51 protein-coding genes (2 of these 51 running past the window's edge) are annotated in these 57,671 nt (G+C 53.5%); 16 read left to right on the top strand and 35 right to left on the bottom strand.

All coding sequences use genetic code 11. The annotated features are described in order from the left end of the window. Together ACN06F_RS00775 and ACN06F_RS00770 are read right to left on the bottom strand one after the other, a co-directional pair. On the bottom strand, nt 1-768 hold the 5' portion of the coding sequence (locus ACN06F_RS00775) for an ABC transporter substrate-binding protein (RefSeq protein WP_253486402.1). It extends 441 nt beyond the left edge of the window; 768 of the gene's 1,209 nt are visible here — the first part of the coding sequence; its start codon is at nt 766-768; its stop codon lies beyond the left edge, outside the window. Between the two features lie 97 nt (nt 769-865). Next, nucleotides 866-1,111 carry a hypothetical protein gene (locus tag ACN06F_RS00770; protein ID WP_231658145.1) on the bottom strand — a complete coding sequence of 82 codons (246 nt, stop codon included), beginning with the start codon at nt 1,109-1,111 and terminating at the stop codon, nt 866-868. Nucleotides 1,112-1,177: 66 nt separating this feature from the next. Here ACN06F_RS00770 and ACN06F_RS00765 point away from each other — a divergent pair, with 66 nt between their 5' ends. Then, the gene (locus ACN06F_RS00765; protein ID WP_038480320.1) at nt 1,178-1,981 is read left to right on the top strand and encodes a TlpA disulfide reductase family protein; all 804 of its coding nucleotides are present in this window, start codon (nt 1,178-1,180) and stop codon (nt 1,979-1,981) included. A 114-nt stretch (nt 1,982-2,095) separates the two neighbouring features. Beyond that, nucleotides 2,096-5,041 (top strand): RNA polymerase-associated protein RapA, encoded by a 2,946-nt coding sequence (rapA, locus tag ACN06F_RS00760; protein WP_038480317.1) that lies wholly within the window; start codon nt 2,096-2,098, stop codon nt 5,039-5,041. Between the two features lie 10 nt (nt 5,042-5,051). On the opposite strand, the gene ACN06F_RS00755 is transcribed toward rapA, so the two are convergent. After that, a complete protein-coding gene (locus tag ACN06F_RS00755) occupies nt 5,052-5,954 on the bottom strand; it encodes a TIGR01777 family oxidoreductase (protein WP_038480314.1) in 903 nt (300 codons plus the stop codon). 176 nt (nt 5,955-6,130) lie between these two features. On the opposite strand from ACN06F_RS00755, the gene ACN06F_RS00750 reads away from it, so the two are divergent. The 9 genes from ACN06F_RS00750 to ACN06F_RS00710 all read left to right on the top strand — a co-directional run bounded on the left by ACN06F_RS00750 (nt 6,131) and on the right by ACN06F_RS00710 (nt 15,090). Continuing rightward, nucleotides 6,131-7,195, top strand: coding sequence for an NAD(P)/FAD-dependent oxidoreductase (locus tag ACN06F_RS00750; protein ID WP_038480313.1), 1,065 nt, complete (start codon nt 6,131-6,133; stop codon nt 7,193-7,195). 221 nt (nt 7,196-7,416) lie between these two features. After that, nucleotides 7,417-8,337, top strand: coding sequence for a MerR family transcriptional regulator (locus ACN06F_RS00745; RefSeq protein ID WP_174412711.1), 921 nt, complete (start codon nt 7,417-7,419; stop codon nt 8,335-8,337). A 43-nt stretch (nt 8,338-8,380) separates the two neighbouring features. After that, nucleotides 8,381-9,793, top strand: a complete 1,413-nt coding sequence (gene phrB / locus ACN06F_RS00740; RefSeq protein WP_433924504.1) for a deoxyribodipyrimidine photo-lyase — start codon at nt 8,381-8,383, stop codon at nt 9,791-9,793. A gap of 124 nt (nt 9,794-9,917) precedes the next feature. Beyond that, nucleotides 9,918-10,349 (top strand): nuclear transport factor 2 family protein, encoded by a 432-nt coding sequence (locus ACN06F_RS00735; protein ID WP_038480304.1) that lies wholly within the window; start codon nt 9,918-9,920, stop codon nt 10,347-10,349. A gap of 58 nt (nt 10,350-10,407) precedes the next feature. Further along, nucleotides 10,408-11,193, top strand: a complete 786-nt coding sequence (locus ACN06F_RS00730; protein WP_038480302.1) for an SDR family NAD(P)-dependent oxidoreductase — start codon at nt 10,408-10,410, stop codon at nt 11,191-11,193. Beyond that, nucleotides 11,190-12,545: an NAD(P)/FAD-dependent oxidoreductase gene (locus ACN06F_RS00725; protein WP_095604358.1), complete on the top strand. Its 1,356-nt coding sequence runs from the start codon at nt 11,190-11,192 to the stop codon at nt 12,543-12,545. The genes ACN06F_RS00730 and ACN06F_RS00725 overlap by 4 nt, the downstream gene beginning before the upstream one ends. After that, a complete protein-coding gene (locus ACN06F_RS00720) occupies nt 12,542-13,306 on the top strand; it encodes a DUF1365 domain-containing protein (protein ID WP_095604357.1) in 765 nt (254 codons plus the stop codon). Before ACN06F_RS00725 ends, ACN06F_RS00720 begins: the two co-directional genes overlap by 4 nt. Further along, nucleotides 13,303-14,571 carry an SAM-dependent methyltransferase gene (locus ACN06F_RS00715; RefSeq protein WP_095604356.1) on the top strand — a complete coding sequence of 423 codons (1,269 nt, stop codon included), beginning with the start codon at nt 13,303-13,305 and terminating at the stop codon, nt 14,569-14,571. The genes ACN06F_RS00720 and ACN06F_RS00715 overlap by 4 nt, the downstream gene beginning before the upstream one ends. Next, entirely contained in the window at nt 14,572-15,090 is a 519-nt protein-coding gene (locus tag ACN06F_RS00710; RefSeq protein WP_038480290.1) for a DUF2878 family protein, read from the top strand. It begins immediately after the preceding gene. A gap of 28 nt (nt 15,091-15,118) precedes the next feature. Here ACN06F_RS00710 and ACN06F_RS00705 read toward each other — a convergent pair whose 3' ends face one another. Then, nucleotides 15,119-16,960, bottom strand: a complete 1,842-nt coding sequence (locus ACN06F_RS00705; RefSeq protein ID WP_433924503.1) for a putative bifunctional diguanylate cyclase/phosphodiesterase — start codon at nt 16,958-16,960, stop codon at nt 15,119-15,121. 276 nt (nt 16,961-17,236) lie between these two features. Between ACN06F_RS00705 and fabA the strand changes: the two genes are divergently transcribed. Together fabA and fabB are read left to right on the top strand one after the other, a co-directional pair. Then, on the top strand, nt 17,237-17,752 hold the full coding sequence (gene fabA / locus ACN06F_RS00700; protein WP_038480285.1) for a 3-hydroxyacyl-[acyl-carrier-protein] dehydratase FabA: 516 nt from the start codon (nt 17,237-17,239) through the stop codon (nt 17,750-17,752). Nucleotides 17,753-17,764: 12 nt separating this feature from the next. Then, nucleotides 17,765-18,982 carry a beta-ketoacyl-ACP synthase I gene (fabB, locus tag ACN06F_RS00695; RefSeq protein ID WP_038480282.1) on the top strand — a complete coding sequence of 406 codons (1,218 nt, stop codon included), beginning with the start codon at nt 17,765-17,767 and terminating at the stop codon, nt 18,980-18,982. 86 nt (nt 18,983-19,068) lie between these two features. Here fabB and ACN06F_RS00690 read toward each other — a convergent pair whose 3' ends face one another. From ACN06F_RS00690 to ACN06F_RS00675, 4 genes are all read right to left on the bottom strand, one after another. Next, a complete protein-coding gene (locus ACN06F_RS00690) occupies nt 19,069-19,803 on the bottom strand; it encodes a lysophospholipid acyltransferase family protein (RefSeq protein ID WP_301397113.1) in 735 nt (244 codons plus the stop codon). Beyond that, the gene (locus ACN06F_RS00685) at nt 19,800-20,690 is read right to left on the bottom strand and encodes a sugar nucleotide-binding protein (RefSeq protein ID WP_433924502.1); all 891 of its coding nucleotides are present in this window, start codon (nt 20,688-20,690) and stop codon (nt 19,800-19,802) included. The genes ACN06F_RS00690 and ACN06F_RS00685 overlap by 4 nt, the downstream gene beginning before the upstream one ends. A 58-nt stretch (nt 20,691-20,748) precedes the next feature. Then, nucleotides 20,749-21,408, bottom strand: a complete 660-nt coding sequence (locus ACN06F_RS00680) for a single-stranded DNA-binding protein (RefSeq protein ID WP_089040040.1) — start codon at nt 21,406-21,408, stop codon at nt 20,749-20,751. A gap of 169 nt (nt 21,409-21,577) precedes the next feature. Further along, entirely contained in the window at nt 21,578-22,957 is a 1,380-nt protein-coding gene (locus ACN06F_RS00675; RefSeq protein WP_038486465.1) for an MFS transporter, read from the bottom strand. 171 nt (nt 22,958-23,128) lie between these two features. Here ACN06F_RS00675 and uvrA point away from each other — a divergent pair, with 171 nt between their 5' ends. Together uvrA and ACN06F_RS00665 are read left to right on the top strand one after the other, a co-directional pair. Further along, the gene (uvrA, locus tag ACN06F_RS00670; protein WP_433924501.1) at nt 23,129-25,978 is read left to right on the top strand and encodes an excinuclease ABC subunit UvrA; all 2,850 of its coding nucleotides are present in this window, start codon (nt 23,129-23,131) and stop codon (nt 25,976-25,978) included. Nucleotides 25,979-26,166: 188 nt separating this feature from the next. Continuing rightward, a complete protein-coding gene (locus ACN06F_RS00665) occupies nt 26,167-26,907 on the top strand; it encodes a Crp/Fnr family transcriptional regulator (RefSeq protein WP_120385952.1) in 741 nt (246 codons plus the stop codon). Nucleotides 26,908-27,034: 127 nt separating this feature from the next. Here ACN06F_RS00665 and ACN06F_RS00660 read toward each other — a convergent pair whose 3' ends face one another. Next, entirely contained in the window at nt 27,035-27,829 is a 795-nt protein-coding gene (locus ACN06F_RS00660; protein ID WP_095604349.1) for a ribonucleoside-diphosphate reductase, read from the bottom strand. Nucleotides 27,830-27,888: 59 nt separating this feature from the next. Next, nucleotides 27,889-30,000, bottom strand: coding sequence for an adenosylcobalamin-dependent ribonucleoside-diphosphate reductase (locus ACN06F_RS00655; RefSeq protein WP_120385953.1), 2,112 nt, complete (start codon nt 29,998-30,000; stop codon nt 27,889-27,891). A gap of 208 nt (nt 30,001-30,208) precedes the next feature. Here ACN06F_RS00655 and ACN06F_RS00650 point away from each other — a divergent pair, with 208 nt between their 5' ends. Further along, complete coding sequence (locus tag ACN06F_RS00650) at nt 30,209-30,766, top strand: hypothetical protein (protein ID WP_038486463.1); 558 nt, start codon at nt 30,209-30,211, stop codon at nt 30,764-30,766. A gap of 9 nt (nt 30,767-30,775) precedes the next feature. Here ACN06F_RS00650 and ACN06F_RS00645 read toward each other — a convergent pair whose 3' ends face one another. The 25 genes from ACN06F_RS00645 to fliT all read right to left on the bottom strand — a co-directional run. Further along, a complete protein-coding gene (locus ACN06F_RS00645) occupies nt 30,776-32,815 on the bottom strand; it encodes a diguanylate cyclase (protein WP_433924500.1) in 2,040 nt (679 codons plus the stop codon). 23 nt (nt 32,816-32,838) lie between these two features. Continuing rightward, nucleotides 32,839-33,510 carry an OmpA/MotB family protein gene (locus tag ACN06F_RS00640; RefSeq protein WP_095604347.1) on the bottom strand — a complete coding sequence of 224 codons (672 nt, stop codon included), beginning with the start codon at nt 33,508-33,510 and terminating at the stop codon, nt 32,839-32,841. A 4-nt stretch (nt 33,511-33,514) separates the two neighbouring features. Next, entirely contained in the window at nt 33,515-34,330 is an 816-nt protein-coding gene (locus ACN06F_RS00635; protein ID WP_038480250.1) for a motility protein A, read from the bottom strand. 39 nt (nt 34,331-34,369) lie between these two features. After that, complete coding sequence (locus tag ACN06F_RS00630) at nt 34,370-35,071, bottom strand: RNA polymerase sigma factor FliA (RefSeq protein WP_038480247.1); 702 nt, start codon at nt 35,069-35,071, stop codon at nt 34,370-34,372. A 26-nt stretch (nt 35,072-35,097) separates the two neighbouring features. After that, nucleotides 35,098-35,526 carry a flagellar protein FlhE gene (locus tag ACN06F_RS00625; protein WP_245846694.1) on the bottom strand — a complete coding sequence of 143 codons (429 nt, stop codon included), beginning with the start codon at nt 35,524-35,526 and terminating at the stop codon, nt 35,098-35,100. A gap of 134 nt (nt 35,527-35,660) precedes the next feature. Further along, the gene (locus tag ACN06F_RS00620) at nt 35,661-36,239 is read right to left on the bottom strand and encodes a hypothetical protein (RefSeq protein WP_038480244.1); all 579 of its coding nucleotides are present in this window, start codon (nt 36,237-36,239) and stop codon (nt 35,661-35,663) included. After that, nucleotides 36,236-38,446 carry a flagellar biosynthesis protein FlhF gene (flhF, locus tag ACN06F_RS00615; protein WP_433924499.1) on the bottom strand — a complete coding sequence of 737 codons (2,211 nt, stop codon included), beginning with the start codon at nt 38,444-38,446 and terminating at the stop codon, nt 36,236-36,238. The genes ACN06F_RS00620 and flhF overlap by 4 nt, the downstream gene beginning before the upstream one ends. A gap of 52 nt (nt 38,447-38,498) precedes the next feature. Continuing rightward, nucleotides 38,499-40,583: a flagellar biosynthesis protein FlhA gene (gene flhA / locus ACN06F_RS00610; protein ID WP_038480238.1), complete on the bottom strand. Its 2,085-nt coding sequence runs from the start codon at nt 40,581-40,583 to the stop codon at nt 38,499-38,501. Continuing rightward, the gene (gene flhB / locus ACN06F_RS00605; protein WP_038480234.1) at nt 40,580-41,746 is read right to left on the bottom strand and encodes a flagellar biosynthesis protein FlhB; all 1,167 of its coding nucleotides are present in this window, start codon (nt 41,744-41,746) and stop codon (nt 40,580-40,582) included. Before flhB ends, flhA begins: the two co-directional genes overlap by 4 nt. A 117-nt stretch (nt 41,747-41,863) precedes the next feature. Next, a complete protein-coding gene (cheZ, locus tag ACN06F_RS00600) occupies nt 41,864-42,559 on the bottom strand; it encodes a protein phosphatase CheZ (protein ID WP_038480231.1) in 696 nt (231 codons plus the stop codon). 42 nt (nt 42,560-42,601) lie between these two features. After that, on the bottom strand, nt 42,602-42,991 hold the full coding sequence (cheY, locus tag ACN06F_RS00595) for a chemotaxis response regulator CheY (RefSeq protein WP_009097747.1): 390 nt from the start codon (nt 42,989-42,991) through the stop codon (nt 42,602-42,604). A 109-nt stretch (nt 42,992-43,100) separates the two neighbouring features. After that, nucleotides 43,101-44,798: a methyl-accepting chemotaxis protein gene (locus ACN06F_RS00590; RefSeq protein WP_038480226.1), complete on the bottom strand. Its 1,698-nt coding sequence runs from the start codon at nt 44,796-44,798 to the stop codon at nt 43,101-43,103. A gap of 36 nt (nt 44,799-44,834) precedes the next feature. Beyond that, nucleotides 44,835-45,896, bottom strand: coding sequence for a protein-glutamate methylesterase/protein-glutamine glutaminase (locus ACN06F_RS00585; RefSeq protein ID WP_038480223.1), 1,062 nt, complete (start codon nt 45,894-45,896; stop codon nt 44,835-44,837). Between the two features lie 88 nt (nt 45,897-45,984). Further along, nucleotides 45,985-46,857: a CheR family methyltransferase gene (locus ACN06F_RS00580; protein WP_433924498.1), complete on the bottom strand. Its 873-nt coding sequence runs from the start codon at nt 46,855-46,857 to the stop codon at nt 45,985-45,987. Further along, nucleotides 46,854-49,016, bottom strand: a complete 2,163-nt coding sequence (locus tag ACN06F_RS00575) for a methyl-accepting chemotaxis protein (protein WP_038480217.1) — start codon at nt 49,014-49,016, stop codon at nt 46,854-46,856. The genes ACN06F_RS00580 and ACN06F_RS00575 overlap by 4 nt, the downstream gene beginning before the upstream one ends. A 58-nt stretch (nt 49,017-49,074) precedes the next feature. Beyond that, nucleotides 49,075-50,400, bottom strand: coding sequence for a methyl-accepting chemotaxis protein (locus ACN06F_RS00570; RefSeq protein WP_038480214.1), 1,326 nt, complete (start codon nt 50,398-50,400; stop codon nt 49,075-49,077). Between the two features lie 102 nt (nt 50,401-50,502). Continuing rightward, nucleotides 50,503-51,003 (bottom strand): chemotaxis protein CheW, encoded by a 501-nt coding sequence (gene cheW, locus ACN06F_RS00565; RefSeq protein ID WP_038480211.1) that lies wholly within the window; start codon nt 51,001-51,003, stop codon nt 50,503-50,505. Beyond that, the gene (gene cheA / locus ACN06F_RS00560) at nt 51,000-53,108 is read right to left on the bottom strand and encodes a chemotaxis protein CheA (protein ID WP_120385960.1); all 2,109 of its coding nucleotides are present in this window, start codon (nt 53,106-53,108) and stop codon (nt 51,000-51,002) included. The genes cheW and cheA overlap by 4 nt, the downstream gene beginning before the upstream one ends. Before the next feature lie 43 nt (nt 53,109-53,151). Further along, nucleotides 53,152-54,072 (bottom strand): flagellar motor protein MotB, encoded by a 921-nt coding sequence (gene motB / locus ACN06F_RS00555; protein ID WP_038480205.1) that lies wholly within the window; start codon nt 54,070-54,072, stop codon nt 53,152-53,154. After that, complete coding sequence (motA, locus tag ACN06F_RS00550) at nt 54,069-54,938, bottom strand: flagellar motor stator protein MotA (RefSeq protein ID WP_038480203.1); 870 nt, start codon at nt 54,936-54,938, stop codon at nt 54,069-54,071. Before motA ends, motB begins: the two co-directional genes overlap by 4 nt. 226 nt (nt 54,939-55,164) lie before the next feature. After that, entirely contained in the window at nt 55,165-55,689 is a 525-nt protein-coding gene (flhC, locus tag ACN06F_RS00545) for a flagellar transcriptional regulator FlhC (RefSeq protein WP_095604338.1), read from the bottom strand. Beyond that, nucleotides 55,686-56,018, bottom strand: coding sequence for a flagellar transcriptional regulator FlhD (gene flhD / locus ACN06F_RS00540; RefSeq protein WP_095604337.1), 333 nt, complete (start codon nt 56,016-56,018; stop codon nt 55,686-55,688). Before flhD ends, flhC begins: the two co-directional genes overlap by 4 nt. A gap of 103 nt (nt 56,019-56,121) precedes the next feature. Further along, entirely contained in the window at nt 56,122-56,415 is a 294-nt protein-coding gene (locus ACN06F_RS00535) for an EscU/YscU/HrcU family type III secretion system export apparatus switch protein (protein ID WP_089040063.1), read from the bottom strand. Continuing rightward, nucleotides 56,399-57,625, bottom strand: coding sequence for a flagellar hook-length control protein FliK (locus ACN06F_RS00530; protein ID WP_433924497.1), 1,227 nt, complete (start codon nt 57,623-57,625; stop codon nt 56,399-56,401). The genes ACN06F_RS00535 and ACN06F_RS00530 overlap by 17 nt, the downstream gene beginning before the upstream one ends. Continuing rightward, nucleotides 57,622-57,671 carry the 3' portion of a flagellar protein FliT gene (fliT, locus tag ACN06F_RS00525; protein WP_038480188.1) on the bottom strand. It continues 358 nt past the right edge of the window, so only the last 50 of its 408 coding nucleotides appear in the window; its start codon lies off the right edge, out of view; the stop codon is at nt 57,622-57,624. The genes ACN06F_RS00530 and fliT overlap by 4 nt, the downstream gene beginning before the upstream one ends.

Genomic DNA, 57,671 nt, shown 5'->3' with positions numbered 1-57,671 from the left:
CATGCCATCGGCGCCCACATACTGGGTGAACATGCCGCTTTCGTAGGCTTGGCGCAGTACCGTCTGGCCGGAGGTATCGGCATAGGCCAGTACGACCAGCGTGTCTGCGCCACTCGAAGACAGCGAGCCAAGCTCAGAGCGATAGTCGGCACGGTTATCTTCATGTGCGAGGTTTTCGGCTATTTCGCCACCGCCCGCTTCAAAGGCGCCACTGAAGGCATCCGATAAGCCACGGCCATAGTCGTTGTTAACGTAGGTCACCGCGACAAAGTCGATACCTTTATCAAGCAGTAGCTTAGCAAGCATTTCGCCCTGGAAGGCATCCGATGGCACGGTACGGAAAACTAAGTCGTTGTCGTCTAACTCAGAGACAGCGGGGGCCGTTGACGCGGGTGAGACCATCAACACACCGCCTGGAATTGCTGCGTTATTAGCAGCAGCAATCGTTGCCCCTGTACATAAAGCGCCGACAATCGCGGTGACTTGCTCAGAGTTCACCATACGATCTGCGGCGTTAGACGCAGCCGATGCATCCGAGCAGGTGGTATCCCCGGAAGGCATTTCCAATGTTTGCCCACCCAAGATACCGCCCTGCTCATTTATCTGCGCAACGGCAAGCTGAGCACCTGCAAAAATGGGTGGCGTCAGGCTTTCAATTCCCCCGGTAAAGCCGCCCAAGAAGCCAACTTTGACCTCCGCCTGGGCCATGCCCGCTAAAGCGAGTGATGAGGCCGCAACGGCGGTGGCTAATGTGCGCTTATTAATCATATTATTGGTCGCTCCCAGTATATTAAGTGCCCCGACTGTCCAGCGCGGGACTTCTCTTAATCTGGAACCGTAACGCCAAAAACACAAGCAACGCTTTCTAACGCTCCTCCTCTTCATCAGCATTTTGGCGACGCTCAGCCATCTGTTTTTGGTAACGCTTATTTTGGTACAGTCGCACCAACGCAATCGTAAGCGCCGACGCCACCATGAGAGCCAGCACAACTCCCTGCCAGGGGCGGGCAGCATCGCCCATCACGGTTTCCAACGTAATAATCAGCATTAAACCCAGCGCCTGCGACCCAATGGCCAGCGCCCGCAGTATGTCGAAAGCGGGTTGTGGCATAGACATCTCCGTAATGTTTAACGTGCGTGGTATGGTTCACCAGTGTACCTGCTTAACGGAAAAATCATGAATGCGATTGCCATTGGACCACTGCTGATCTCCACCCCTAGGCTATATGCCCTAGGCTGCGCGCTACTACTGTTATTGGCTAGCCGCTATCTGCTGGGATTAACGTCTTCTCAGCATGGGCGCTGGTTCAACGGGCTATTGGTGGTATGGCTACTGACGGCCCGGATTGTTTTTGTCGTGCTCAACTGGGAAAGCTACAGCTCAGAACCGCTTGAGGCGCTCAAGATATGGCAGCCCGGTTACAATGCGCTGGGTGGCCTAATCGCGGGGTTAGTTTGGACAGTCTGGGCACTGCGCGAGCGGCTGCTGTCGCTCATCGGCGGCCTTGCCATGTTGGTTGGCACGGCAAGCCTGTGGCTAGTCTTGGTAACGCTGGCCCCCTTGGGCAATGAATTTGCTATTGACACGTTGCCGGAGGTGACTTTAGACGATGTGGACGGCAACGCAGTGCATCTACCTTCGCTGGCCGAAAGCAGTGATCTCATTATCGTTAATCTATGGGCGACCTGGTGCCCACCCTGCCTGCGGGAGATGCCGCTGCTTGAAGAAGCAGCCAAGCGTGAAGGTGTCAGTGTGGTAGTCGCTAACCAAGGCGAAGACTTACTGCCGATAGTGCGCTATCTAGACGAGCAAGCACTGGATTTTCGCTACGCACTGCGTGACCCAAGCCAAACGCTAATGGCGCAATTTCAAGCGCCAGGCCTGCCCACCACGGTACTTTTTGATCGCCAGGGCAACACGCTGGATGTCCACGTTGGCGAGTTAACCCGAGCCCAGCTGGAACGCTGGTTAAAAGATTGACCACGATAGACCTTAATCCCCCCGCCGCTTTGCGTTAGAATCCCCCGCCCTGTTGCCACCGGAAACCTGCCCCGGTGGCGTACAACCTGTTTCTGTAGACTTCCTCGAGGCATCATGAGCGATTTTTCTCCCGGCCAGCGTTGGATTAGCGACGGCGAGGCTGAGCTTGGACTCGGCACCGTGCTTAACTGCGACGCCCGTAGCGTTACCATTTTGTTCAGTGCCAGCCAGGAAACCCGTACGTACAACACTCGCCAAGCCCCCTTAACTCGCGTCATGTTCGGCGGTGGCGACCGCGTGATTTCTGCTGATGGCTGGCAGATGATCGTAGACGATAGCAAAGAGACCAGCGGCTTAATCACTTATATTGGCGAAGATAGCGACGGTAATCCTCGTGAGCTATCCGAGGCAAAGCTTGCCGATACCATGCAGTTTGATCAGGCGCGCGACCGGCTGCTGACTGGCCAGGTTGATCGCAATGATTGGTTCGATCTGCGCTTTCGTACGCTGCACCACTATCAGCGCATTGAGCAACACAGCGCCCTGGGCTTTGCTGGGCCGCGTATCGATCTGATTCCCCATCAGCTTTATATCGCTGACGAAGTGGCAGGCCGCCATGCGCCACGTGTCTTGCTTGCGGACGAAGTGGGGCTGGGTAAAACGATCGAGGCTGGGTTGGTTCTGCACCGCCTCCTCCTGGCTGGCCGAGTAGAACGCGCATTAATTTTGGTGCCTGACAGCCTTACCCACCAATGGCTAGTAGAGCTTTTACGCCGTTTCTCACTCAAGGTCAGCTTGCTAGATGAGCAGCAAAGTCTCGCCCACGGTAGCGCTAACCCATTTGAAAGCGCCCAAATAGTACTGGCCAGCCAAGGTTGGCTATTCGCCAACACACATCGTCAAGAACAGGCCCTAGCGAGCCACTTTGACCTGCTGATCGTCGATGAAGCCCATCACCTCGACTGGAGCCCTGATGGCAGCGGCCCAGGCTATCAGTGCGTCGAACAGCTTGCTGCTGATATTCCTGGCTTATTGCTGCTGACGGCTACGCCAGAGCAGATGGGGGTGGAGAGCCATTTTGCTCGCCTGCGCTTGCTAGATGCCGAGCGTTACCACGATATCGAACGCTTTAAAGACGAAGAGCATCATTACATTGCTGTCGCTCAAGCCATTGATGCCTTGGATGAGCTACCCAATACCTCCGAGGCACGTGAACGGGTCGATAATGTCGCGGACGACCGCGATAGTCAGGCGCTGCTAGCAACGTTATGCAACCCTGAAGCAAGCACCGAACAGCAGAATGCTGCTCGCGCCCAGTTACGCGATGCTCTACTTGATCGTCACGGTACCGGGCGCGTCATGTTCCGCAACAGCCGCCGTCATGTGGGCGGGTTCCCGGAACGTCGCCTGCACCTAGCTCAGTTGGAACTCCCATCGGCCTATCGTCGCGTGCTACGTCGCTTGGAACGCGATGAGGACTACCTGGATGAGTTGCTGATTGAAACGGGCATGGATCACCCGGACGTATTGATCTATCCAGACACGATGTACCGTGAGCTCAGCAACGACCCACTTAACACCGAATCCTGGTGGCATATCGACCCACGAGTAAACTGGCTGCTGGAAAAACTTAGCGACGATAGCGATAGCGGCTTTGCCAACGACAAAGTGCTGATTATTGCTCACCACAGAGAAACCGCTGAAGGACTTGCCGAAGGGCTGCGCGTCCTAGGCGGCTATCACGCACCGGTGTTCCACGAAGGGCTATCGCTGGTGGAGCGTGACCGGGCCGCAGCGGCATTTGCCGATGAAGAAGACGGCTGCCAAGTGCTGGTGTGCTCTGAAATTGGCTCAGAAGGCCGCAACTTTCAGTTCTGCCGCCACTTGGTGATGTTTGATATGCCCCAGCATCCCGACCAGCTGGAGCAGCGTATCGGCCGCCTCGATCGGATAGGGCAGCGCCACGCAATTGAACTCCATGCTCCCACCTTCACTGGTAGCCCAGGCGAGCGCCTGCTGCGCTGGTACCACGAAGGTATGGATGCTTTTAGCGCGCCTCACGGCATTGGCAGCGACCTCTTTGATGCGTTTGGCGATGCCCTGGCCGATGCGTTACTCGATGATGAAATGCTCAATGAAATCATCGATGAAACCCGTGAAATGTTTACCGCCAAACTGGCTGAGCGGGACGCTGGTCGTAACCGACTGCTAGAGCTAAACGCCTGCCGCCCTGCCCGTGCTCAGCAGGTAATTGATGCAGTGCGTGAGCTGGATGAAGACCCAGCGCTGCCGCGTTTTGTAGAGCGCGCCCTGGATATTTTTGGTGTAGACAGCCAAGAGATTGGCAATGGCTTGCTTTATTTGCAGCCTAGCCAGCACATGTTGGATGGGCTCCCCGGGCTAGTGAAAGGTGAAGAGGGCTTTTCGGCCACTTACAGCCGTTCGCTAGCGCTTGCACGAGACGATATTCAGCGACTCTCTTGGGAACACCCGCTGCTGCGCGAAATGATGGAGCGCATTCTCGATGGCACGATGGGGAACACTGCGTTGGCGCTATTACGCCACCCAGCCATTCCCAGCGGCCGTTTAATGGCTGAACTGGTGTTCCGCACCCAGTGCCCTGCACCTAAATCGCTGCACCTCAACCGCTTCCTACCGCCTACGGCAGTGCGCGTCCTGCTTGATGAATCAGGCGCAAACCTAACCAGCAAGATCTCCTTCACTGGCCTTGGCAAGAATCTGCAGAAAGTTAACAAATCACTGGCACGAGATTTGATCAAGAGCCGCCATGACCAGCTGCGTACGCTCCTCATTCAGGGGGAAGGTGAAGCCGAACGTGAACTGCCCAGCATCGTGGAAAGCGCTGAAACACGCATGCGAGCTCAGTTAGATGCAGAACTAGCCCGCTTGACCGCCCTGGCAGAGCACAACCCAGCTGTTCGTAGTGAAGAGCTTGAGGCGCTGAAGCAAGAGCGCCAAGCGCTCAGCGACGCGATAGAAAACACTCGCTTACGGCTTGATTCCGTGCGAGTGATAATCACCGTCGACCCCAACGCCTAACGCGGAAAGACTAAAGAATCGCCTCTAACGCCTTATCAAGGGTCGGGTACTGAAAGGTAAATCCAGCCTCGGTAAGGCGTGCAGGGCGCATATCGGCCCCGGTCAGCAACAGCTGCGACATTTCTCCGAAGCCCGCTTTCAGTACAAAAGCGGGCACGGGGAAAATCGCCGGCCGATGAAGCTGCTTAGCCAACGTTTTCGTGAACTCAGCATTCGTCACTGGGTGCGGCGCACTGCCATTAAACGCGCCTGAAAGCGTTGATTCGTTCATCAGAAACATAATCGCTGCCACAAGATCATCACGATGAATCCAGGGCATAAACTGTGCGCCGCTTCCAAAACGCCCCCCAAGTCCGAGCTTAAAGGGTGGCAGCATTTTCTGCAGCGTACCGCCCCCTGCCTCAAGCACTAAACCAATACGCAGTATCGCTAAGCGAACGCCCATCGCCTCAATCGGTTTTGCCGCTGCTTCCCACTGCGCACAAAGCTGATGAGCAAACTCATCGTTTGGCGGCGTTGTTTCATCCACCACCTTGTCGCCTTGATCGCCGTAATAGCCCATCGCAGAGCCGCTAATCATCACGCTGGGTAACGCTTGCCCGTTGGCTTCGAGCTGCTCACAAAGCGTAATCAGTTGCTGCGTACTGTCGATACGAGAGCGAATTAGTGTCTCTTTTTGGCTATTACTCCAGCGCTTTGCAGCAATCGATTCACCGGCAAGGTTCACCAACACCTCCGGAGGGGTGTCCATAAATGCCTGAGCGCTATCACGAATATCGCAGGCTTTTGGCAACCTACCACGCACCTGATACGGGGCCCGGGAAACCACCTGCACATCATGCCCTTGGGTGAGAAGTTGTTGGCAGAGCCGCTGACCAACAAAGCCGCTACCTCCGGTGATTAATACCCGCATGGTGTCACTCCTATGGTTGGTTAAGATGGCTAGCGTATGCCCGCGTCGACGCTGAACTGCAAAGCTGGGAATAGCCGTCAGCTAAATGATCATTGCATAATATTTTATTGTACGATATCTATACACAAATGCTACATGCTGACCATTGCACATTTCATTAGCCGTTGCGAGTTCCTATGCTTGAATCATTGCCTGAGTCTTTAACACTTTCCGACGCTCACTCAGTGGCAATTATCGGTGCAGGTCTGTCTGGCCTTGCCTGTGGGCAGCAACTTGCCACTCAGGGAGTTAAGGTGGCGCTGTTTGATAAAGCGCGCGGCCCTGGCGGCCGTATGTCCAGCAAGCGACGTCCCTCAGCGACGCTGGACCTAGGTGCTCAAGCGTTCACTGTACGCAATCAACGATTCGCCAATAAAGTAGCCGAGTGGCAAGCCGCTGGTTGTGTCGCCAGTTGGCCCACAGCTCGTTATCAGGCTAGTGCATCCGGCTGGCAAACACACAATGACGATCAGCTACGTTATACCGGCGCGCCCCGTATGAGTGCCGTCACCCGTCATCTAGCCGATACACTTAACGCATTACCTAATGCCTCCATTACGCTTGAAACCCACATTACAACGTTTGATAAGACGGCTGCGGGCTGGCAGCTCCACGATACCCGCGGCTCAATACACGGGCCTTTTGACGTGGTGGTTATCACTGCCCCGCCGCCCCAGGCCAAGGCATTATTAGCAGAGTGGGAACCGACACTGGCGGCTGCCTGTGAGGCAAAGCCCCAGCGTGGATGCTGGGCAGGTTGGGTTATTTTCGAGGAGCCATTACCCCCCATGGCGAAGGTAGCATCAGCGTGGCACACCGTTCACACACAGCATCCGGTGCTTCGTCTAGCGTCACGCAATCACACCAAGCCTGGCCGTGAACATCAGCCGGAAAGTATAAGCTTGCTTGCTCAGTTGGATTGGAGCGATGTACATATTGAGAGTGGCAGTGAAAGTGTCGCCCAACAATTGCTCGCAGCATTTGTATCGCTGCTGCCCGATGATGTAGAGCTACCGAATGTCATTGAACTCGGTGCGCACCGCTGGCGCTATGCTCAGCCAGCACAGGCAGGTCATCAGACATACTTATACAGTACAAGTGGCCTAGCACTCTGTGGTGATAGCTTTAAAGGTAGTCGTGTCGAGGATGCCTGGTTATCAGGTGATGAGCTGGGCCAGGCCCTATTAGGCCGGTCGGTCTGAAATTAGAAACTAAACTTAACTTTTCCACACCTACAGGAAAGGTTGTACCCAGAAGCCACAAGTTGTACAAAGGTGGCTATAATAGCGTTTAGCTATCTATACGATTAATAACGACCCGATTATGTGGCCAAACCGCCGGTCAGGCGCTGAAGCATCGCCACGACAATTATTGACAGATCCCTGCACGCTTATTTGCAGGCAACCAAGAGGCAATGGCGCCCATGAGCATCAAGGCGACCCACCCACCCGATACCCCGCTTTATCCGATTAGGGAAGTTTCCCGCTTGACGGGTGTGAACTCGGTCACTCTTCGTGCCTGGGAGCGTCGCTACGGTTTAATTCGTCCACAACGCACCCCCAAGGGCCATCGTCTATACGCGCAAGACGATATCACTCGCATTGAACGCATTTTACAATGGCTAAACCGCGGCGTTCCAGTGAGCCAAGTGATTGACTTACTTGATCAACCTGAGACGGTAGAAACACCATCGCCGAATACTGGCGACTGGGCAAGTCAACGGCATTTGTTGCAGTCCACCATAGAAGCGGTCGACCTTCCCAAGCTGGAAGCGCTGTACCACCAGAGTCTGGCGCTATATCCATTAAGCGTCGCGATTAATGAGCTCTGGCAGCCCGTTATTCTTACGCTGGAAGCCAAATGGGCCAGCCAGCCCGATGACCTTGTGCGCCGCACCCTTGAAGCCTTTCTGCGTAGCCAGGTAGGCATTCGCCTGCACTATGCCAATCAGGCAACGCGCGGCCCGTTAATCCTGCTAAGTGCGATGCCTGATGACCCTGGCCCGCTATGGGTTTTAATGTGTGCGCTAATGGCCAGCGAACAAGGCTACCGCGTACAACTGTTTGACCGTTCATTAGCGCTAGAGGATCTTCCTCAAGCCGTATCCCGATTGCACTCATCGATGGTACTGCTTTCCAGCGGCCAGCGAGAAAGCGACGACTACATTGGTCGCGCACTTCCCCAGGCCGCAGAAGCGTTAAATGTTCCTATTGGTGTGTGTGGGGAAGTGGCACGATTAAGAGAAAATGAGCTGCGTGACGGTCCGGTGCAGATGTTAGGCGACGACCTGCCGCAAGCCATTTCACGACTTCGCCCCTTGTTGCGCGAATCGGGAATTCTCTGAGATATCGGATGCTATTTAACGTTACCGATGATAAGGATATCGCATGAATCTGCAGCTCGTTTGGCTGCGTAGCGACTTACGCATTCACGATAACTCCGCGCTTGCCGCTGCAGCTGCCAACGGCCCTGTGGTGGCCGTTTTCTTACGCAGCGTGGCTCAATGGCAAACACATGGCCACGGGGCGACTAAACTCGATTTCTGGGCACGCAGTGTTGCGGCGATCAAAGCGTCGCTTAACGGGCTTAATATTCCACTTTTGCATCGTGATATTGATCACTATAACGAAGCGGCTCAGGTATTGCTCGATATCGCCCACGAGTACCAAATTACTCAACTCCACTTTAACTATGAATATGCGCTGAACGAGCAACACCGCGATCAGTCGGTGCTTGATGCTTTTAAACAAGCAGGGATCGCCGCGCAGGGTCACCATGATGCCGTAGCCTTCGCCCCTGGCAGTTTGTTGACCGGAAAAGGCGATTATTACGGCGTATTTACACCGTTTTCGAAAGCTTGGCACAAGCAGGTGACTGCGCAGCAACTTGCCTTACGTGATACACCAGGCGTGCAATCTCCGCTAGAGATCGATAGCGACCCACTGCCCGCACTTCCATCGCTGGATAACGACCCCGTTGATAAACGCCTATGGCCTGCTGGAGAAGAGGCGGCTAGTGACAATCTCGAACGTTTTTTACGCTTTCGTGGACGGCACTATAACCAGCAGCGAGACTTTCCAAACGTTCGCGGCACCAGCGAACTTTCGCCCTATCTGGCGCTGGGCATGATCTCCTACCGCCAATGCCTTCAAGCCGTGATGAGCGAAAATGGTGGCCACCTGGCCGATGGTGATGCGGGGCTGACCACCTGGGTAAATGAGCTTATTTGGCGTGAATTTTATCAGCACGTAGCGGTAGGCTTTCCCCAAGTTTGCCGTCACCAACCTTTTCAAGAGCACACCAAGCAGCTCCGCTGGCGTGACGATGACAAAGGCTTTCAAGCGTGGTGTGAGGGCCGTACCGGCTATCCGATTGTCGATGCGGCCATGCGCCAGCTAGTGACTACGGGCTGGATGCACAACCGCCTGCGCATGATCACCGCGATGTTTTTAAGTAAGCACTTGCTGATTGACTGGCGGCGCGGTGAGGCATTTTTTATGCGCCATTTAATCGACGGTGAGTTTTGCGCCAATAATGGCGGTTGGCAGTGGGCGGCATCAACAGGAACGGATGCAGCGCCCTATTTTCGTATTTTTAACCCCACTACCCAGTCAACGCGCTTTGATCCAGAGGGTGAATTTATTGCCCATTGGCTGCCCGAGTTAAAACCGCTGCCTAAAAAAGCTCGTCATGCGCCCCCCCAAGACATGCTAAACCCAACGGGTTACCCTGCCCCTATCGTTGACCATAAAGCAGCGCGCCAGCGTGCCCTGGATGCTTTTAAAGCGCTTTCTAAATAACAGCCCCCCTCTTTTGCATCGCCTATGTTAAGGCGATGCAAAGTTAAGGCGATGCAAATCGACCCACTGACGGCTCCTCGCTTCATCGCTTGCTTATTTTTCTTAACCACCATAGGACTGCGTGATGCCTAACGATCAAGCTTTGGCGAACTTCTGCGCCTTTTTTAATAAACTAGACAATACCTGTACAGAAAAACTATACGAGGTATATACTGAGGAAGTTGTCTTCAACGATCCGCTACATCACATTGAAGGACGGTCGGCGCTAGAGCGCTATTTCGCCACCATGTACGAAAATGTTGAACGTTGCCAATTTACTTATCACACGCAACAACAGGTGGTTAATCAAGCATTTGTAACGTGGACAATGGAGTTCGTTCATCCCCGACTAGCCCAGGGAAAACTGATCCGTGTCGCGGGATGCAGTGCCCTAACATTTGCAGAGGATGGTCGGGTTTCAAAGCACTGCGACTATTTCGATGCAGGCGCCATGTTGTATGAACACTTACCAGTCATGGGACGTGTTATACGTTGGTTAAAACGGCGCATTCGCTGATATATGCCGTTTATTTGCATACAGGTTGCATGCTAACAGGCCATTACAGGAGAGCATGATGAGCACATGGAAAACGCCCCAACGCATTTGGCTCACAGGTGCTACGTCAGGCATTGGTGAAGCGCTTGCCACAAAGCTCATCGCCCAAGGTCACCATGTTGTGCTTAGTGCTCGAAACCAAGAGGCGCTCGATGATTTATGTGACGGTCATCCCAATGCTTATTCGCTCCCCGTTGATATCAGCGACCACCAAGCAGTGATTGCAGCGGGTGAACAGATCAGCACATGGCTGGGCGCACTGGATATTGCCTTATTCAATGCAGGCACATGCGAATATCTAGACGCGCAGCATTTTGATATGGCGCTGATTGAGCGGGTTTTCACCCCAAACCTGTTTGGTACCCTGTATGGCGTGGAAGCAGCCCTGCCATTATTAAGAGCTGCTCGCAAAGAGGGTAAACCTGCTCGCCTAGCCGCCACCTCTAGCGCATCTGCCTATTTACCGCTGCCCAGAGCCGAAGCCTATGGCGCCTCAAAAGCGGCTATCAGTTACTTTTTGGAGTCATTACGTCTCGACCTCGATCAAGAAGGCATTGATGTCAGCGTCATTCACCCAGGCTTTGTTAAAACCCCGTTGACCGATCGCAATGATTTTCCAATGCCCATGCAAGTCACCGCGGAACAAGCGGCCGATGCCATCATTGCCGGTCTTGTCAAAGGAAAGTTGGATATTCACTTTCCACGTCGCTTCACCTATCTGGTGAAATGTTTAGGAATTTTACCGCCTGCGCTGCGTCGTCATATCGGCCTACGCATGACAAGACGTCAAGAGGAGCAACAATGAGTGGCATAGCTTCACAGCGTATCGCAATTATCGGCAGCGGTATTAGCGGCATGGCAGCGGGTTGGTACTTATCCTCCCAGCATGAAGTCACTCTGTTTGAAGCAGACGGGCGTCTTGGCGGGCACACGGCCACGATGGACGTGGAGGTCGGGGGGAAGTCCTACGCTATCGACACGGGCTTTATTGTTTTCAATGACTGGACCTATCCCCATTTCCAACGCTTACTAGAAACGCTCGAAGTGCCTAGCCAAGCCACCGAAATGAGTTTTTCGGTGCATGAAACCAATGTTGATTTTGAATATAACGGCCATACGCTAGGCTCGCTGTTTGCCCAGCGGCGCAACTTGCTTAGCCCCGCTTTTTATCGTCTGTTACGCGACATCTTGCGCTTTAACAAACAAGCAACGGCTGACTTAGAGGCCAAGCGCCTTCCTAGCAACACAACGCTAGGCCAATACCTTGACCAGCATGGCTACGGTGAAGCTTTTCAGCGACGTTATCTGCTGCCCATGGGGGCCGCCATTTGGTCTGCGAGCATTGGCGATCTACGCGCCTTTCCACTGACGTTCTTCGTCCGTTTTTTCCGCAATCACGGCTTGCTGTCGGTTAACCACCGCCCTCAATGGCACACCTTAGTTGGCGGCTCGAAACGCTATATTCCCAGCATGACAGCGCCATACGCAGCGCGCATTCATCTGAATACGCCTGTAACGCGCATTGAGCGAAACGCCACCGGCGTAATGATCACCACGGCACAAGGCACACAACGCTTTGATCATGTCGTGCTGGCTTGCCACGCCGATCAGGCACTAGCGATGCTCGGCGACCCGACACCCGCTGAGCAAGACATTCTTGCCGCCATGCCTTATCAAGATAACGAGGTAGTGCTGCATACCGATACCTCGCTGCTGCCCCGGCGGCAGCGCGCCTGGGCTAGCTGGAACTACCGCTTAGATGGCAGAGGAGCAGACGAGCGGGTGTCTGTTACCTACAACATGAATATTTTGCAGCGATTGAAAGAGGCCGAGACTACTTTTTGCGTCACGCTTAACGACTCAAACAGCATTGACCCTGCGAAAGTGCTCGGACGTTATACCTATGCCCACCCCCAATTCACACTGGCAGGACAGGCAGCGCAAATGCGTCATGACGAGATATCCTCGGTTGCTCGGCGTACTCACTTCTGCGGCGCTTACTGGCGCAATGGTTTTCACGAAGATGGGGTATGGAGCGCGCTGCGGGTTGCCCAAGCACTAGGTTGTGATGAAGCCGCTGCGCCGCCAACAACGCCCACAGCACTCCCGGCTCATGACCTTATGCCCACTAACAGCGTTGGGGAGGGTCTCGGATGATTACCGCGCCTCGCTCGCGTATTTACCGCGGCACCTTGCGCCATCGTCGCTTCACTCCTAAGGAGCACGCTTTCAGTTACCGCGTTTGGATGGCGTGGCTCGACTTGGATGAGTTGCCGACCCTGTTTGACAATGTGCCTTGCTTTAGCGCCCGAAGGCCAGCACTAGCACGCTTTCGTCGCGAAGATTATCTCGGTCCTATTGATAAGCCATTGCGTACAGCGGTACGCGAGGAGCTAGTTCGTCAGTTGGGTAGTGCCCCCAGTGGCAAGATTTACGTACTGACCCAATTACGCACCTTTGGCACTGTCTTCAATCCTGTTTCGATGTACTACGCCTATGACCATCTTGGCAGGCTGGCGGCTGTCGTTGGTGAAGTCACTAATATGCCCTGGAAAGAGCGTACCTGCTATGCCTGTCGGATCGAGCCTGCTCGTCATAGCCATCATGCAAGCTTTGACAAAGCCATGCATGTATCGCCGTTTAACCCCATGGAAATGACCTACCGTTGGAAGCTCAATGCACCCGGCGATCAGCTCTATCTGCACATGGAAAACTGGCAAAGCGGGCAGCGTCATTTCGACGCCACGCTCACGTTAGAGGCTGCGCCAGCGACACGCGGCGTTCTATTAGCAACGCTTGCACGTCAGCCCTGGATGAGCCTGAAAACAGTGGCGGGAATTCATTTTGAAGCGTTTCGCCTCTGGCTGAAGCGCATCCCCGTTTATAACCACCCTAAGCGCAAGGAAACTTCAAAATGACAACCCTGCGTTCTACGCCCCCTGACATACAACCAGTTAACCAGGATCGTTTCACTCGCTGGTTGAAGCCTCGCCTGATGACTCAATTAGATGCCTTCCAGGGTGGCCGTATTACCTTAATTGAAGGCAACCAGTGTCACCACCTGGGTCAAGAAGGGCCGCTTCAAGTGACCGTCGTGATTCGTCACTCCCGCGCCTGGAAAAGGCTCGCGTTTGGTGGCACAGTGGGCGCAGCTGAATCCTATATGGATGGCGACTGGGATGCTGATGACTTAGTAGCCTTGGTGCGTTTGTTTGCGGCCAATTTGGATCACGTAAACGGTAAAATGGAAAACGGAAGCGCTCGTTTCGCCCGCTGGCTGCTTGGCGCTGCCTATCGCTTCCAACGTAATAGCCTTTCCGGTTCAAAGCGTAATATCTCGGCACACTACGATATTGGCAATGACCTTTTTGCCACGTTTCTTGATCAACGCCACTGGATGTACTCGAGCGCTGTTTTCCCTTATCCAGAAGCCAGCCTGGAAGAAGCGTCTACCTACAAACTCGATATCATGCTCGAAAAGCTAGATGTACGCCCAGAACATCACTTGCTAGAAATTGGTACTGGCTGGGGTGGTCTTGCAATACACGCCGCCAAAACTCGTGGCTGCCATGTCACTACCACCACCATTTCTGAAGAGCAGTACGCCCATACCGCCCGTCGCATTAAAGAAGAGGGGCTCGACGATAAAATCACTCTGTTAAAGCAGGATTATCGTGAGCTGACAGGTCGCTACGATCGACTTATTTCTGTTGAGATGATTGAAGCCGTCGGCCACCAGTATTTGAACACCTACCTTGAAAAGGTCGACAGCCTGCTGACCGACGATGGCCAGGCTATGCTGCAAGCCATCACTATCCGAGACCAACGGTTTGAAGAAGCCAAGCGGGATATGGACTTTATTAAGCGCTATATTTTCCCCGGTGGTTTTTTGCCGTCTCATCACGCCATGCTAACCAGTGTGATGCGCAAAACCTCACTGAACGTAGTAGCGCTTGATGAAATTGGCCAGCACTATGCCCGCACCCTACGCGAGTGGCGCCATCGTTTTGAAACCAGCCTAGAGCAGATAAGGCAACAAGGGTACGACGAACGGTTTATTCGCATGTGGCGTTACTATTTGTGCTACTGCGAGGGGGGCTTTATTGAGCGCTCTATTGGTACGTGCCACTTGTTGCTAGCGAAACCAGCCGCCAAACCCGAGCCGTTAACGGGCGCACTATAAATGGCTAGCCCACGCTGGCAAAGCTTGCTGTTCAACGCACTACGCTTCGAAGTGGGCTGGCTGCTGTGCGTTCTGGGGGGATCATGGGTAGCTGCCATTATGGGAAGTGCGCTGCTAGGCTGGCATTTCTGGCGCTGCGCCAAGCCCGGCGAATGGCGTTTCATTGGTGTGTTTGCGCTATTGGGGTTAGCGTTGGACGGAGGCCTTCATTTGGCAGGAGGTTTCGACTTCGGTGAACACACCTTGGTGGCTGGTTTACTGCCACTGTGGCTTTGGATGTTGTGGCCGCTGTTTGCAACACTAGTATTTCACTCGCTTGCTTGGCTGTGGCAATACCCAATGATTGCGGCGGTTTGCGGTGCGGTCAGCGGGCCACTGTCCTATGTTGGCGGCGCAACGCTCACCGGGGTTAGCTTAGCCCCCTGGTTACTGCCGGCACAGGCCATTATTTGGGCAGTGCTGTGTTTGTGTATCAGTCGTTACGCTAACCACAAAGTCGCTGCTTCTGGCGTTCATTAATACTTGCTTCTAGCATGGCGTTTAGCATTCACGAAGGCATTGATTCAGCAAGTATGCGCGGCACCCAACGTTGCTCAAGCTCCGCAGCAGGTAAGGGCCTAGCAAAATAGAACCCTTGCACTGACGTACAACCGGCGTTAATCAGAAACTGACATTGCGCTTGAGTTTCTACGCCTTCGGCGACCACTTCCAGTCCCATCCCCTCTGCCATCGCCAACACAGCCGTGACAATAGCGGCATCTGCTTGGTCATGAGGCAGTTCACGAATAAACGCACGATCTAGCTTAATTTTATCTACCGGCAATCGCTTCAAATAACCAAGCGATGAATAGCCAGTACCAAAATCATCGATTGCAATCGCATAGCCTTGGTTACGCAGCGCCTGCAGGCGAGGCCCCATATCCCCGGCACGCTCGTCCAGCAAAACAGATTCTGTCAATTCCAAGCCAATTTGCGACGTTTTTAGTTGGTAGCGTTCTAAACAACTAGACAGCAGAGTTTCTAGGTCTCCCTGAAAAAGCTGCAGCGCAGAAATATTGACCCATACCGTCACTTTCGGCATACCGCTGTATTGCCAGTGCGCCTGCTGGGCACAGGCTTTTTCGATCACCCAACTACCGAGTTCGGCCATCAATCCATGACGTTCAGCAAGCGGTATAAAATCGCCCGGAGAGATCATGCCATCCTCAGGGTGACGCCAGCGCAGCAGCGCTTCCATACCCACTAAATCGCCAGTTCCTGGATGATGCTGCGTTTGGTAATGCAGCTCCAACTGATCACCGGATATCAACGCGGCCCGCAAATCGCTCACCAGAGCAAGCTGGGGATTATCTTGTTTATCCAGCGCGGGGCGAAACCGCTGGCTGAGATTACGCCCTAAGCGTTTGGCACTATATAAGGCAGACTCTAGCCGCTGAAAAAGCACGCCGGAATCACTGCCATCTTCAGGGGCACGACAGCTACCAATCGTTAACCCCAGACGTAGCGATTGATCTTTTATTTCGAATGGTCGGCTCATGTGCTCACGCAGGGTCGCTACCCACTGATCATGGTCATCAAAGGTGGTCGTGCGAATCACCATAAATTCATCACCTCCCAGCCTACCCACTGCGCTGCCAGCCATATAACCCGTTAATCGTTGGGCAAAGCGCGCTAACAAACGATCCCCCTGCTCGACCCCTAAGCTGTCATTCACCGATTTGAGCCCATCAATATCAATCAACGCCATATCCAAACTTTCACCTGCTCGCAGATGGCGCAGCCGAGAGGACATCAGATCGTGTAAGCGCCGCCGGTTTGGCAATCCCGTTAGCGGGTCTTCATAACCAATTCGGCGCAGATCACGCTCGCGTGCTTTTTGGGAGGAAATATCGGTAAAGAGGCTGATAAAGTGAGTAATTTTGCCACGCTTGTCGGTAACCGCACGGACCTTTAGCCACTCAGGGTACTCATCACCGTGCTTGCGGCGATTCCACATCTCGCCCTCCCAACGGCCAGTCGCCTTTAGCGTGCTCCAAAACGTCTGATAAAACGCTTTATCGTGACGCTGAGCCGCCAACGTCTCTAGCTTACGGCCAATCATTTCCTGGCTTTCGAAGCCGGTAATTTGAGTAAAGGCGGGATTGACCGTCAAGACGCGATTATGCACATCGCTGATGACAATGGCGTCACTCGCCAACCCTATTGCATCTTGCGAAAGACGTAGCCGTAAATGTTGTTGGCGTATTTGGTTCCAAGCATCCCACATGCCAAATGCAACCAAGCTGGCCGCCACCATACGTAACGCCGAGTCAGGCACCCACACACAAGCGGGCAGCGCTATTAGCGCCACCCACACCAGCGGACGATTAAGAGAAACAGACAGCCACATGGCGGTTTAGTGTGTCCTATAAATGAGCCAAATAGGGCATGGGTTACAGATCTGGCATCATGCCGCTTAACAAAAAAACATGGATACACCATATTACGTCAATAGGGCGTTTATTGTGCAGAATCGCGTATTTGAAATAACGAAATACTAACAACCTCTATCGGCTGACAGGTAAAAAGCTGTAGAGAAAACACGATAAGTGCCCAACAACGTGCATTCAGAGGTTTCGGGAAGTAGACTAGACCCAACTACCATCTTGATACTCGGAACGATTCAGTGACCAAGCAACATTCCTTTGATCGCGAAGAACTACTGGCCTGCTCGCGCGGCGAGCTATTTGGCCCAGGAAACGCACAGCTTCCGGCACCCAACATGCTGATGCTCGATCGCATCATGCACATTCACGAAGAAGGTGGTGTGCATGGTAAAGGCGAGCTAATTGCCGAACTGGACATCACTCCGGACCTGTGGTTTTTTGATTGTCACTTCCCCGGTGACCCAGTCATGCCAGGCTGTTTGGGGCTAGATGCCATGTGGCAGCTTGTGGGTTTCTACCTGGGTTGGCTTGGCCACCCAGGTCGTGGACGTGCACTGGGCTGTGGCGACGTTAAATTCAGCGGCCAGATTCTACCCGACGCGAAAAAAGTAACGTATCACATTAATGTGAAGCGCATTATTACCCGCCGACTTATTCTAGGCATCGCCGACGGCACTGTGTCCGTCGACGGACGCGATATATACCAGGCTAATGATTTGCGCGTTGGCCTATTCACCTCCACTGCGAATTTCTGACAGGAGGCTCCCATGCGACGAGTGGTAGTCACCGGCCTTGGCATCGTATCGTGCTTAGGCAACGACCAGCAACAGGTCTTAGACGCGCTCAAAAACGGGCGCAGCGGTATTCGTTTTAAGGAAGAGTACGCCGAACGCGGCTTCCGTAGCCATGTCGCGGGTAGCGTCGACATCGACCTTGATTCTCTCATTGACCGCAAACTTCGCCGATTTATGGGCGACGCGGCAGCGTATGCCTATGTATCTATGGCACAAGCCATTGAGGATTCGGGGCTCTCTGAAGAGCAGGTGTCCAACGAACGGACTGGGCTTATAGCCGGGTCTGGCGGGGCATCCAGTGCAAATCAGGTAGAAGCAGCCGATGTCATGCGCGAAAAAGGCCTACGCCGTGTAGGGCCATACCGTGTTACCCGCACGATGGGCAGCACCGTGTCAGCATGCTTGGCAACGCCATTTAAGATAAAAGGCGTTAATTTTTCTATCTCCTCCGCCTGCGCGACGTCTGCTCACTGCATTGGTAGTGCGATGGAACAAATCCAGCTTGGTAAGCAGGATATCGTGTTTGCCGGTGGTGGCGAAGAAGAGCACTGGACCCTTTCTTGCTTATTTGATGCGATGGGTGCCCTTTCAACTCATTACAACGATACGCCAGAGAAAGCCTCTCGCCCTTATGATCAAGCACGCGATGGGTTTGTCATTGCTGGTGGCGGTGGCATGTTAGTGCTTGAAGAGCTGGAGCATGCTAAAGCACGCGGCGCCAAGATATACGGCGAATTGGTGGGCTATGGCGCCACCTCCGACGGCCACGATATGGTTGCTCCTTCCGGGGAAGGTGCGACGCGTTGCATGCGTCAGGCCATGGCGACGGTTAAGGGTGATATTGATTATATTAACACCCACGGCACGTCTACACCGGTGGGCGATGTGGCTGAGCTGAAGGCGATCCGTGAGGTATTTGGCAATACCACACCTGCTATGAGCTCAACCAAGTCGCTTACCGGCCACTCGTTAGGCGCAACCGGCGTTCAAGAAGCGATTTATTCGCTGCTAATGATGCAAAATGACTTCGTCGCTGCCTCAGCTAATATCGAGAATCTTGATGAGCAGGCAGATGGGTTTGACATCGTTAGAGAGCGACGTGATGGCGTTACCATCGACCGAGTGCTCTCCAACAGCTTTGGGTTTGGCGGCACTAACGCTTGCTTGGTTTTTCAGCGCTTTAATGGCTAATTCCTAGTCATGCAGTGCATGTGCAATACGCTATAAAAACGGCGCCTTAAGGCGCCGTTTTTATGTTCATCTAAAGGTTGCTTAACTTAACGAGAAGTTGGCCGAGGCACCTCTGAAATCTCTTGCAACTGCCCTTCAATCCAGGCTTCAACATCCACCAGCACCTCATCAGGTGTACGGCCTGCAGTTTCTATAGGCGCACCAATACGAACCCGAAGCACGCCGGGGCGCTTTACCCAATGGCGACCAGGCCAGCGCTCACCAGCATTATGTGCCACTGGTAGCACCGGCACACCTGCTCGGCAGGCCACCACGCTACCACTCTTGTTGTAGCGCTTTCGAACCCCTGGGTCGACACGCGTTCCCTCTGGAAAAATAAGCACTGAAAGCCCCGTTCCCAGTCGCGCGACACCCTGCGTCAACACCTGCTTCATAGCGCGGGCAGGCTTCGAGCGATCCAGACTAATCGGCCGCAACAGACGTAATCCCCAACCAAAAATAGGCAGTCGCAATAACTCCTGCTTTAATACCGTGCAAACGGGCGGCTTCATCACCTGCAGAAATACCGTTTCCCACTCACATTGGTGGTTGGCCTGGATCACACAGGGGCCCGCCGGAATATTTTCTCGCCCCTGAATGTCGTATCGCACGCCACACGCAACTTTGAACCACGCCATCAGAAAATGGTTATAGAGGTTTAGCAAACGATAACGGGCAGCCAACGGCAAAAACGGTGCAATTGGCAAAAAAAGAATGCCAATCAACAGCATGGCAGAAAAATATCCCACATAAAAAACCAAGCTGCGAACCAGATTGATCAAGCCAACTCTCCTGTCCCTTCGCCCTGCTGTTGTTCCCGCCTCAAACACCACGCATCCAGCATTCGTCCTACCTCCAGCCGCCATGGCTTCTGGTGAACACCAAACACATCAAGAACACGGCGGCAATTAAGGACTCGCCGCAGCTTGGCATCATGGTGATGATTAAGTGCTTGTACTTCGCCAAGGGCGACACTTTCGCCGCGACCTTCCAGATGGGTTGCCAGTTGGGTGCGAACCATTGAGGTAAATGTAAACGCACTGACAGGCTCGGTGCCCGCTAAGTGGTAAGCCCCCCAAGCATCGGCCCCACAGACTTGCTGCTGCAGCATGCCTATCAACGCCATGGCGACAGCATCGGCAGACGTAGGGCAAAAAATGACATCCTCAGCGGCGCGAGCAGACTGCCCAATCATCAAGCTGTCGATTATTTCGTTTAGCCACGCATGGCTGCCTTCCAGCGCAAACAAGGGGCCTAAGCGAACAATGAGATGTCGGTGATACTCAGCACGAATACGATCGCCCGCTTGCACTAAGCGGCGCAGGCTCTCATCCCTGGGAGCAGGCACCACATGTTCATCGATGGGGATTTCAAAACCGTCTTCGTAAAGCTGGTCTGAAACACACCACACCAACGCAATGCCTTGTGCTTGGCATGCATCGACGCAGACATCAACGGCATCAGCGTGTGCCATTACATCGGCAGGTGCCATACTGAGCGGGTGCGCTAATGGGGGAATAATCACCGCATCAGGTGTTATCTCCTGGAGTTGAGCGGAGGTAATCGTAGTACCCTGCTCAATAATAAGCTCAGTATCCGTTCGACGACTGGCTTCTCGGGCTAATGCCAAACTTAAGCAGTGCCCCGCATCTAGTATCAGCAGCTTCAAGACAGAACCTCCCTCTCACCTAACCCCAGGAATGTGGCGAACTATTCAGTTCAGGCGGTCAGAACGGAATTTCGTCGTCAAAATCATCGAAGTTGCCTGGATCGGGGGCCCCATAATTGCTGTTTTGATTAGCCGGGGCTGGCTGGTTGTGTTGTGGTCCACGAGCAGGCTGGGGCGCGCCGCCATAGTTACCTTGAGGAGCACCACCTTGGGGAGGATAACCACCCTGCTGTGGCATACCGCCACCCTGATGACCCTGAGGGGCCGCATGCTGAGGAGCTGGGTGCTGCGGCGCGGGTTGCTGTTGGGCCGGCGCACCTTGCGCAGGGTTATTTTGTGCGTAACCACCTTGAGGGGCTCCGCCACCCTGGAAATCGCCGCCACGGCTATCTAGCATCTGCATATCGTTGGCCACAATTTCCGTGCTGTAGCGATCTTGACCATTTTGGTCTTGCCACTTACGGGTTTGTAGGCGACCTTCAATGTATACCTTAGAGCCCTTTTTTAGGTACTGCTGGGCAATCTCAGCGGTTTTATTGAACAACACAATGCGGTGCCACTCGGTACGCTCTTGGCGCTGTCCGCTTTGGCGGTCCATCCAGGTGTCAGACGTCGCCAAATTCAGGTTTGCTACCGCCGTTCCTGAGGGCGTAAAGCGTACTTCAGGGTCTTGGCCCAGATTACCAATCAAGATGACTTTGTTAATACCGCGCGCCATAGGTCGCTCCTTTCAATAATCGGTCATATATCAATACCAGTGCCGTCAAGGGTATCACTGATACGGCTGACAGGCCTGAATGCCATGCAGCAAATGTGTGTAAAAGCTTCGCTATGTGTTTAAACATGGAGGTGTAAACGCTTGCTGTACAAATGATCAGAGATGGTCGTTACGTCTTAGGTGGTGATAACAACCTCGTCAGCGCTGCTTGATCGAGTTCTTTGCGATTCACTTTCAGGTACATCAAGCGCTCCTCCGGCACCACCATTACATCTTCCACGCCCACAACATCAGCGAGATGTTCCATCAACAGATTTAATGCATCAGGCTGCGTATCGTGTAGTGCTACGACTTCGCTGGAGAGAGGCGGTGGCGACGGCATACGCCACATCGCCAGCCACCACAGCAGCGCTAGCCCTGCACAGCCGAAGAACACCGCATCAAGCCCCCATAGATTCGACAACAAGCCACCCAGCGTGCCTCCTAAAAAAGCACCCAAAAACTGGCTGGTAGAGTACACCCCCATCGCGGTGCCTTTAGCACCCGCGGGTGCCAACTTACTGAGCATTGATGGCAGCGTGGCTTCGAGCAAGTTAAATCCTGTAAAAAAAACAAATAGCCATGCGAACAGCCAGCTCTCTTGGGAGAATGGCAGCCCCAGGCTGCCCAAGCTAATGACAATGGCGCCGATTGCCAGCAAGCATATTAATTTCATGCGCTGGTATTTCTCGGCCACGATCACCAGCGGCACCATAGCAATAAACGACAGCGCCATAATCGCTAGATAAGCCAGCCCGTGATACTCAATCGCGACGCCTGCATTTAATAGACGGAAAGGAACAGCAACAAAAATCGCCATTAACACCAGATGCAGCGAAAAAATCGACAGATCTAGCCGCCATAAATCGGGGCGCGTAATAACACTTTTAAACTGCTGGCGATCCATCCCCACATCGCGGTGGCGCAAACGGCGTGGTGCGGGCGGCACCCATCGCCAAAGCACCACTAAACCGACGAGCGTTAACAGCGCCGTAAACCAAAAAACGCCCGCTAGGCCCGCCCAAGCCGCCAGCCAGGGGCCAAGAACCATGGCAATCGCAAACGACACGCCAATGGAGAGCCCAATCGTGGCCATCGCCGCCGTTCGCACCTGCTCACGGGTTTGGTCGGCCAGTAGCGCCATAATCGCTGCAGCAACGGCACCACAGCCTTGCAGCGCGCGACCCAAAATAACCCCGCCAATGGAGTCTGCCATAGCAGCGACCACGCTTCCTACGGCAAAAATCAGTAAGCCCATGGCAATAACGCGCTTACGACCAATACGGTCTGACAGCAGCCCAAAGGGGATCTGTAGCGTTGCCTGAGTTAGTCCATAGACACCTAATGCGACACCAATTAACAATGGGGTAGCGCCACTTAAGGTGTCAGCGTAAAGCGCCAACACCGGCAGCACCATAAACAACCCCAGCATACGAGACGCATAAAGCCCGGCTAAGCCGCTGATTGCACGGCGTTCAGTGGCCAGCAGCAGTGCGGAAACCTTGCGCATAATACCCTTGTGGTCAATAAAGGGGCTGAACAGCCCGAGATAACCGTCCATTCTAGCGCTTTGTATCCACGCTGGAAACGCCAAGCGCTGACCCCATATCAATATGGAGCTTTGCCGGGAGGGGTACAGCAAACGTATAATTACACTTTTGCCACGCGATTCGAGGTGTTGATGGACAGCATTCTGGTCAGGGGTGCACGCACCCACAACCTCAAGCAGATCGATGTGGAGCTGCCCCGCGACAAACTTATCGTCATTACCGGTCTATCCGGCTCAGGTAAGTCATCGCTGGCGTTCGATACGCTCTACGCTGAGGGGCAACGCCGCTATGTGGAGTCGCTTTCCACCTATGCGCGTCAGTTCCTTTCGATGATGGAAAAGCCCGATGTGGATCACATCGAAGGGCTTTCGCCTGCGATCTCTATTGAGCAGAAATCCACGTCCCACAACCCCCGCTCTACCGTCGGCACGATTACCGAGATTTACGATTACCTGCGTCTACTGTTCGCCCGGGCAGGCACACCACGTTGTCCAGAGCACGGCGAGGAACTGGAAGCACAAACCATTTCCCAAATGGTCGACCAAGTCATGAACCTGGCCGAAGGCACCAAGTTGATGCTGCTTGCGCCGGTGGTGAAAGGTCGTAAAGGGGAGCACCTGCAACTGCTGGCAGAACTGCGGGCTCAAGGCTTCGTTCGGGTACAGATTGATGGTCAAGTGCTAGAACTTGACGATATTGCCCCGCTCGACAAGCGCAAGAAACACGATATCAGCGTGGTGGTTGACCGTTTTAAAGTGCGTGATGATATTGCCCAGCGTCTAGCAGAATCGTTTGAAACCGCGATCAACCTCACCGACGGCACGGCGATGATCCACTTCATGGATGGCGATCAGGACGACCTTGCCTTTTCATCACGTTTTGCCTGTCCGGTGTGCGGCTATTCACTTTCTGAGCTTGAACCGCGGATGTTTTCGTTCAACAACCCGGCCGGAGCCTGCCCCACCTGTGACGGCTTAGGTGTGCAACAGTATTTTGACCCCGACAAGTTGATTAGCCATCCAGAGCTATCGCTGGCGGAAGGCGTGATTAAAGGTTGGGATCGGCGCAACATTTATTACTTTACCCAACTGCAAGCGCTCGCCAAGCATTACCAGTTTGAGCTCGAAACGCCGTGGGTTGAGCTTGCTAGTCATGAACGTGAGATTATTTTAAACGGTAGTGGCAGCGAACAGATTCCTTTTGTGTATGTGGGAGACCGTGGCCGCAAGGTAACGCGCGAGCATGCTTTTGAAGGCGTATTACCCAATATGCAGCGTCGCTATCGGGAAACCGAATCCAACATGGTGCGTGACGATCTGGCTAAGTACATCGCCGTGCAGCCATGCGCCACCTGTGGTGGCTCGCGGCTGCGCAAAGAGTCACGCCATGTATTTGTCGATGATCATAACATTGCCGATATTGTGCACTTACCTATCGGTGAGGCATGGCGCTACTTTGCCGAGCTTTCCCTACCGGGCCGCAAAGGCGAGATTGCCGATAAGATCGTTAACGAAATTCATGCCCGGCTAGAGTTTTTGGTTAACGTAGGGCTCGACTACCTGAACCTGGAGCGCAGTGCTGACACGCTCTCGGGGGGCGAAGCACAGCGTATCCGTCTCGCCAGCCAAATTGGCGCGGGGCTGGTGGGCGTGATGTACATTCTGGACGAGCCCTCCATCGGCCTGCACCAGCGGGATAACGACCGTCTGTTGAAAACCCTGGAGCGCCTTCGCGACCTGGGCAACACCGTGATCGTGGTTGAGCACGACGAAGACGCCATTCGCGCTGCGGACCATGTACTCGACATCGGTCCTGGTGCAGGTGTCCATGGTGGCGAAATTGTCGCTCAGGGCACGCCTCAAGACGTGATGGACAACCCCAATTCGCTGACCGGCCAGTACTTGTCGGGAACGCGGGAAATCGCTGTGCCCCCCTACCGCATTCCCGGCAATCCGGAAAAGCAGCTGGTGGTGCGCGGCGCGACGGGCAATAACCTGCAAAACGTCACGCTCAGCCTGCCGCTGGGGCTGTTTATTGCCGTCACGGGGGTTTCCGGCTCGGGCAAGTCGACGCTGATCAACGGCACCCTGATGCCGATCGCGGCCCGCGAGCTTAACCGCGCCACTACCTTGACCCCGGCTCCCTATGAGAAGGTAGAGGGGCTTGATCAGCTCGATAAAGTGATCGATATTGACCAGAGTCCTATCGGTCGTACGCCGCGCTCAAACCCAGCTACCTATACCGGTATTTTCACCCCGATTCGTGAGCTGTTTGCGGGCACTCAGGAAGCGCGTTCGCGAGGCTACAAGCCAGGCCGGTTCAGCTTTAACGTTAAAGGCGGCCGCTGCGAAGCGTGCCAGGGCGAAGGCATGATCAAGGTAGAGATGCACTTTCTACCGGATATTTATGTGCCCTGCGATGTGTGTAAAGGCAAACGCTACAACCGCGAAACGTTGGATATCCACTATAAAGGCAAAACGATTCACGAAGTGCTGGCCATGACGGTAGAGGACGCCCTGGAGTTCTTCAGCCCAGTGCCTGCTATCGCTCGTCGTTTGCAAACCCTGTTGGATGTAGGCCTCTCCTATATCCGCCTAGGGCAAAGTGCCACTACCCTTTCTGGCGGTGAAGCGCAGCGTGTCAAACTGGCCCGTGAGCTAGCCAAGCGTGACACCGGAAAAACGCTCTATATATTGGATGAGCCCACCACTGGCCTGCATTTTGAGGATATCCGTCAGCTACTCACGGTACTCCACCGCCTACGTGATCACGGCAATACCATTGTGGTGATCGAGCACAACCTGGATGTGATCAAAACGGCTGACTGGATTATTGATCTTGGCCCAGAAGGTGGCTCTGGCGGTGGACAAATTATTGCCGAAGGAACACCAGAACAGATTGCCAAGCAGAGCGTTTCCCATACAGGGCATTTCCTGGCACCGTTGTTAAAACGTGGTAATCGTGCCAAAAAAACCGCCTAGCGCCACTTCCAGGGTGGGTAACTCCCCCCCTGGAAAATGACAGCGATATGCCTGCCCCTCCCCAAGGACGACAAGAGAGCAGAAAAGACCAAGCAACATAGGACGGCCCTGTTTATATTGATTAACGTTTATATTTATCAACAACGCGGCCTGTTAATCGTTGCTAACCTTTTTAGGAGAAGGAAGCTGTGGATCAGGATAAAAGCTGCATTATTAGCCACTTCAGTCACTACTGCTCACTAACTGAAGCAGAAAAAGCGCTATTAATCGAGTTGGAAGAGAGTCCTACCGATATCAAAGCAGGGTCACTGCTGTGGGAAATTGACGCCCCCGCGAATGAGTTTTGCACCTTGCGCAGTGGCTGGGCTTACTCCTATCGACATTTAGAAAACGGCGATCGGCAAATTCTGGAAGTATTTTTGCCTGGCGATATTATCGGTTTGCGAGAGTTTGCGTTTTCCAGGCGGCTGGAAAACGTGCGCATGATTACTGACGGCGTGGTCTGCCATTTTCCCCATAAGCGCATGCTAGAGCTATTTCGTCAGTCACTAACGCTGACCTCGGTGATGTTTGCCATTGGCAGTCGCCATCAGGCGCTACTAACGGAACGGCTGGTCAACTTAGCGCGGCGTAGTGCTAGGCAAAAAATGGCCCACTTCCTCCATGAAATGTACCTACGCTTACGCCAGACTAATCATGACATCAGCGAACAGTTCCGTTTGCCACTTTCTCAAGAACAGCTAGCCGATATTCTAGGTTTGAGCCCGGTTCATGTGAGCCGCACGTTTAGCGCATTGAATGAAGATGGCTTGGTGTTCCGTGACCGCCATAACGTCACTATTCCCGATTTAAAGGCGTTGGCTACCGAAGGGGAATTCGACGACTGCTATTTAACCGATAACGTCAGGCCGCTACTTGTTAGCGCCTGAGCCCTAACGCCTGAATCAACGGCAGATTATTCGTTCTTAAGCTTTTCTATCCTTAAAATAAGCAACGCCGCGTGGCTCTCTAGACCACGCGGCGTTGTTGGTTAGCGTTCTAGTGGGTTTGTCTGGCTTAGCCGCACTTAGACCAGCCGCAGCCTGCATAGCAGGTTGGGCAGCCATCCATCATAATAAGCTCACCGCGACACTCAGGACAGTTACCCACGGTTGCCGGGCCACTGCCTTCAGGCTTTTTTACGGCGTTTTCTTGCTCAGCGGCACCGCCAATCGGCTCCACAGCGCTAACCGCTGAGCTGGTCTCTGGCTCGTCGACCGGTGGTTGCCAAGCATGGCCATGCTGCATGCGGTGCGCATAACGCTCTACCAACATTTCTACCGGTACTTGGTTACCATCCTGGTCCAAGAACCCGCGCCGATAAAGAATCTGCTGGATCGACCAGGCAATCGCCGCCACTTCGGAATCGTGGAACATTGGCTTGTTCCAACGGTTCATACCACAGCGCACTAACCCTTTATCCCACGCCACTTTACGCAGGTCAGCCACTGCCTGGGTGACATATCCCCCGCGCGCAGCAAGGGAAAGGCTACGCATCGTCGCCGTAATCCATTGGTGCTCGCTGGAAAGCTGTCCTGATGGGAAAAAGAACTCAACCGGGCGCTCAATGACCACACGTCGGCCACCCACCACGCCTTCCACGGGCATAAAAGAGACCAGCAGATAGACTTTTTTGCGACCTTCCGCCCCCACATAAGAGATCTTTTCGGATACCGCTTCTAGCGTTCCTTCTGGGCGCGAGGGAATCCTGACCGTCAGCGGGTCTTCTTCCGGAAGTTCAGGGGCAGGCGCTGCCTGCTCCTGCTGCTTGATACGGTAACCAACGATTTTTGAGGTAATTTCTACAGCCATGGTGTTCTCCACTTAGCAAAGGGTGTCGGGCGATGTTCGTAGCAAGGCGTAGCCCGCCCTTACCATTTGCCGTAGGTGCCCTCTTTTAAGGCATCAAACAGGTTGGCGGCGTTATGCTCTTCACCGTCGTAGACCACCGTTTCATCGCCGGCCAGTTCTAAGGTCTCGCCATTTTCCAGCTCAAACACGTAGGTGGTGTTTTTTAAATCATCTTCACGTACCAGAACGCCCTGAAACGCTTCTGGGTTGAAGCGGAATGTAGTGCAGCCTTTAAGGCGGCTCTCATACGCCTGTAGGTAGAGATCCTGGAATTTCTCAAACGGGAACTCTGTCGGCACGTTAACCGTTTTAGAGATTGCCGAGTCGATCCACTGCTGAGCGGCCGCCTGCACGGCCACATGCTGCTCAGGCGACACGGAGTCTGCGGTAATAAAGTAGTCGGGTAAATCGCTTTCCACCGCATCGGCGGCAATAAAGTGACGATAAGCGGCTAACTCGAACGAGACAACTTCAACCTGCTCTTTGGTTTTCTTACCCGATTGAATGATATTGCGGAAATAACGGTGCGAGAATGAGGGTTCAATGCCGTTGGAGGCGTTATTACCCATCGACAGCGAAATCGTGCCAGTGGGCGCAATAGAGCTATGGTGGGTGAACCGTGCACCATGTTCCGCCAACTGTGTGACCAACTCAGGATCGAGCTCAGCCACTTTCGCCATATACTGGCTATAGCGGGCATGTAGAATACGTCCTGGTACTTTATCACCCACTTCATAACCATCGGCAGCGAGTTGGGGGCGCTCACGCATCATTTTCGGTGTAATCGTATGCTCTTGCTCAAGCACAGGCGCCATGCCTTTCTCTTTAGACAGCTCTAGCGCTTGCTTCCAGCCTTCCAGCGCGAGGTGGCGGCTAACTTCTTCGGTAAAGGCCAGCGACGCTTGAGAGCCATAGGGAATTTTAAGCATGGTCATCGTTGAACCAAGCCCCAAAAAGCCCATGCCGTGGCGGCGCTTGGCTTCAATCTCACGCTGTTGCTGCGGCAGTGGCAAGCCAGCAATTTCCACTACGTTATCGAGCATGCGAGTGAAGATCGCTACCACCTTGCGATAGCGTTCCCAATCAAAGCGTGGCTTGTCGCTAAACGGCTCAATCACAAACTTGGTCAAGTTGACCGATCCCAGCAGACAAGCACCTTCTGGCGGCAGCGGCTGCTCACCACACGGGTTGGTCGCCCGGATATCTTCGCAGAACCAGTTGTTGTTCATGCGATTGACTTGATCAATCAGAATAAACCCAGGTTCAGCGTAGTCATAGGTCGAGGACATAATGGTGTCCCACAGCTCGCGCGCTTTAATGACTTCAACGACACGGCAAGCCACGCGGCCTTCATCATCGACCGTATAGCCCTCTTCAATGACGGGCCAGTCGCGATAAATCAAATCGCCCGCTTTTACATCGTCTTTTTCACCAGGGTGCAATGGAAACGCCAGCGGCCAGTCGGCGTTGTGCTTCACTGCTTCCATAAATTCGTCGGTAATCAACAGGCTCAGGTTGAACTGGCGCAGACGACCGGCTTCTCGCTTAGCTTGGATAAACTCACGAACATCAGGATGACCAACGTCGAAGGTGCCCATCTGAGCACCTCGGCGACCACCTGCGGATGCCACGGTGAAACACATCTTGTCGTAGATATCCATAAACGCCAGCGGCCCGTTGGTGCCAGCACCAGCGCCAAACACAAACGCTCCCTTATGGCGCAGCGTCGAAAAGTCGTAGCCAATACCGGCGCCAGACTTCAACGTCATGCCAGCATCAACGACGGAGTCGAGAATATCGCGCATAGAATCACGAATAGTGCGCGAAACTGTGCAGTTAATCAGGCTGACCGCAGGTTTGTAGGCTTCAGCGCCCGCATTGGAAAGGATTCGTCCGGCAGGAATGGCTCCGTTTTCTAATGCCCAACGGAATTTTGGCAGCCATTCGTTAGCATTGTCACCTTCAACCGCCGCTAACGCTCGTGCGACACGCTCAAAGGTAGCACCCACATCCTGATCAACAGGTTGGCTATGGCGATCTTTTAACCGATATTTAGCATCCCAGATATCTTTTGAGGGAACCTGTAGTGGGACGTCATTCGAAGTCTTCATAGCCTTTGCTGCGGTGCTCATGTCGCGAAACTCCTTCACAACGGGGTGAAATTAGCGCTCAAAACGGTGCGATTATACGTTCTGCGGTTATGAAGTATAGACTTGACTTTACACTATATGCGGCATTTTTCTTGTTAAAGACTACTACATATAGAAAAATCAGCGCGTTACCTTTTGCTTATCGTCAACAAACGATAGGCTAATGTTTTTCTTGTGCGATGCCACCCTTATGCCTACTTTAAAGCCTTTTGCGTTAGCGACCTTCAGCGCCATACTTTCCAGCACTGCGCTGCCTAGCATGGCAGCAACGTTCAATATTGATGCCGCGCAATCACACAATCATTGGCAGTCAATGGCGCTAACATTAGGCAGTGAGCAACACTTTCGTGCTGTGGAAACCCATAGCTATTCGGATGCCACCTTGAGTTTGAACGCGACTCAGGGTGTTTGCGACTTACCGTGGCTGGAAATGCGGGTCACGTTGGCTGAGCAACAAGGCGAAAGTCGCGCGGTTAACTTAGTGCCTACCAGGATCCGAGTGGATGACACACCGATCATCGATACCATGGCCGAGTTTATTACCGAGCGAGGCGATGATGGGTTTTATGCGCACTTCTACCTGAGCGACCTGCAAACATTAATGGCGCAAATGAGCCAAGGAGAACAGCTGTTTATCGGTTTCGATCAACAAGATAGTGAGCCTTGGTATATGACCTTTAGTCTTGATGGTGCTGATGACGCCATAGCGAGAATACAGCGCTTATGCGGCCGCGCCGACGACCAATGATGCCGCGTATCACTGCACGCTTTTTTCGGCGATTTCAACGCGGTTACGCCCATTACGTTTAGCTCGGTACATCGCAGCATCGGCCCGGGCGATAATGGTTTTGCAGCTATCATCGGGCTGCCATACTGCGACACCGATGCTGACCGTTATCGCTTGGCCCAAGCCCTTCACCTGTAGCGTTGCCACTAAACCACGCAAGCGTTCAGCAAGCCCTTCTGCGGCCTCCATACTGGAGTGGGTCGCCAATACCACAAACTCTTCCCCTCCCCAGCGCCCCAAATGATCACAGCCCCGCAGTGAGCTTTCCACCATGCGTGCTAGCGAAATCAGCACATCGTCGCCCACGCTATGGCCTAGGGTGTCATTGATCTGTTTAAAATAGTCGACGTCAAATAACAACAGCGCGAAAGCCGCCCCATAGCGTTTTGCTGCTACCAGCTCTGCATCAATAGCCTGCTCGATGCGGTAGCGGTTCCACACCTGAGTAAGTGGGTCAAAATGTGCCAACTGTTCTAACCGTTGATTCGCTTCTGCCAGCGCTTTACGCTCGCGCTCCAGGTGCATATTGAGCGTGCTGATCTCATAAGCCGAAATGGCCAGCGTCAAATCTTCCCCCAGATCAATCGCGGCTAGCCGCTCAACCCGTTGCCAGGCTTCGCTTTTTCCTGTGACCTCCTCGCACCACGCGTCAGAAGGCGACATCATCATAGGCGGTAGTGATGCAGAAGAGGGCTGCATCGCCCAGTAGAGCGTCTCCACTTGTTCAGGGCGAAAAAACATCAGCCAGCCGCGCTGAACAGGGTTAGTAGGCAGCGGCACGGCGAGCACACCACTCTGCTCTAACATGTCTAAAGAGGACGTTAGCGGCTCTTTGGCTGTCTCTTGGGTACACCATGGCCCACTATGGATATGGGCTTTTTCAATTCGTGTGGCCAACTGGCTGATCGTTTCTGGCTTGGGCGTATTGCCTGATTGATAGATACTGCCTTTCACCCATAACGCAACGCCATTGGCACGAAAGAGCGACTTCCATGTCTCGGCATGCTCCGTAAACAGCTGATAAGGCCCCTGAGGCTTTAAGCGATTATTGCTTGAAAGCACCAGGCTATCTTGTACACGCTGCAAATAGCGCGCTTCTTGGCGAGCTCTCAGCAGTAACAGCCGCTGCGTAGCCATTTGCACCAAGGTACGTACCGCATCTCGTACGGGCGGCGCTACAGGGTAAGCCGCTGCCGAGTGGCAGAATAGCAGCCCCCAAAGGCCGGTATCTCCCTGCATGGCCACGCTTAGTGCACCGCGTACGCCAAGTCGTTGTAAGTACTGTTGCCGCTCAGGGGCCGGAGCGCGCAAGAAGCAATCACTTACATCTACCGCCACACTCGTCGGCAGTAAGTGCTCACAGGGTGCTGCGACATCCTGGATCAGCCGCACCGGATGGCGCTCATAGGCTCGCCGTAGTGCGATAGGGAAGTCCTTGGCGGGAAAGCGTTGCCCTAACAAGGCAGGTAAACGAACTACCGGCAACTCGGTATCGGGCTGAACGCGCCCCTTAGCTAACGACTCGGCCACGATTAACCCATGCCAATCACTATCGAAATGGCATACAGATACCCGGTCATGCCCGGTTAATTCTTGAACGGCTATCACCAGATAATCAAGCAGTTCTTCTTGATGTGTCGCTTCCGCTAAACGCATCAGGCGTTCGTTCACCGTGCCAAGTAGACGCTGCTTACCGAGGGTATGAAGGGGCTCTATCTCAACTAACACATGCGCACCGGCACGGTAAGCATGTAACTGGAAACGGGTTGATCGAGCGGGACACTTAAAGGTGAGCGGCCCCGGCAAACGCTGCTGACCTTGTAGCTCGTAGCGTACGCGCTGGCTTAAGCGCTTGCCTAGAACGCTGGAGAGCGTTGGGAGACACCCCTCACGAAGGCTTATTCTCAGCAATTCAACAAAGTTGCTACTAAACGCCTGTATGCGCCGGCAGTCAGCATCGAGCACCAGTAATGCACCGAACGACTGTAGTAGCGAGTGATGCTTCAACACAGAGATGGCCTCAAGAAATCTCTTTACCCCTCAGTCTGCTGCCTTAGCAACAGTTCAACGCGCCGGTTGGCAGATCTACCTTCCGGTGTTGCGTTACTTTCCATGGGTTGGGTATCGGCGTAACCGACTGCCCGCATACGTGAAATAGCAACTCCCTGGCGCTCAAGATGCCGGACCACCGCAATGGCGCGCCCTACCGAGAGATCCCAATTTGAGGGGAAGCGAGAGGTAGCAATGGGAACATTATCCGTATGCCCTTCTACTGAAATTTGACCCTCAAAGGATGCTAACACTGCCAGAAGGCTTTCTAACACATCTTGCCCCTGGGGCGTTAGTACGGCGTCACCGCTAGGGAAAAGCAAGCTGTCGTCGATACGCAGCGTAACACCTTCTTCACCTTGAGAGACACTAACCCCTGGGATATTAAGCTCCGTCATTCGCGGCTTTAGCCCGCTGTGTTGTGGATGAATACCGGTTGCTAAGCTGGCCAACGGAAGCGAGGTGATAGCACTTGCAGAACGCATTCTATCGCGATCAAAGGCTTCCCCTCCCCCCGGCGGGGTCAATGCAAGCAGTAAGACAAACAGCGTGATTAACAGCGTTAATACGTCTAAATAGCTCGTTAGCCAACCTTCATCGCCCTCCCCTGACACAGTGGGCAATTCCAGTGCGTGCCGTGAATCACGATCTAGCATAGCGCTATCCTTTTGCCGCAGAACTAACTGTTGGCCGCGGTTTTACAGAGGCATCACGGATCTCGTCATGATAATTAGCCACAAAGGAGTTGAGCGTTTCTTCAATAAAAGAAGGCAGCCGCCGTTTAGTAATTAGCGAAATGCCCTCCAGCACCATGTTCATGGTGATAAGTCGCTCTTCCGTGCGCCGCTCTAGCTTGACGGCAATCGGTTTGAACACCAGGTTGGCGAGCAGAATACCGTAGAACGTTGTCAGCAGAGCCACCGCCATGCGCGGGCCAATAACGTCAAGGTCACCTGCATCCATCACTTCCAGCATATTGACCAGCCCCACCAAGGTGCCAATCATGCCAAACGCGGGCGCATAGGTGGCCATGGTACGAAATATCTGCGCCTCAGCATGCTCCCGCGCCTTTAATCGTGCGATTCGCCAGCGCAGCATATCGAAAATTTCGTCCTCTTTCGTGTTAGCAATCACCAGTTGAATCCCGGTGCGCAAAAAGGGGTTACGGGTATGCTCTAGCTCCTTCTCAACCGCCCTGACATCGCCTTTGAACCACAGCCGTGCCATGGAAACCAGTTCGTTGATATCATCTCGCACATAGGTGTTTTCACGCCGAAACACCAACCCCACCAGGCGCACCACGCGTAGCACTTCTTTCAGCGGATAACTAATAAAGGTAGCCGCCAAGGTGCCCGTCACCACAATGGCTAGCCCCGGCAAGTTGATAAAGCTTTCTGGCGACTCTGCAGTAAAAAACAGCACGCTTACCAGCAAAAGCATGCTGGCAAAAATACCGATCAGCGTAGATGGGTTCATCAACGGCTCCTCGCCGGTTATTCGTGATTGATAGTAGCGTTAGGTGGTGTCATATAAGCGAGCGCGAAGCCTGCTAATCGCTTGGCTGTGAAGCTGGGAGACACGGGATTCAGTCACACCCAGCACCGCCCCGACTTCTTTAAGGTTCAGCTCTTCTTGGTAATACAACGCCATCAGTAGTTTTTCACGTTCAGGTAAGGCATCGATCGCATCAATTAACGACTGACGCTGCTGTTTATCTAACAACTGTTCGAAGGGCAGGTTAGTGGCTTCCTCTTTCGCAGACTCGGCCCCTTCGGCCACCAGCTCTTCAAAGGGCAACAACTGGCCACTGTTCGTATCGTTGAGCAATTGCTGATACTCACTAAGCGGCATATCCAGGTCACGCGCGATTTCACCCTCTTCCGGCGGGCGCCCTAACTGCTGCTCAAGACGACGCACCGCATCATCCACAGCTCTGGCAGAGCGGCGTACACTACGCGGCAACCAGTCACGTGTTCGCAGCTCATCCATCATGGCACCGCGAATACGCTGACTTGCAAACGTGGCGAACGTTGCCCCCTGGGTCGCATCAAAACGCCCTAGTGCCTCTAATAAGCCCACCATGCCGGCTTGAATAAGATCATCCAACTCAATACTTGCGGGTAGTCTTACCTGCAGCGTTAAGGCCTGACGTCTTACCAGTGGCATGTATTGGGTTAACAGCTCGCTCTGTTTAATCCTGCCTTGTGCTGTATACATCCTCGTGCCTCACGGCTGAACTCTGTTCACTGGTAATTCACAATCACTTGTAGTTCCTGCACCCGTACCGGGCGCTGGCCCGGCGTCAACGCAAAACGAAAGTACAGCGGCCCACTGACCTGTTTACCGGCTAACGCAGTGGTTGAACCTCGCATAGCAGTCAAAGGAACACACTGCTCAGGGTGGCATAGCCACGCATTAACCGGCGCATTAACCGGCATTTGAAAACGCCAATGAATACGCTCTATCGCAGCATGCTCTACCTGCGCCCCTGCCGGTGGTTGAATGGGCTGGCTGCTGACAGCTCGGTCACTCATCGCGACCAGTACGCTAGGCACCTCACTACTCCAACTGCCCGTAGCGGCATAAACACTCATGGTGATGGCGCTTAGCGCCATCACCAACACGGTTTTGAAGTTATCAACCTTGAAGCTAGCGATCTCAAAATAGCCCATTATGTTAAAACTATGTGCGTAACTATCGTGTTGTAATAACGCTTCTTGAAACCAGCGAGCATAGACATTTTTATTCCTTATAGAGACGCTTGATAGCCACTGTTAAAGCACGGCCACATGGCGTCAGGCTAGCGTCATCGCGCCAGCAGTAAAAGCTCTATATCCAAGTAATAGCTGGCTGCTTCGCGCAGGTTATCGAGCAGACCTCTGCGCGGCAAGTTTGGCTCGTGCAGTGCTAACAGCTGCCTAGGGCCACCGTTCTCCTGCACTTGCCGAAGCGAGCGATACATCTGTGCGAAAGCATCGGCATCGCTATTAATCCATAGCGCCCAACGCGGAAAGCGCTCTTTCAGTTGGCCAAGATTAGCGGCATCCGCATTGACGATGTGAATATCCCAATCATCCGGGTCGCCAGCCCAACGTCGCCCCAGCACAGACCATTGGGCTAGGCGCCCTTTTACTCTTGCCACCTGCTGATCGCCACCGTTAGGCATACCGATCACGATAAGCGGCTTTTGCGGCACCGAGGGCGGTGCAGTGGTTTGCGTTTGGGCAGCAGTTGGCGGCACCGTCAAAGAGTCGGTCATAGCGGTCAGTGACTCAGCCGTAAGTTCGTCTCCCGTGGGGTCACTTTCAACTGACTCTGCTTGGCGCTGCTGGCGCTGTAAATCTGCCCACTTGCGCAGGCCCGCTGCCTGATCCTGGGCACTCATACCAGCCCCTCACGGCTAACGCTGCTGAGTTGACGAATGGCGTCACGGGCCATAAACGCGTGAACAAGCGCATCTAGCATCGCCGTGTCGCGCCGCTTACGCGTGGTGCCCAATAACCTTAGCAAATCGGAACGCAGTGCTATCGCAGCGTCATCATTGGCGATATCTAAGTGTCCCGCTGCTGCGGCGATACCGCTGGCCATCAATAAGCGAACCTCCGTGCTTACTTCGCCATCATCCGCATCTTTCAACTGCTGCCAAGCGCGTTTGGTTAGGCTAGACACCCCTTCGCTTTGCAGTTGGATAACCAGAAGCGAACGCACATCTGCACCTAATCGGGCAGGCGTTAACCAGTAGCGGCGCGCGATGCGTTTGCCATTTTCTGGATCGCGAACTTCACCAACCCATGCCAACAGCGGTGTACCAGCGGCGTCCTCTACAGCAATATGGGTATGCCACAGCTGCACTGTTTGCCCACGAAAACGCAGATCAGTGTGATCTGTGAGCGGGCTATCTGTGAACAGCTGGCGCAGGACATAACGCTCGCCCTGACAGTATACCCGCTGAGTGGCAGCTACTAGCGTGATCCAGGTCAAGTGTTGGGCTTCTAGCCACGCTAACGTGGCGGGGTCGGGAAATACGGGGAGCAGATGTACGGCGGCCCCCAGCGTTTCGCCCTGGCGCAGCAGCCGTGATTGCCAGCCTGCGGGCTGACGGTGCTGTAGGCTGGTTAGCGCTAGCCAACCGCCATCGGCGTCTAGCCCAAGATCGGGCATCGACCAGTCACAGCCTCGCTCATTACGGCGGGGAGACCATGCCATGCCCAGCCCCTTATCCGCGCAGGGCTCGCTAGCCAGTAGTGCATCCAAGCGTTTGTCTTGCACCACGCCCGGTAAGGAGGCGATATCCCATACCGACTCTAACGCTGAAAACCCAATAATCCTTTCACGCAGCCGCGTCAGCACAGAGCTGAGGCGGCGCCCTTGCCCCAGCACGTCTCGCGACCAGCGCGGCAGACTCACCGAGTGAGGCTGCGAAGCGGAGGTCGAAGATCGCCCTTCACGCACCCTTCCCAATGGGGTATTAAGCGCTTGATCGATCAGCGCAGCAGGGTTCGCAACCGCCATATCTTCTGGAACACGTTGCCCGTACGAACCAAATAACACCCGCAAGCCATGGCGTATGACAATATCTAGCACGGGGGCTAACCGGCCAGCTTCGTCCTGCTTGGTAATAATGCAATCATCTAACTCAGCGCCAGCCGCCCGTGCGGCTTGGCGATAGCGCAACACGACCTCTTCCAATGTTTCAGGCTGGCTAGCTGCATTCAACAGCAGCACTAAGCGGACGGACGCTTGCCCACCCTGCAAATGGGCAATTTGCTCAATCACACGCTGGTCACGCTGACTCATACCGACGGTGTCGATAATCACCCACTGTTTACCCTGCAATCGTCCGACCAGCTCATCAATCGGTTGCTCGGCGTCTAAGGCATACATGGGGGTATCAAGCAGGCGGGCATAAATTCGTAGCTGTTCGTGGGCACCAATACGAAAGCTATCAGTGGTGACAAGGGCCACAGGGCGCGTACCGTGGCGCATCACGAAACGTGCTGCTAGTTTCGCAGTGGTGGTGGTTTTCCCCACTCCTGTTGGCCCCACCAGCGCGACAATTCCTGCTTGATCGAAAAAGCCGGTTTCTTCTTTCAGTACGGGTAACCGCGCCATTAGCTGCCCACGAAGCCACTCCATCGCAAGCGCGCTATCGGCATCCGGCTGAACCAATGACGTCGGCAGCGCCGCCAGCACCTCGTCGCTTAGCTCCTCGCTGAAACCAACGCTAAGCAGGTGCTGGCGCAAACGAAAGATAGGGTCGTCAGTGGTGGCAGAGACGGGCGAATCGGCAGTTGGCTGCCGCTGGGAAATCAGCTCCCGCATTTCCTGCATCTCGCGCAGCAAGCGTTCACTCATTGCCTGCAGCGGATCTGAATCTTGCGCTGAAAAGGCGATTTGGGGAGCTGGGGTAGGTGGAGGTGGCGACGTAGGGGAAGGTTCAAAATGATCGACCGCTTCATCCGCCATCGCCAATATTTCAACCCCACCCTCGGTACGGCGATTGGCGACAATTAAAGCGTCATCACCTAATGTTTCGCGCACTTGGCGCATCACATCGCGGCTGTTTGCTCCAACAAATCGTCTCACGCTCATGCTTTACCTGCGCCTCTTCTTGATGGCTTGGAACGGATGTCCTGCGTCAGTCTCATCCTCGCCCTCCGACTACCGTAGTGACTCGTAACGTACGGTCATCCGGTATTTCTGCTTGAGACATCACCACCAAATGACGCACGCGCCGACGTAAGAAACGTGATAGAACAGCACGCAGCGAATGTTGTACGACCAGCACCGGTGCTTCACCGCTACCTTCATGGCGCTCCAGGGCCTCTTGTGCCTGCGTCATGAGCGTATCAGCAAGCCCGGGCTCCATCGCACCGTTACCATTCATGGCCTGCATAAGCACTTGCTCTAACTGGGCATCGAGTCCCATCACGTTGAGCGTTTCCTGGCCGGCAAACCACTGCTGGGTAATCGCTCGACCCAAGGCAATGCGCACCAGTGCGGTCAGTTCATTAGCATCTTTTTGCTGCCCAGCATGTTCTGCCAGAGTATCTAATACCGTGCGCATATCGCGTATCGAGACATCTTCATCGAGCAGATTCTGCAAAATACGTTGCAACACGGTGAGTGAAATGGCTTTCGGCACCACCTCTTCGACTAGCGACTTTTGATCCTCGCCCAGCTTATCGAGCAGCTTTTGCACTTCTTGCCGCCCCAGCATTTCTGGCGAGTGGCGATGCAGCAGGTGGTTTAAGTGAGTAGCAATGACCGTACTGGCATCCACCACGGTATAGCCGTATACCTGGGCGTGTTCACGCTGATTGGCATCGATCCAGATGGCGGGCAAACCAAAGGCCGGATCTTGGGTGGGCGTTCCCTGCAATTCGCCTGATACCTGACCTGGGTCGATTGCCAGCCATTTGCCCGGCTGTGCATCCGCACGACCAATTTCAGCCCCCTTCATAGAGAGTACGTAGGTATTCGGCGGCAGTTCCAGGTTATCGCGTATATGCACCACGGGCGGTAAGAACCCCACCTCTTGGGCAAACTTCTTGCGCACACTTTTGATCCTAGCCAGCAGCTCCCCTTTCTGGCGGGAGTCCACTAGGGGAATAAGCCGATGCCCCACCTCAAGCCCCAGCGTATCAACCAGTTGCACATCTTCCCAACTGGCTTCCGGTGACTCTTGCTGGGGCAGTGGCGCTGCTGAGATTTCCTCTTTTACCAACGCCTGCTCTTTTTGGCGAATCAAATACCACGCCAAGCCCGCCAGTAGGGCTGTAAAAATAAGAAATACCAGGTTTGGCATCCCAGGCACCATGCCCAGCAGCCCCATCACCATCGCAGAGAGGATCATGACCTGAGGGTTAATAAATAGCTGGCTGATCATTTGCTGACCAACATCCTGGTCAGTGTTGACGCGCGATACAGTGACACCGGCGGCGGTTGAAATCACCAGCGCAGGGATCTGGGCCACAAGACCATCGCCAATAGTTAGCAAGGTATACGTACGAGCGGCATCAGCAAAACCCATATCGTGCTGCATCATACCGATCAATAACCCACCGATGATATTGACCACCATGATGACCAAGCCAGCCATGGCATCACCACGCACAAACTTGCTCGCACCATCCATAGAGCCATAAAAATCTGCTTCCTGGGCGACTTCAGCACGCCGCTTTTTAGCGTCCTCTTCACCAATCAGGCCTGCGTTCAGGTCCGCATCAATCGCCATCTGTTTGCCAGGCATGGCATCTAGCATAAAGCGAGCGCCCACTTCGGCAATACGCCCAGCCCCCTTGGTAATAACCATGAAGTTGATGATCACCAGGATCAAAAAGACCACCAGACCAACGGCAAAATTACCGCCGACCAGGAAGGTACCAAACGCTTCGATGACTTTACCGGCCGCATCCCCGCCTTGGTGGCCTTCCATCAGTACAACACGGGTCGAGGCCACATTAAGCGATAGCCGTAATAGCGTGGTAAACAACAGCACCGCGGGGAAAGCGGCAAAATCGAGTGGCTTTTCCGCAAACATGCTGACCAGCAGCACCATGATGGCCAGTGCGATATTGAACGTGAACAGCAAATCGAGCGCGAAGGGCGGCAAGGGCAGAATCATCATGCCCAAGATCATCAAAATCAGCAGCGGCCCTGCGAGCAGCTTCATGCGCACATCGCCCATCCAATCGCGCTGATTGATCAATTGGGTTAAGCCTTTCATGATTGCGCCTCACTGCCACCGGCATCTCGATTGGAACGTTCCATTTCGGGAGGGACCGATAAATTGTCTGGGGTTGGGGGCACCTCGCCTCCTTGTTGTGCGACCTGCTTCAAGCGGTAAGCCCAGGCCATCACTTCAGCCACTGCGGTATACAGTTCCGCAGGTACTTCAGCGTCTAAATCCACGTGATGATACAGGGCGCGCGCCAAGGGAGCGGCCTCCAATCGCGGCACACCGGCTTCCAGGCCTATTTCGCGGATACGTGCGGCCACTGCATCGGCCCCTTTGGCTACTAGCCGCGGGGCGCCCATGCTACCTTCCTTGTACGCCAGGGCTACCGCATAGTGGGTTGGGTTGGTGATAATGACGTCGGCGTCAGGCACTTTACTCATCATCCGCCCTCTGGCCATTGCTTGCTGCTGCTGGCGAATACGCCCCTTGACGTGGGGGTCGCCTTCCGACTCTTTATGCTCTCGCTTAACCTCTTCCTTGCTCATACGCAGCTTTTTCGCATTACTCCAAAGCTGAAAAGGCACATCAATTAAGATAACCACCACTAGCGATAAAACGATCAGACCAGCGGCTAGCGCTGACATATTCAATGCGCTTGCCAATGCTTGCTGAATGGGCTGATTCATTAGCCCCATAAACTTACCAAGGTTGGCGTACAGAAACGCCGCTGCAATGCCACCGACCAGGATTGATTTGGCAATCGCTTTGGTTAATTCAATCAATGCCTGCGACGAAAAAATACGCTGCAACCCTTTTATTGGGTTTAGCTTTGACAGTTTGGGCTGCATTGATTTTGCTGAGACTAGCCATCCCCCTAGTAATGCGGGTGCGACCAGGGCGATCACCGTCAACAGTAAGAACAGCGGCAGCATTGCAAATAGTGTGCGCTGCCCCAGATCCAGCGCATTGACCAGCATCGGGGTACTTTCCATGGCATGACGGCGCTCGAATAAGAAGGCCTGCTCCATCACCATGCCCAACTGGTCATAGAGCATTTGCCCCATGCTCCACAGCCCGATCACACCGCCTAGTAGCAGCAAAAAGGTCGCCAGTTCTCGAGACCGGGGTACTTGGCCTTCTTCCCGGGCTTTGTCTAAGCGTCGGGGTGTGGCCTCTTCCGTCTTTTCCTGATCGCTGTCGTTATCTGCCATGCGGCCATCCGGCGGTATATTGCGTGGCTTATCATAAATTCAGCCGCCCCGAGGGACGGCTGAACAAATGCCTATAGTGCCAGATACTGCCTTTCACAATGTCTTAATAACAACGCATTAAAAGCCTAATTCGTCCAATAAGTCGTCGACCTGATCCTGACCAGTAACGATGTCAGGCGCATTGTCCTTCACCTGAGGACCATTCAACAGCTCTTCATTACGACGTGCGTTGTCATTTTTCCATTGGTCTTCTGCCTTACGCTGCATCGACTCACGGACATGGGCACCCGGCACGTTATCGATCAGCACTTGCACCAACTGATGCTCAATTTCTCGGATGACATCCATCATCTTCTTGATGACCTGGCCGGTAAGATCTTGAAAATCCTGGGCCATCATAATATCGAGCAGTTCTTTATTTGTCGCTGCAGCAATGGTTGGCACATCACTTAGATAGGTGCGTGTCTCTTTTACCAAGGCTTTGGCATCATCCAACTCTTGGGGCGCTTCAAACCACTCGGCCCAGCGCTTATCGAGCGCTTCAGCACGGTCAGAGAGTTGGTCTTGCAATGGCTGGGCGCGATCAATAGCGTTTAATGCACGCTCAGCTGCCTGCTCAGTCATGGTAGCGACGTAATGCAACCGGTCACGCGCGTCAGGAATTGCTTCCGCTGCTTTCTCGATCTCTTTATCCAGACCCAGCTCTCGCATGTTGTCGCGTAACATGCGGGTAAGTTTGCCGATGCGAAAGATCAGGTCTTCAGCGGCTTCCTCAGATAGCTGGGTAGCGCTATCCTGCTCATGCTGACTCATCGTGTTGTCTCCTCGTTAACCGAGCACTCAGGCACAGCCGCTTCATTTACCCATCTTATCGAAGATTTTGTTTAGCTTTTCTTCGAGTGTGGCTGCTGTAAACGGCTTGACGACGTAGCCGTTAGCGCCCGCTTGAGCGGCCGCGATGATGTTCTCTTTTTTGGCTTCCGCGGTCACCATCAATACGGGTAGCCCTTTCAGTGCTTCATCCTGGCGGATCTCTTTAAGCATTTCTAAGCCGTCCAGATTAGGCATATTCCAATCAGATACAACGAATTCGAAGTTACCCGCACGCAGCTTATTCAGCGCGTCCTGACCATCTTCTGCTTCATCAACATTGGTAAAACCTAGCTCTTTCAACAAGCTGCGAACGATCCGACGCATGGTGGGAAAGTCGTCCACTACCAGGAAACTCATGTTCTTATCGGCCATTGGTCATCCTCTCAATCAAATTATTTCTAAAATAACGATGCTTAAAAACAGTCCTTAAAGCAGTTCTTAAAACCGTCCTTAAAACCGTTCTTAAAACGGCTATTAAAACCTAGAACGCTTCCCACTCGTCGTGGTGGCTGGGCTCTGGGGTTCGGCGAGTGCGGGGCGCAGTGGCTGCCTGCGGCCTGGCAGCAGGCACGTTTACTTGGCTACTCGCTGGCAGTGCTTGACGCTGCACTCCCGCTTGGCTGGTTAACAAAGCAAAGACAGCCACCGCCTCTTCTAACTTATTTGCTTGCTCTTCAAGCGACATAGCCGCCGCGGAGGCTTCCTGAACCAGTGCCGCATTCTGCTGGGTCACTTCATCCATCTGCCCTACCGCTTGGCTGACCTGCTCAATGCCATCGCTCTGTTCCTGAGACGCTGCAGAAATCTCATCCATAATATCGGTCACCCGACGGACAGCCGTCACCACGTCGGACATAGTGGTGCCCGCTTGTTCTACCAGCGTAGAGCCTTGCTTGATTTGTGCAACAGAGGCATCTATCAGTGTTTTGATCTCTTTTGCCGCATCGGCACTGCGGCTAGCTAAGTTGCGAACCTCGCCTGCCACAACGGCAAAACCACGCCCTTGCTCGCCAGCGCGAGCCGCCTCTACCGAGGCATTGAGTGCCAAAATATTGGTTTGAAAGGCGATAGAGTCGATCACACTGGTGATATCTGCCACTTTTTGGGAACTGGTAGAAATACCGTGCATGGTCTGCACTACCTGCTCAACCACTTGGCCACCTTGCTCGGCAGTGGTAGAGGCATCTGCGGCCAGCGTGCTTGCCTGACGCGCATTGTCGGCATTTTGCTTAACCGTTGCCGTCATTTGTTCCATGCTGGCGGCCGTTTCTTCGATCGAAGCAGCCTGCTGCTCAGTGCGTGATGACAGATCCGCATTGCCACTCGCTATCTCTCGAGTGCCGTGATGGATTTCACTACTGCCTTCTCGAACACGTGTCACGATCGCCGTCAGGTTTTGCTGCATCGTGCCCATCGCTGAAAAAAGACGCCCCACTTCATTTTTGCCTGATGCGGGAACGGATTCCGTTAGGTCAGCCTGAGATATTTTGTCCAACCGTCTTACGGCATCATTCAACGGCGCGATGACCGTACGGCGTAATGCTATATAGATGAACACTGTCACCAATAGCGCAATTGCCACGGCAAGCGCATTGACTAACATAAACATATCGCCTTGCGCATCAGCATCGCCACGAATGCTATCTACCCGCTGAAAACCATACTGCACGAAAGCCGTCGCACTATTGGCTAAGCTGTTCAATGGCTCAACCAGTTCACCCCGAAGCTGATTGAAGGTACTGATGTCCATGGTTTCGAACGTCGCATGCTGCTGTTTGACCAAGGCCAGTACTGTGCGGAAGTCTTCTATCAATGCCTCGCCCAATGCCTCACCTTGCCCCGCGCGTGGCGACGCAGCGAAGCTTTCAAAACGCTCTTCGGCACGCGCAATTCGATCCAGAGCAATGTCGACCTGGGCATTGGATTGGCGTGTTTGACCGACCATTAAAAAGTTGGATGCCGTTTCCATGGCCAGCATTGCCTGGTTGAGCAATGAGTCAGCGCGATTAATCTCGTTGAGCTGACTATTACTGATGAGGCTATAGGTTGACAGGTTGGCCTGAGCATTACGATCTGCCATAAAACTGATACCAGCTAACACCACTATCAGCATGACAAAGCTAGCCAACGCGGCAATAACGGCAGAGTGAATACTGATATGACGCAGTGAGCGTGTCATTTTTGTCCCCTTTTTTTATTTATGCGCAATGGGGTGTTATACCCGCTGAGCACGCCCTGAAGCGGCAATTAAGGCCATCAACCGCGATGGAATATCATCTAAAGCAACCACTTCTACTGCTCCCCCGACGGCGATGGCTTCTCTTGGCATACCAAACACCACACAGCTTTCTTCATTTTGCGCAATGGTGGCCGCCCCAGCTTCCCGCATCTCAAGAAGGCCTACAGCGCCATCCTTACCCATGCCGGTCAAAATCACCCCAATGGCGTTTTTACCCGCATGCTTGGAAGCAGAGTGAAACAGCACATCAACAGAGGGACGATGACGGTTGACCGGCGGGCCATCATTTAAGCGCACGACATAGTTAGCACCACTGCGGACAAGCTCTAGGTGCTGGTCGCCTGGGGCAATGTAGGCATGGCCTGGCAAGACACGCTCGCCATCGGTGGCTTCTTTTACGCTAATTCGGCACAGCCGATCTAGCCGCTCGGCGAAAGAGCGGGTGAAACCACCGGGCATGTGCTGGGTAATCAAGATGGCTGGCGCATTCGCCGGCAGTGGTTCGAGCACTGACCGGATCGCTTCTGTGCCGCCTGTAGAAGCACCAATGATAATCAGCTTTTCACTCGACACCATGGGTGCTTTTAGCTGTGTCGGTGGCGGCGCATTTTTATGGCGAGCTTGGCGAGGACGCGAGCGGGCCGCGGCGCGAAGCTTATCGGTAATTTCAGTTGCATACTCCATCATGCCGCTGCGAATACCCAAGCTGGGCTTAGCCACAAAATCCAATGCGCCTAACTCTAACGCACGCAGAGTAATCTCTGAGCCGCTCTGGGTCAGTGATGACACCATGAGTACCGGCATAGGGCGAAGCCGCATTAACCGTTCAAGAAAATCAAGACCATCCATCCGCGGCATTTCTACGTCCAGTGTCAGCACATCAGGATTGTGTTGTTTGATCAGATCCCTCGCAGCAATGGGGTCTGGCGCGACGGCGACGACTTCCATATCCGGCTGAGAGTTGATTATTTCCGTTAACAAATCACGAATCAGCGCCGAGTCATCAACGCACAACACTTTGATTTTGGCTGCGCTCAAAGCACGCCTCCTTTATTACGGTAGCCACCTGTGTGCCAACCCACTCCGCTAAGGCGATTGCCCAAAGGAGTTAACGCACGTAACCGATTTATTTTTTTGCGAGGGTATAAACCGTTTGCCCACGCAGCTTGAATGCATCGCTGATATACGAAAAATTTTCCGAGTGTCCCGCAAACAGTAACGCGTCTGGCTTCATTAGCGGAGCAAACCGTTTTAGAATCTTAGCCTGGGTATCTTTATCGAAATAAATCATTATATTGCGACAAAAAACGGCATCGAAAGGGCCTTTTACCGACCACTGGGGCGCCAGCAAATTAAGCGGCAAAAACTCCACCAACGATGATACTTCTGGCCTTACGCGTGCCAAACCTGCATGACTACCGGTGCCTTTCTGGAAAAACCGCTTAACCCGCCCTTCCTCTAACTTACGCACCTGTTCAAGCGGGTAAATACCGGCACGCGCTTTGCTTAGTGCGTCGGTGTCAATATCAGTGGCAATGACTTTGGCCTGGGTAGCTTTTGGCCCCAGTGTTTCTAACAGCGTCATTGCAATCGAGTAGGGCTCTTCCCCGGTGGACGCCGCTGAGCACCAGATAGTCACGGGACTTTGCTGTTTCTTAATGTGCTCAGCTAATAGCGGAAAGTGATGCGCCTCACGAAAAAAAGCGGTGAGATTGGTGGTTAAGGCATTGGTAAACGCCTCCCACTCTTTAGCGTCCGGCTGACGCTCCAACCGAGACAGATAGTCGGCAAAACGTGTAATACCATGGTGACGCAATCGCTTGGCTAAGCGGCTGTAGACCATTTCACGCTTATGCTCAGCCAGCACTATTCCGGCGCGCTGGTAAATCAATTCCCGTATACGCGCAAAGTCGGCATCGGTTAGCACAAGATCACGTTCGATCTGCCCTCCCGATGCCCACTGGCCGACATCAACTCCCCGCTCGCGTTGGTCGATCAAAATTCTTCCCACTCCTCTACTGCGGCCAGCTGCCGTGTGGTTGGCGACGAAGGCGGTTTAGTTGGGCTATCTGGGAGCTGAGCTCGCGATCGATAGGCAGTAGGGGCTGTACTAAGCGCTGTTGTTGGCGAGTTCTGATGGTTCAAACGAAACGCCTCAACAGACAGGGCTAATAAGCCCGCTTGCTGCTCTAATGCCACGGCGGCACGTGCTGTTTCCTGGACACGAACGGCATTCTGCTGTGTCGCTTGATCCATTTCGGCAACGGCTTGGTTCACCTCCGCGATACCATGACTCTGTTCTGCTGACGCTGACGAAATATCATGCATGATCTGGGTAACATTGCGCGCCGCATCGGCAACCTCACTAATCGCTACTTCGGCTTTTTTGACCAGCCCAGCCCCCACATTGACTTCTTGATTAGAACCATCAATCAGCACACGAATCTCTTGAGAGGCGCTTGCGCTTCTTCCTGCCAGCTTACGCACTTCTTCAGCAACCACCGCAAACCCACGACCATGCTCCCCGGCCCTGGCAGCTTCTACCGATGCGTTGAGCGCCAAGATATTGGTTTGGAAAGCAATCGAGTCAATCACATTGATAATGTCAGTCATTTTTTGCGAGCTTTGGGTAATTCGCTGCATATTCTCGACCAACTGCGACATGAGCTCTCCGGTTTGGGTCACTTGCTTAGCATTGTTATCGGCAAGACGACGCGCTTCTTGAGCGTTATCGCTGTTTTGACGCACGGTCGTGGTCATTTCTTCCATGCTGGATGCGGTTTGCTGTAGCGATGCTGCCTGTTGCTCGGTACGAGACGATAAAGCCTCATTACCGCTGGCAATATCCCGAGCAGCAGGTGTAACCACATTAATACCGCCTTTTACATCGCTAATAATGCTGCTCAAACTTTTCCGCATAGTGTTCAGCGATTCCATCAGCATCCCAACTTCATCACGCTGATGGGGAGGCACTTTAGCCGCTAGGTTTCCACCCGCGATTTGCAAGGTAAAGCGAGACGCGCTTTTTAGCGGCCGAACAATGGAACGTAACGTCATCACCCCAAGCAGGATAAGCGCCAGTACGCCAACACCTAGCACAGCGGCTTGAGCGCTTAGCATGCTGGCTTGACCTTGCTCAGCATCGGCAGCCATCACCTCGGCGTCAGCCTGTTTTTCGGCGATGAGCTGGTTCACCATCGACGAGAGTTCGCGCCCTTCGTTATTCATCACACTGATGACCGCGTCCAAACCGGTGAACACTTGATACGTGTCTTCTGCTTGCAAGACGGTTTCCGCCTGGAACATGCCATTGTCTAAAAAGGTTTGCAGCTGAGCGTTGAAGGAAGTGGCAAGCGCTGTCGTGTTGACATCACGGGAGTAGTATTGCTGCCAAGCGGACTCAATCGTCGCCGCGCTATTGGCAATCATGTCCCCCATCTCAAAGCGCTGCTGAATCAGCTCCATACGCTCTGGTTCAATCATGGCCTGGCGCGTTTGCGCGATGGTCTGGTCTATTTGCTGTAAGCGAATAACGTCTTGCAGGCCATCATTATTAAGCGTCGCTAGCCGCTCTCCTGCGACGTTAAGGCCATACAGCCCAAGGCCACCACTCACCAGCAGCAGCGCGCCAGCAACGACAATCATGCCAATCAATTTAGCGCGCAGAGTATCTAGTCGTATCCGTTTTAAGCGTTGAGTTAGGCCTTTCTTACGCAACCGCCCCTTGTCTAAATAGAGCTGTTTGTTACGGCCTTCACGTATTTCAGCGTAGGCCTGTTCCGCTTGGGCAATCGCCTCTCGGGTTGCCTGCACCCTGACAGAGGCATAGCCAACGACGTGGTCGTCTTCAATAATCGGCGTTACGCTGGCACTAACCCAGTAGTGGTCGCCATTCTTACAACGGTTTTTAACCAGCCCTCGCCATGTTTCACCGCTTTTCACAGTCTGCCACAGGTTTTCAAACGCCGCTGGCGGCATATCCGGGTGCCGTATCAAGTTATGGGGCGCACCTACCAGCTCTTCTTGCTGGAAACCACTTATCTGGATAAACGCTGGGTTTACATAGGTAATACGCCCTTTAAGATCCGTGCGCGAAACAAGGAAATCATCACTCTGAAGTTCAACTTCACGCTGAGTGACTGGCTGGTTATTACGCATCCGCATACCTTATTTTTAGTATTGAAGCCGAGGAAGTAATGAGCCTAAACCGCAAGGCTTAAAATGCTTCCCACTCATCGACTGCCATGTTGCGAGCGGGTATTTTTTTGGCCGCTGGAGTTTGGGCGGCAGGTACTTGCTGAAGAGCGCGGGGCCGCATGGCATAACCAGATTCCTGTTTCCCCTCAGCCAGGGCAGGCGTCACATGGAAGCGCTCAACCGCTTCTCTAAGGCGTGCCGCTTCGCTTTCTAATTCGTTGGCGCTACGTGCTGCCTGTTGAACCAGCTGGGCATTTTGCTGAACAACCTGATCCATTTGGGCAACCGCTTGATTAACTTGCCCAATACCATTGCTTTGCTCTTCAGAGGCAGCCGCAATCTCATCCATAATATCGTTAACACGCTGCACCGCGGCGACAAGATCCTGCATGGTTTTTCCCGCGTGATTCACCCGCTGGGTACCCGCATCCACTTTGCCAAGCGATGCATCGATCAGCGTACGAATTTCTTTAGCAGCATTAGCACTGCGGCTAGCGAGACTGCGAACTTCCTGCGCAACAACGGCAAACCCTTTGCCATGCTCGCCAGCACGGGCGGCTTCTACCGACGCGTTTAAGGCGAGAATATTGGTTTGAAAAGCAATGTTATCGATCACCGTAATAATGTCGGCAACTTGGTGGGAACTCGCGCTAATGTCCTGCATGGTTTCAACAATATTGGCAACTTCTTCGCCGCTGCGTCTGGCGGTTAGCGTTACCTCATTGGCGAGCTGACTGGCTTGTAGTGCATTGTCTGCGTTGTGCCCAACGGTAGAGGCTAACTGCTCCATGCTCGAGGCCGTCTCTTCTAGCGAAGAGGCCTGCTGTTCAGTACGTGAGGAGAGGTCGTTATTGCCACTGGCAATATGCTGAGAGCGCTCAAAAATTGACGCACCGCTTTGGCGTACCACACCAACGGTTTCAGACAGTGAAGACTGCATGTGCGCCATCGCTGTGTACAACCTGCCAATTTCATTATTACCAGGCGAGGTAATTTGCTGGCTTAGATCGCCCTGAGCCATTTTCTCAAAGTAACCGACCAGACGATCCAGGGGACGCAACACATTAACAGTCACTCCCCACACCACCACCGCGACCGTTACGCCGGTCATAATGACCACGCCAATCAGCACCCAGCGAATGCGTGTCGCAAACTCACTGAACGCCGCTTGCTGCGCCTGCAAATCACTCGATGCCTGCACAATAGCGGCACCGTGGTGGAGTGCATAAAGACCTATACCGCAGGCCACCACCACCAACATTGAAAAAGTGGCTAATACCAGCCCCCAACTAAGGCGCACGGTCATATTGCTCATCATTTGACGCAGTAGCGGTGTCACACGCATTACTCCAAATACAACCGTAGTGGCCGATGCTATCCGTAGCACCAGAGAGGGCTGTTTTTTTGGCTTAAGAAGGCACTCTCCCTGTGCCCAGTCACAAAGGGATTAGCGGCTGCTGGTGCTATCGACTAAAGCCATTTCTTCGCTGGTCAGCAGCTTATCGATATCAACTAACACCAGCATGCGGTCTTCAAGACTGCCTAATCCGCTTAAGAAATCGGAGGAGAGCGTTACACCAAACTCAGGCGCTGGTTTTATTTGCTCGGGTGTTAGTGTCATGACATCGGAAACGCCGTCCACGACAATACCAACGACGCGGTCGGCGACATTGACCACGATGACAACGGTTTGGCCACCGTACTCCACACTGTCTAGGTGAAATTTAATGCGCAGATCGACAATAGGCACAATGACGCCGCGTAGATTGGTCACCCCTTTAATAAAATCAGGGGCATTGGCAATACGCGTGACGTTTTCATAGCCGCGTATTTCCTGAACCTTCAGGATATCAATGGCATACTCTTCTTCTCCCAAAGAGAACACCAAAAATTCGCGATTATCGGCTTCTGCGGCGGACAACACCGCTCCATTGTTTGCCTGGCTCATGACGGCTCGGCCTCCTGGTAATAAGAGAGATGGGGATAATTCACCTGTTTTCCGGCTTCTTTCTTGGCACGGCTTAACCGGTGTAAACCTGTAATATCTAGAATTAGCGCGACGCTACCGTCACCAAGGATGGTCGCCGCCGAAACGCCCGGCACTTTGCGGTAATTATCTTCTAAGTTCTTTACAACTACCTGTTGCTGGCCAATCAGCTCATCGACCAACATGGCATAACGACGCCCCTCCCCCTGCACGATTACGGCAATACTTTTGGTCGGGTCGGTAATGGCATTTTCCACATCCAACACTTCATGGATCGCGATGACCGGCAGGTACTCATCGCGCACTTTAAGCACCACATCATCACCCGCCATGGCATACATATCGCCTTTGGCAGGCTGCAACGACTCAAGTACCGTGGAAAGCGGCAAAATAAAGGTTTCGCCGCCCACTTTGATCGACATGCCGTCAAGGATGGCAAGTGTCAGCGGCAACACGATGCGCGTGTTGGTGCCTTCACCCTTCTTGGATTGGATTTCAACCCGGCCACCCATGCCTTGAATATTCCGCTTTACCACATCCATTCCGACACCGCGGCCAGAAACGTCTGTGACTTCTTTTGCCGTGGAGAAACCCGGCGCAAAAATCAGCTGAAAAACCTCCTCATCAGACATGTTGTCGGAAACGTTCAAACCATTTTCACGCGCCTTAGCCAACAACCGATCACGATCCATGCCCGCGCCATCATCACGCACTTCAATCAGAATATTGCCGCCCTGGTGGCGTGCCGATAACACCAACTTGCCAACTCGGGGCTTACCTACCGCTTCGCGCTCATCCGGCATTTCGATGCCGTGATCCAAGCTATTACGTACTAGGTGCGTTAACGGATCGGTAATGCGCTCAACCAGACTTTTATCCAGCTCGGTGGACTTGCCTTCGGTGATAAGCTCAATTTCTTTGCCCAACTTACCGGCGGTATCACGCACTACACGTGGGAATCGGCTAAACACAAACTCCATCGGAATCATGCGGATCGACATCACCGCTTCTTGAAGATCCCGCGCGTTACGCTGTAGCAGACTCATGCCATTTTGTAGCGAGCTATTGCCAACGGATTGATCGCCAAGGTCGCTGACCGTTTGGTCTAGCATCGACTGGGTAATAATCAGCTCGCCAACCAAATTGATGATTTGGTCGACTTTATCTACCGACACACGGATTGAGGCTGACTCTGCGGCCGCTTTTTTAGGGGCGGATTTCGCTGGCTTCTCTGGCGAAGGTGCTCTATCAGCAGGTTTAGCCACCGCTGGCGCCGCAGGCTTAGCACTATTAGTAGGCTCAACAACATCAGTAGGCACGGCTACTGGCGCGTCTAACTCAGGGCTAACACTAGCCTCTTCGTTTTTTTCAACCGCTACCACGCTAATTTCAATCTGCTCAGGCTCAATAATGAAGCACATCACTGCTTCAATATCGTCAGCACTAACGTCACCTGTTAGCGTTACTTCGTAACGTTTTTCATCACCCGAGTGGGACTGGACATCACCCAGTTGCTCCAGCTCTTCTACCAGCAACGTGCGATCTTTTTCGCTAACATTCAGTAGCGCAACCAACAGATGGCGCTCGCTTAGCGAGGAGGGTTCAGCAGCCTCGGCGCTGGCTGATGTTTTCTTTTCAATCGTTGGCGCGGGGACCGCAGGTGCATCCAACGTCTGGCCAATTTCTTCTAGTGCGATCTGCTGCAGTGTCTGGCAAATTCGCTCGTAGGCTTCTTGGTTGGGCTCTTCCTCGTTGCGATAGGCATCGAGTTGCTCATGCATGATGTCTTTTGCCTCTAAAAAAGTATCAACGAGGTCAGCTCGCAATGTCAGCTCACCTTTGCGTGCGTGATCTAACAAGTTTTCAAAGATGTGCGTGGTTTTCTGCAGCACGCTGAAGCCGAAGGTACCGGCGCCGCCTTTTATGGAGTGGGCGGCGCGGAAGATAGCGTTTAGCTGTTCGCTATCCGGATCATCGACATCCAGTTCCAGCAGATGCTGCTCCATATCGGCCAGCAGCTCTTCGGCCTCTTCAAAAAAGGTGTCAAAAAAATCCGCTATATCCATGCACCGCTCCACATAAACGTCTTTGTGTTGTGATAAGCCCTGCTCATTCGCTTTCATCGCTCTGAGGCACGCTTTGTGGCAGCGCCTCTAAAAGCGCATCTTCATCAGGTAATGGGCTATCAAGCCCCATAACGCCTGGATTACGAATCGCTTCTGCGATTTCTGGCAATAAGACAACGAGCTCAATGCGACGATTAATCGGGTCTGTCGGCGCAGTGTCAGGCAACCTGACACGATCGGCAAAGCCCGATACGCGCAGCAGTTGATCTGGATCAAGCCCGCCGGCAACTAATTCACGCCGAGAGGCATTTGCTCGATCATTGGACAGCTCCCAGTTACTGTAACCTCGATAACCGCCTGCATAGGGCACGCTGTCAGTGTGGCCGCTGATACTTAAATCATTGGGCAATTCGTTGAGTAGCGGTGCCATCGTACGTAACAGGCTGCGCATGTAAGGAGCTACTTGATCGCGGCCTAACTCAAACATGGGCCGCTGCTCCGTATCGAGCAGCTGAATACGTAGCCCTTCGCGGGTTAAATCAAAGCGCATTTGGCTGCGTAGGTGGCGCAGCTCGGGGTCTTGTTCAATGGCTCGCTCAATGCGCTCTTGCAAGTCGTTGAAGAAACGCCTCTCCTGAGCACTAGGGCGGCTATGTTGAAGCACATCGATTCGGGCACGTTCGCCATCGCTGTGGGTAGGATCTGGGCCACCACCTGGAATCACCTGAGTGCTTCCTGATCGGTCACCACTGGTCATTGCCGTTATTAATGGCGTACTGAAGTACTCCGCAACACTGCGGCGGGTTTCATCGTCGGAAACACTTAAAATCCACATGACCAGAAACAGCGCCATCAAAGCTGTCATGAAGTCGGCAAGGGCAATCTTCCACGCACCGCCATGGTGGGCATGCACCACTTTTTTGCGCCGAATAACAATCGGACGCTTATCGCCCCCCTTACTCATGCATTACCGCCCTTTTTAGCGTCGCGAACATACTCTTCAAGCTCTGCGAAGCTGGGGCGCTCGGTGCTGTGTAATGCCTTCCGACCAAATTCAACGGCTAACTGGGGAGCATAACCATGCAGGCTGGCCAACAGCGTGACACGGATACACTGGAGCATTTTCTCTGCTTCTTTGGCTTGCCGTTCGGCATAGCTAGCGATAGGACTAATAAATCCATAGCCCATTAAAATCCCCAGGAAAGTACCCACCAATGCCATGGCAATCATTTGTCCCATTTGTTCAGGACTAGCATCTGCGTAGGTCAGTGCTTTAATAACCCCCATTACCGCCGCTACGATACCGAACGCAGGCATTGCATCACCTACTTTAGCAATCGCATCGATGGGAATATGGGCTTCCTGCTCAAATACTTCGATTTCGTGCAGCATTAACTCATCGATTTCCATCGGCTCCATGCCACCGCTCACCATTAACCGCAGATAATCGGTTAAGAAATCCATAATATGAGGGTCTGCAAGCACCGTGGGATGCTCTTGAAACAAGGGGCTTTCCTGGGGGTTGTCAATGTCACGCTCAATGCCCAACATCCCCTCGCGGCGCACTTTAGAGAGGATCTTGTATTGCAGCGCCATTAACTCCATATACAGTGCTTTGTTATATTTTTTGGTTCGTTTGAGCCTGGGAAGTATTTTAAACGTGGCTTTAATCGCTTTGCCGTTATTTGCAGCAATAAAAGCACCAACGCCTGCACCGCCAATAATCAGCAGCTCCAGGGGTTGGTACAGGGGGCCCAAGCTACCACCTGCCATCACATAACCGCCAAAGACAGATAGCAGTACGACCAAATAACCCAGAGGAATCAGCACAAGCAGTGTCCTTGCGGTATCAGTTTTATCTCAAGGGAACGCTATTTCCGTGTCTCAAAAAGAAGACACAGAAAAGTCCCGCTCCACGCGTTTCTTAGCCATAGCATACGCAGGCGTAGGCAGTTCTAATGAAAAAGTACCCACCCCTTTTGGTGCTATCTATGCGTTAAAGACGCACGTTATTGGTTATATGCTTACCCGCTGTGGGCGTGGCCGTTTTTATCTTTCAAAGCCGCGCCTTGCGTGTTTTGCCGGCTCGCGAGGGAGGCTGGCAAATACCGCAAACATAATCATGAGCGGGGCTATGCGCATGCGCGACAAAGTGCCCCCCACAACGCGTACACATGTTGAGCTGCAGCAAGTCACTTTCAAAAAACCGTACCAGTGTCCACGCCCGGGTAAGCCCCAGCACCGGTTCAACGTTTTCAAGGTTTATCTGCTCTTCATACAGGCGGTAAGCTTTGACAAAGGCATCAATACGCTCGCAGCAGGTATTTTTTTGTATACTGTTGTAAATATTGTAAAACAGCGACGAATGCACGTTTGGCAGCCAGGTTACGAACCAGTCCGCGGAAAAAGGCAGCATACCTTTAGGCGGCGACATCCCCCGCACTTCTTTGTACAACTTAATCAAGCGCGTGCGACTTAGGTCTGTCTCGGTCTCTAGTACTTGTAAGCGTGCACCTAACTCAATCAGCTCTATGGCCAGTTGTACTTGGTGCATTTCATCAACCAAGCTTTTCTGACTCACTCGGACTCTCCTACTGGAAACACCTCAAACGCTTCACAAGCCGACAGTAAAGAAGCATGTAACCCTGAAAGACCTTGATCCCGAGGATTCTGAGTAATTTTGCGCAGTTGATGGACGCTCGTTTGGCTTAGCCTGCATATCAGCTGATTATTGCGTGCCAGTTTCGTCAACTGCCGAGCATTTAGAGACACCAGCAGATCGGCAAGCTCACTGTCTACTTTTAAGCGAAACATCGCTGCCTCACGGTCTTCGACCAATAGGCGCTGCGCGAGAAGTAAATACGCTAAATTAATTTCTTGAATTTCATCGAGAAAGCTTGTTTGACTCATAGTGTTCCATCGAACGACATGGGCGTTTCATTATGACTTTATACCGACGCCTTAAAGGTTTTTAACATTCCTCTGTCATGGTTACATACAACGTTTGTATTGGCTACCAACGCTCTTGACGAGGAATTAACCCTTCTTCGGATAACTCAAATACCCACACGAGAAGCTCTGCAATCACCTGGTATAAACTTGCAGGAACCTCGGCATCGAGATCTAACTGCATCAGTAGTGCCACAAGCTCAGGTGCATCGTGCACATAAATGCCTTGGCGCTGTGCCTCCGCCATAATCCGCTCCGCCAGCTCGCCGTAACCTTTTGCGATCACTCTCGGCGCCTGATCTTTATCTTGATAGGCTAGCGCGACGGCTTGACGACGATGCTCACCCGAGGTCGCCATCATGACTCTCCAAGGTGGCATAGTGGGCTTTCACCTGAACACTGCGAAAATCTAACGCCTGCAGACGTTTTTCCAAACGCTCGCTCCCCAGCTCTAGAGACTGGTAAGTCGACGCGGTATCCGTGGTCAGATCAATGCTTAACACTGATTGGTAAAGTCTCAGTGATGCACTGAACGCTCCCAGATTAGGCACGTCGAGCCGCATGTCTGACTGCCAGACACCATCATCCTCTGCTTCTTGCTGGGCACTTTCGCGCTCGCCTTCCCGGGTGGGCATATGAATGACTAATGCCATAAAAATACCGGCCCACACATCACCTTCCCAGCGAATAACAGGCATCACGAGCATATCAAGCTGTTGACGCACCAGGCTCTGCAAACTTTCATGCACAATCTCACGGCCACCGCGCACTAGCGAACTCTCTTCCATTGCCCGCGCGCTTGCCATATCAATACTGGCGGAAGCGCTCGCAGAGACATTGGCAGGCACACTTTCACGCTGCGCGCCTGCTGGCAGGGTACTATCCGGCATAAGCGCAGCTGTGCGCATCAAACCAGCTTGATCACTTGCCACAGGTATCAGCAGCGAATTCGGCAATATGGCAACGTTTGTATTACTCGCACCCAATGTGGCATTTGCCGCAAGAGGAGGCATTACAAACGTGGCCAGACTGGCAGGCAGCAGAGGTCGTGGGCCTGGCTGCATCTGCGGTTCTCGCAGCAATTGTTGTCGGGAAGAGTCCCCTTGAAACCATCGCTTTAAATGCGATTCGTAAAACAGTCCGCTATCCCGAACGCTGCTTTCTAACCGACTCGCTAGTGCCGCAGCAGAGGGCGCTTCCTCCAATCCCATCAATGGCGCCTGCGGGCGTATCATCGCGGGTGGTGCGGGAAAGCGCAGCAATACATCGGCGATGGTGCGTGCCGCTGGGCTAAAGTGTGTTTGCGTTGAGCCTGGCGGTGTGCTGGCTGCCTCTCCCTTCGCAGCGGGCAGCCGTTGCCCATCAAGCGAGGAGGAAAGACGCCTAAGATCATCGAGTGGCGATGATAGCGGGCGCCCATCCAAGCTTGAATCGCCTTGCAGTGCACGCGGTCCCTCACCCGGCGGTACTGGTTGCACAGGCGCGTTAAGAGGACGTTGAGACAGCTCACCCTTACGCCCAAGCACTTGGTGCATGAGCGTATCGATAAGTGGCGTAATGCCACTCACGAAGCCCCCTTCTCCTGATCGCTACCGGTATCGAAAAACGCCGCAT

Source organism: Vreelandella sp. 21, assembly GCF_050995515.1.
GTDB lineage: Bacteria > Pseudomonadota > Gammaproteobacteria > Pseudomonadales > Halomonadaceae > Vreelandella > Vreelandella alkaliphila.
Note: the sequence above shows the minus strand (reverse complement) of the source record. Positions and strands in the feature narration are given on the sequence as shown.

What these genes read in the sequence shown, in the direction of transcription:
- ACN06F_RS00735 (WP_038480304.1), top strand. Translation starts at nt 9,918, where the DNA reads ATGCCTAACGATCAAGCTTTGGCGAACTTCTGCGCCTTTTTTAATAAA.
- ACN06F_RS00660 (WP_095604349.1), bottom strand. Translation starts at nt 27,829, where the DNA reads ATGGCTGTAGAAATTACCTCAAAAATCGTTGGTTACCGTATCAAGCAG.
- phrB (WP_433924504.1), top strand. Translation starts at nt 8,381, where the DNA reads ATGAATCTGCAGCTCGTTTGGCTGCGTAGCGACTTACGCATTCACGAT.
- ACN06F_RS00765 (WP_038480320.1), top strand. Translation starts at nt 1,178, where the DNA reads ATGAATGCGATTGCCATTGGACCACTGCTGATCTCCACCCCTAGGCTA.
- ACN06F_RS00575 (WP_038480217.1), bottom strand. Translation starts at nt 49,016, where the DNA reads ATGCGTAATAACCAGCCAGTCACTCAGCGTGAAGTTGAACTTCAGAGT.
- ACN06F_RS00720 (WP_095604357.1), top strand. Translation starts at nt 12,542, where the DNA reads ATGATTACCGCGCCTCGCTCGCGTATTTACCGCGGCACCTTGCGCCAT.
- ACN06F_RS00755 (WP_038480314.1), bottom strand. Translation starts at nt 5,954, where the DNA reads ATGCGGGTATTAATCACCGGAGGTAGCGGCTTTGTTGGTCAGCGGCTC.
- ACN06F_RS00725 (WP_095604358.1), top strand. Translation starts at nt 11,190, where the DNA reads ATGAGTGGCATAGCTTCACAGCGTATCGCAATTATCGGCAGCGGTATT.
- cheY (WP_009097747.1), bottom strand. Translation starts at nt 42,991, where the DNA reads ATGGCCGATAAGAACATGAGTTTCCTGGTAGTGGACGACTTTCCCACC.
- flhF (WP_433924499.1), bottom strand. Translation starts at nt 38,446, where the DNA reads ATGAGCGTGAGACGATTTGTTGGAGCAAACAGCCGCGATGTGATGCGC.
- ACN06F_RS00710 (WP_038480290.1), top strand. Translation starts at nt 14,572, where the DNA reads ATGGCTAGCCCACGCTGGCAAAGCTTGCTGTTCAACGCACTACGCTTC.
- ACN06F_RS00650 (WP_038486463.1), top strand. Translation starts at nt 30,209, where the DNA reads ATGCCTACTTTAAAGCCTTTTGCGTTAGCGACCTTCAGCGCCATACTT.
- ACN06F_RS00590 (WP_038480226.1), bottom strand. Translation starts at nt 44,798, where the DNA reads ATGACACGCTCACTGCGTCATATCAGTATTCACTCTGCCGTTATTGCC.
- rapA (WP_038480317.1), top strand. Translation starts at nt 2,096, where the DNA reads ATGAGCGATTTTTCTCCCGGCCAGCGTTGGATTAGCGACGGCGAGGCT.
- ACN06F_RS00750 (WP_038480313.1), top strand. Translation starts at nt 6,131, where the DNA reads ATGCTTGAATCATTGCCTGAGTCTTTAACACTTTCCGACGCTCACTCA.
- ACN06F_RS00715 (WP_095604356.1), top strand. Translation starts at nt 13,303, where the DNA reads ATGACAACCCTGCGTTCTACGCCCCCTGACATACAACCAGTTAACCAG.
- ACN06F_RS00680 (WP_089040040.1), bottom strand. Translation starts at nt 21,408, where the DNA reads ATGGCGCGCGGTATTAACAAAGTCATCTTGATTGGTAATCTGGGCCAA.
- cheA (WP_120385960.1), bottom strand. Translation starts at nt 53,108, where the DNA reads ATGGATATAGCGGATTTTTTTGACACCTTTTTTGAAGAGGCCGAAGAG.
- ACN06F_RS00640 (WP_095604347.1), bottom strand. Translation starts at nt 33,510, where the DNA reads ATGCTAGATCGTGATTCACGGCACGCACTGGAATTGCCCACTGTGTCA.
- ACN06F_RS00630 (WP_038480247.1), bottom strand. Translation starts at nt 35,071, where the DNA reads ATGTATACAGCACAAGGCAGGATTAAACAGAGCGAGCTGTTAACCCAA.
- flhA (WP_038480238.1), bottom strand. Translation starts at nt 40,583, where the DNA reads ATGAAAGGCTTAACCCAATTGATCAATCAGCGCGATTGGATGGGCGAT.
- motB (WP_038480205.1), bottom strand. Translation starts at nt 54,072, where the DNA reads ATGAGTAAGGGGGGCGATAAGCGTCCGATTGTTATTCGGCGCAAAAAA.
- ACN06F_RS00655 (WP_120385953.1), bottom strand. Translation starts at nt 30,000, where the DNA reads ATGAGCACCGCAGCAAAGGCTATGAAGACTTCGAATGACGTCCCACTA.
- flhB (WP_038480234.1), bottom strand. Translation starts at nt 41,746, where the DNA reads ATGGCAGATAACGACAGCGATCAGGAAAAGACGGAAGAGGCCACACCC.
- uvrA (WP_433924501.1), top strand. Translation starts at nt 23,129, where the DNA reads ATGGACAGCATTCTGGTCAGGGGTGCACGCACCCACAACCTCAAGCAG.
- ACN06F_RS00635 (WP_038480250.1), bottom strand. Translation starts at nt 34,330, where the DNA reads ATGAACCCATCTACGCTGATCGGTATTTTTGCCAGCATGCTTTTGCTG.
- ACN06F_RS00730 (WP_038480302.1), top strand. Translation starts at nt 10,408, where the DNA reads ATGAGCACATGGAAAACGCCCCAACGCATTTGGCTCACAGGTGCTACG.
- flhD (WP_095604337.1), bottom strand. Translation starts at nt 56,018, where the DNA reads ATGAGTCAAACAAGCTTTCTCGATGAAATTCAAGAAATTAATTTAGCG.
- cheW (WP_038480211.1), bottom strand. Translation starts at nt 51,003, where the DNA reads ATGAGCCAGGCAAACAATGGAGCGGTGTTGTCCGCCGCAGAAGCCGAT.
- fabB (WP_038480282.1), top strand. Translation starts at nt 17,765, where the DNA reads ATGCGACGAGTGGTAGTCACCGGCCTTGGCATCGTATCGTGCTTAGGC.
- ACN06F_RS00770 (WP_231658145.1), bottom strand. Translation starts at nt 1,111, where the DNA reads ATGCCACAACCCGCTTTCGACATACTGCGGGCGCTGGCCATTGGGTCG.
- ACN06F_RS00675 (WP_038486465.1), bottom strand. Translation starts at nt 22,957, where the DNA reads ATGCGCAAGGTTTCCGCACTGCTGCTGGCCACTGAACGCCGTGCAATC.
- ACN06F_RS00625 (WP_245846694.1), bottom strand. Translation starts at nt 35,526, where the DNA reads ATGGGCTATTTTGAGATCGCTAGCTTCAAGGTTGATAACTTCAAAACC.
- ACN06F_RS00570 (WP_038480214.1), bottom strand. Translation starts at nt 50,400, where the DNA reads ATGCGTGTGACACCGCTACTGCGTCAAATGATGAGCAATATGACCGTG.
- ACN06F_RS00705 (WP_433924503.1), bottom strand. Translation starts at nt 16,960, where the DNA reads ATGTGGCTGTCTGTTTCTCTTAATCGTCCGCTGGTGTGGGTGGCGCTA.
- cheZ (WP_038480231.1), bottom strand. Translation starts at nt 42,559, where the DNA reads ATGAGTCAGCATGAGCAGGATAGCGCTACCCAGCTATCTGAGGAAGCC.
- ACN06F_RS00620 (WP_038480244.1), bottom strand. Translation starts at nt 36,239, where the DNA reads ATGAGTGCCCAGGATCAGGCAGCGGGCCTGCGCAAGTGGGCAGATTTA.
- ACN06F_RS00535 (WP_089040063.1), bottom strand. Translation starts at nt 56,415, where the DNA reads ATGGCGACCTCGGGTGAGCATCGTCGTCAAGCCGTCGCGCTAGCCTAT.
- ACN06F_RS00745 (WP_174412711.1), top strand. Translation starts at nt 7,417, where the DNA reads ATGAGCATCAAGGCGACCCACCCACCCGATACCCCGCTTTATCCGATT.